At 73.1% G+C, this 56,544-nt stretch carries 49 protein-coding genes and 1 riboswitch; of the genes, 32 read left to right on the plus strand and 17 right to left on the minus strand.

The features are described from left to right. The 4 genes from AB0I16_RS18435 to AB0I16_RS18450 form a co-directional block, all read left to right on the plus strand. Positions 1-222 (plus strand): 2-oxo acid dehydrogenase subunit E2 (locus AB0I16_RS18435; protein WP_363250454.1); only part of this gene is annotated, 222 nt, incomplete at its 5' end. 140 nt (positions 223-362) lie between these two features. Continuing rightward, the gene (locus tag AB0I16_RS18440) at positions 363-986 is read left to right on the plus strand and encodes a GntR family transcriptional regulator (RefSeq protein ID WP_363250455.1); all 624 of its coding nucleotides are present in this window, start codon (positions 363-365) and stop codon (positions 984-986) included. Positions 987-1,280: 294 nt separating this feature from the next. Further along, positions 1,281-3,977: a pyruvate dehydrogenase (acetyl-transferring), homodimeric type gene (gene aceE, locus AB0I16_RS18445; protein ID WP_363250456.1), complete on the plus strand. Its 2,697-nt coding sequence runs from the start codon at positions 1,281-1,283 to the stop codon at positions 3,975-3,977. Between the two features lie 958 nt (positions 3,978-4,935). Continuing rightward, positions 4,936-5,955, plus strand: a complete 1,020-nt coding sequence (locus AB0I16_RS18450) for a WYL domain-containing protein (protein ID WP_363250457.1) — start codon at positions 4,936-4,938, stop codon at positions 5,953-5,955. Positions 5,956-6,286: 331 nt separating this feature from the next. On the opposite strand, the gene AB0I16_RS18455 is transcribed toward AB0I16_RS18450, so the two are convergent. Then, positions 6,287-7,210 (minus strand): SDR family oxidoreductase, encoded by a 924-nt coding sequence (locus AB0I16_RS18455; RefSeq protein ID WP_363250458.1) that lies wholly within the window; start codon positions 7,208-7,210, stop codon positions 6,287-6,289. Between the two features lie 134 nt (positions 7,211-7,344). Here AB0I16_RS18455 and AB0I16_RS18460 point away from each other — a divergent pair, with 134 nt between their 5' ends. Further along, positions 7,345-7,866, plus strand: coding sequence for a DUF4240 domain-containing protein (locus AB0I16_RS18460; RefSeq protein WP_363250587.1), 522 nt, complete (start codon positions 7,345-7,347; stop codon positions 7,864-7,866). Between the two features lie 58 nt (positions 7,867-7,924). Here the strand turns inward: AB0I16_RS18460 and AB0I16_RS18465 are convergent, their stop codons facing one another. Next, entirely contained in the window at positions 7,925-9,037 is a 1,113-nt protein-coding gene (locus tag AB0I16_RS18465; RefSeq protein ID WP_363250460.1) for a PP2C family protein-serine/threonine phosphatase, read from the minus strand. A 101-nt stretch (positions 9,038-9,138) separates the two neighbouring features. After that, positions 9,139-9,627, minus strand: a complete 489-nt coding sequence (locus tag AB0I16_RS18470) for a GNAT family N-acetyltransferase (RefSeq protein ID WP_363250462.1) — start codon at positions 9,625-9,627, stop codon at positions 9,139-9,141. A 325-nt stretch (positions 9,628-9,952) separates the two neighbouring features. On the opposite strand from AB0I16_RS18470, the gene AB0I16_RS18475 reads away from it, so the two are divergent. Both AB0I16_RS18475 and AB0I16_RS18480 read left to right on the plus strand, forming a co-directional pair. Then, complete coding sequence (locus AB0I16_RS18475; protein ID WP_363250463.1) at positions 9,953-10,873, plus strand: TIGR01777 family oxidoreductase; 921 nt, start codon at positions 9,953-9,955, stop codon at positions 10,871-10,873. A gap of 211 nt (positions 10,874-11,084) precedes the next feature. Next, positions 11,085-12,440: an FAD-dependent oxidoreductase gene (locus tag AB0I16_RS18480; RefSeq protein WP_363250464.1), complete on the plus strand. Its 1,356-nt coding sequence runs from the start codon at positions 11,085-11,087 to the stop codon at positions 12,438-12,440. Between the two features lie 121 nt (positions 12,441-12,561). Here AB0I16_RS18480 and AB0I16_RS18485 read toward each other — a convergent pair whose 3' ends face one another. Further along, positions 12,562-14,010 carry a regulator gene (locus AB0I16_RS18485; RefSeq protein ID WP_363250465.1) on the minus strand — a complete coding sequence of 483 codons (1,449 nt, stop codon included), beginning with the start codon at positions 14,008-14,010 and terminating at the stop codon, positions 12,562-12,564. Between the two features lie 217 nt (positions 14,011-14,227). Between AB0I16_RS18485 and lipB the strand changes: the two genes are divergently transcribed. The 4 genes from lipB to AB0I16_RS18505 all read left to right on the plus strand — a co-directional run bounded on the left by lipB (position 14,228) and on the right by AB0I16_RS18505 (position 17,395). Beyond that, positions 14,228-15,061, plus strand: a complete 834-nt coding sequence (gene lipB / locus AB0I16_RS18490; RefSeq protein ID WP_363250466.1) for a lipoyl(octanoyl) transferase LipB — start codon at positions 14,228-14,230, stop codon at positions 15,059-15,061. A 118-nt stretch (positions 15,062-15,179) separates the two neighbouring features. Next, on the plus strand, positions 15,180-16,136 hold the full coding sequence (locus tag AB0I16_RS18495; protein ID WP_363250467.1) for a lipoyl synthase: 957 nt from the start codon (positions 15,180-15,182) through the stop codon (positions 16,134-16,136). 317 nt (positions 16,137-16,453) lie between these two features. Then, positions 16,454-16,657: a hypothetical protein gene (locus AB0I16_RS18500; RefSeq protein WP_363250468.1), complete on the plus strand. Its 204-nt coding sequence runs from the start codon at positions 16,454-16,456 to the stop codon at positions 16,655-16,657. Positions 16,658-16,687: 30 nt separating this feature from the next. After that, the gene (locus AB0I16_RS18505; protein WP_363250469.1) at positions 16,688-17,395 is read left to right on the plus strand and encodes a DUF4191 domain-containing protein; all 708 of its coding nucleotides are present in this window, start codon (positions 16,688-16,690) and stop codon (positions 17,393-17,395) included. A gap of 98 nt (positions 17,396-17,493) precedes the next feature. Here AB0I16_RS18505 and AB0I16_RS18510 read toward each other — a convergent pair whose 3' ends face one another. Next, positions 17,494-17,961 (minus strand): RDD family protein, encoded by a 468-nt coding sequence (locus AB0I16_RS18510; protein WP_363250470.1) that lies wholly within the window; start codon positions 17,959-17,961, stop codon positions 17,494-17,496. A gap of 227 nt (positions 17,962-18,188) precedes the next feature. Between AB0I16_RS18510 and glnA the strand changes: the two genes are divergently transcribed. Beyond that, the gene (glnA, locus tag AB0I16_RS18515; RefSeq protein WP_363250588.1) at positions 18,189-19,598 is read left to right on the plus strand and encodes a type I glutamate--ammonia ligase; all 1,410 of its coding nucleotides are present in this window, start codon (positions 18,189-18,191) and stop codon (positions 19,596-19,598) included. 159 nt (positions 19,599-19,757) lie between these two features. Here glnA and AB0I16_RS18520 read toward each other — a convergent pair whose 3' ends face one another. The 7 genes from AB0I16_RS18520 to AB0I16_RS18550 form a co-directional block, all read right to left on the minus strand. Further along, positions 19,758-20,546, minus strand: coding sequence for an ABC transporter ATP-binding protein (locus AB0I16_RS18520; RefSeq protein ID WP_363250471.1), 789 nt, complete (start codon positions 20,544-20,546; stop codon positions 19,758-19,760). Beyond that, positions 20,543-21,565, minus strand: a complete 1,023-nt coding sequence (locus AB0I16_RS18525; protein ID WP_363250589.1) for an iron chelate uptake ABC transporter family permease subunit — start codon at positions 21,563-21,565, stop codon at positions 20,543-20,545. The genes AB0I16_RS18520 and AB0I16_RS18525 overlap by 4 nt, the downstream gene beginning before the upstream one ends. Before the next feature lie 59 nt (positions 21,566-21,624). After that, positions 21,625-22,659, minus strand: a complete 1,035-nt coding sequence (locus AB0I16_RS18530; protein WP_363250472.1) for an ABC transporter substrate-binding protein — start codon at positions 22,657-22,659, stop codon at positions 21,625-21,627. A gap of 65 nt (positions 22,660-22,724) precedes the next feature. Continuing rightward, positions 22,725-22,911, minus strand: a riboswitch (cobalamin riboswitch). A 7-nt stretch (positions 22,912-22,918) separates the two neighbouring features. Then, positions 22,919-23,407, minus strand: coding sequence for a VOC family protein (locus AB0I16_RS18535; protein ID WP_363250474.1), 489 nt, complete (start codon positions 23,405-23,407; stop codon positions 22,919-22,921). Positions 23,408-23,412: 5 nt separating this feature from the next. Beyond that, positions 23,413-24,273, minus strand: a complete 861-nt coding sequence (locus AB0I16_RS18540; RefSeq protein ID WP_363250475.1) for a helix-turn-helix domain-containing protein — start codon at positions 24,271-24,273, stop codon at positions 23,413-23,415. Positions 24,274-24,671: 398 nt separating this feature from the next. Next, complete coding sequence (locus tag AB0I16_RS18545) at positions 24,672-25,607, minus strand: alpha/beta fold hydrolase (protein WP_363250476.1); 936 nt, start codon at positions 25,605-25,607, stop codon at positions 24,672-24,674. Positions 25,608-25,811: 204 nt separating this feature from the next. Beyond that, positions 25,812-26,114 (minus strand): hypothetical protein, encoded by a 303-nt coding sequence (locus AB0I16_RS18550; protein ID WP_363250477.1) that lies wholly within the window; start codon positions 26,112-26,114, stop codon positions 25,812-25,814. Positions 26,115-26,275: 161 nt separating this feature from the next. Here AB0I16_RS18550 and AB0I16_RS18555 point away from each other — a divergent pair, with 161 nt between their 5' ends. The 4 genes from AB0I16_RS18555 (at position 26,276) to AB0I16_RS18570 (ending at position 29,964) form a co-directional block, all read left to right on the plus strand. Beyond that, complete coding sequence (locus AB0I16_RS18555; protein WP_363250478.1) at positions 26,276-26,644, plus strand: arsenate reductase family protein; 369 nt, start codon at positions 26,276-26,278, stop codon at positions 26,642-26,644. Positions 26,645-26,844: 200 nt separating this feature from the next. Continuing rightward, on the plus strand, positions 26,845-27,876 hold the full coding sequence (glnII, locus tag AB0I16_RS18560) for a glutamine synthetase (RefSeq protein WP_363250479.1): 1,032 nt from the start codon (positions 26,845-26,847) through the stop codon (positions 27,874-27,876). A 418-nt stretch (positions 27,877-28,294) separates the two neighbouring features. Then, positions 28,295-28,897, plus strand: coding sequence for a winged helix-turn-helix domain-containing protein (locus AB0I16_RS18565; RefSeq protein WP_363250480.1), 603 nt, complete (start codon positions 28,295-28,297; stop codon positions 28,895-28,897). A gap of 80 nt (positions 28,898-28,977) precedes the next feature. Beyond that, on the plus strand, positions 28,978-29,964 hold the full coding sequence (locus AB0I16_RS18570; protein WP_363250481.1) for an NAD-dependent epimerase/dehydratase family protein: 987 nt from the start codon (positions 28,978-28,980) through the stop codon (positions 29,962-29,964). A gap of 107 nt (positions 29,965-30,071) precedes the next feature. Here the strand turns inward: AB0I16_RS18570 and AB0I16_RS18575 are convergent, their stop codons facing one another. Beyond that, positions 30,072-32,264, minus strand: a complete 2,193-nt coding sequence (locus AB0I16_RS18575; protein ID WP_363250482.1) for an MMPL family transporter — start codon at positions 32,262-32,264, stop codon at positions 30,072-30,074. Positions 32,265-32,520: 256 nt separating this feature from the next. Between AB0I16_RS18575 and AB0I16_RS18580 the strand changes: the two genes are divergently transcribed. From AB0I16_RS18580 to AB0I16_RS18590, 3 genes are all read left to right on the plus strand, one after another. After that, complete coding sequence (locus AB0I16_RS18580; protein ID WP_363250483.1) at positions 32,521-33,792, plus strand: sensor domain-containing protein; 1,272 nt, start codon at positions 32,521-32,523, stop codon at positions 33,790-33,792. Beyond that, a complete protein-coding gene (locus AB0I16_RS18585; RefSeq protein WP_363250484.1) occupies positions 33,777-34,427 on the plus strand; it encodes a response regulator transcription factor in 651 nt (216 codons plus the stop codon). Before AB0I16_RS18580 ends, AB0I16_RS18585 begins: the two co-directional genes overlap by 16 nt. 63 nt (positions 34,428-34,490) lie before the next feature. Then, the gene (locus AB0I16_RS18590; RefSeq protein ID WP_363250485.1) at positions 34,491-35,945 is read left to right on the plus strand and encodes a DUF1996 domain-containing protein; all 1,455 of its coding nucleotides are present in this window, start codon (positions 34,491-34,493) and stop codon (positions 35,943-35,945) included. A 15-nt stretch (positions 35,946-35,960) separates the two neighbouring features. Here AB0I16_RS18590 and AB0I16_RS18595 read toward each other — a convergent pair whose 3' ends face one another. Continuing rightward, complete coding sequence (locus tag AB0I16_RS18595; protein WP_363250486.1) at positions 35,961-36,374, minus strand: hypothetical protein; 414 nt, start codon at positions 36,372-36,374, stop codon at positions 35,961-35,963. Positions 36,375-36,485: 111 nt separating this feature from the next. Here AB0I16_RS18595 and AB0I16_RS18600 point away from each other — a divergent pair, with 111 nt between their 5' ends. The 5 genes from AB0I16_RS18600 to AB0I16_RS18620 all read left to right on the plus strand — a co-directional run bounded on the left by AB0I16_RS18600 (position 36,486) and on the right by AB0I16_RS18620 (position 43,500). Beyond that, the gene (locus AB0I16_RS18600) at positions 36,486-39,605 is read left to right on the plus strand and encodes an alpha-N-acetylglucosaminidase (RefSeq protein WP_363250487.1); all 3,120 of its coding nucleotides are present in this window, start codon (positions 36,486-36,488) and stop codon (positions 39,603-39,605) included. A gap of 84 nt (positions 39,606-39,689) precedes the next feature. Next, on the plus strand, positions 39,690-40,196 hold the full coding sequence (locus AB0I16_RS18605) for a tetratricopeptide repeat protein (RefSeq protein WP_363250488.1): 507 nt from the start codon (positions 39,690-39,692) through the stop codon (positions 40,194-40,196). Between the two features lie 56 nt (positions 40,197-40,252). Beyond that, positions 40,253-42,175 (plus strand): hypothetical protein, encoded by a 1,923-nt coding sequence (locus AB0I16_RS18610; protein ID WP_363250489.1) that lies wholly within the window; start codon positions 40,253-40,255, stop codon positions 42,173-42,175. Positions 42,176-42,246: 71 nt separating this feature from the next. Then, entirely contained in the window at positions 42,247-42,936 is a 690-nt protein-coding gene (locus AB0I16_RS18615) for a TetR/AcrR family transcriptional regulator (protein ID WP_363250490.1), read from the plus strand. Positions 42,937-42,984: 48 nt separating this feature from the next. Further along, positions 42,985-43,500 carry a GNAT family N-acetyltransferase gene (locus AB0I16_RS18620; RefSeq protein WP_363250491.1) on the plus strand — a complete coding sequence of 172 codons (516 nt, stop codon included), beginning with the start codon at positions 42,985-42,987 and terminating at the stop codon, positions 43,498-43,500. Here the strand turns inward: AB0I16_RS18620 and AB0I16_RS18625 are convergent. Further along, the gene (locus AB0I16_RS18625; protein WP_363250492.1) at positions 43,497-45,131 is read right to left on the minus strand and encodes a SpoIIE family protein phosphatase; all 1,635 of its coding nucleotides are present in this window, start codon (positions 45,129-45,131) and stop codon (positions 43,497-43,499) included. The two genes, AB0I16_RS18620 and AB0I16_RS18625, sit on opposite strands and share 4 nt — an antisense overlap. A gap of 330 nt (positions 45,132-45,461) precedes the next feature. On the opposite strand from AB0I16_RS18625, the gene AB0I16_RS18630 reads away from it, so the two are divergent. The 3 genes from AB0I16_RS18630 (at position 45,462) to AB0I16_RS18640 (ending at position 49,165) form a co-directional block, all read left to right on the plus strand. After that, on the plus strand, positions 45,462-47,132 hold the full coding sequence (locus AB0I16_RS18630; protein ID WP_363250493.1) for a glycoside hydrolase family 13 protein: 1,671 nt from the start codon (positions 45,462-45,464) through the stop codon (positions 47,130-47,132). A 24-nt stretch (positions 47,133-47,156) separates the two neighbouring features. After that, on the plus strand, positions 47,157-48,182 hold the full coding sequence (locus AB0I16_RS18635) for a LacI family DNA-binding transcriptional regulator (RefSeq protein ID WP_363250494.1): 1,026 nt from the start codon (positions 47,157-47,159) through the stop codon (positions 48,180-48,182). A gap of 104 nt (positions 48,183-48,286) precedes the next feature. Further along, positions 48,287-49,165 carry a phosphatase PAP2 family protein gene (locus tag AB0I16_RS18640; protein WP_363250495.1) on the plus strand — a complete coding sequence of 293 codons (879 nt, stop codon included), beginning with the start codon at positions 48,287-48,289 and terminating at the stop codon, positions 49,163-49,165. A 64-nt stretch (positions 49,166-49,229) separates the two neighbouring features. On the opposite strand, the gene AB0I16_RS18645 is transcribed toward AB0I16_RS18640, so the two are convergent. Further along, positions 49,230-52,274 carry a bifunctional [glutamine synthetase] adenylyltransferase/[glutamine synthetase]-adenylyl-L-tyrosine phosphorylase gene (locus AB0I16_RS18645; protein WP_363250496.1) on the minus strand — a complete coding sequence of 1,015 codons (3,045 nt, stop codon included), beginning with the start codon at positions 52,272-52,274 and terminating at the stop codon, positions 49,230-49,232. Positions 52,275-52,606: 332 nt separating this feature from the next. Here AB0I16_RS18645 and AB0I16_RS18650 point away from each other — a divergent pair, with 332 nt between their 5' ends. The 5 genes from AB0I16_RS18650 (at position 52,607) to AB0I16_RS18670 (ending at position 55,063) form a co-directional block, all read left to right on the plus strand. Next, on the plus strand, positions 52,607-53,044 hold the full coding sequence (locus AB0I16_RS18650; protein ID WP_363250497.1) for a VOC family protein: 438 nt from the start codon (positions 52,607-52,609) through the stop codon (positions 53,042-53,044). Between the two features lie 478 nt (positions 53,045-53,522). Beyond that, positions 53,523-54,413 (plus strand): helix-turn-helix transcriptional regulator, encoded by an 891-nt coding sequence (locus tag AB0I16_RS18655; protein WP_363250498.1) that lies wholly within the window; start codon positions 53,523-53,525, stop codon positions 54,411-54,413. Then, on the plus strand, positions 54,410-54,619 hold the full coding sequence (locus AB0I16_RS18660; RefSeq protein WP_363250499.1) for a DUF397 domain-containing protein: 210 nt from the start codon (positions 54,410-54,412) through the stop codon (positions 54,617-54,619). Before AB0I16_RS18655 ends, AB0I16_RS18660 begins: the two co-directional genes overlap by 4 nt. Before the next feature lie 12 nt (positions 54,620-54,631). Further along, entirely contained in the window at positions 54,632-54,841 is a 210-nt protein-coding gene (locus tag AB0I16_RS18665; protein WP_363250500.1) for a DUF397 domain-containing protein, read from the plus strand. A gap of 12 nt (positions 54,842-54,853) precedes the next feature. Beyond that, entirely contained in the window at positions 54,854-55,063 is a 210-nt protein-coding gene (locus AB0I16_RS18670) for a DUF397 domain-containing protein (RefSeq protein ID WP_363250501.1), read from the plus strand. Between the two features lie 31 nt (positions 55,064-55,094). Here the strand turns inward: AB0I16_RS18670 and AB0I16_RS18675 are convergent, their stop codons facing one another. Beyond that, positions 55,095-56,456 carry a glutamine synthetase family protein gene (locus AB0I16_RS18675; RefSeq protein ID WP_062780170.1) on the minus strand — a complete coding sequence of 454 codons (1,362 nt, stop codon included), beginning with the start codon at positions 56,454-56,456 and terminating at the stop codon, positions 55,095-55,097. Between the last annotated feature and the right edge of the window lie 88 nt (positions 56,457-56,544).

Raw genomic sequence — 56,544 nt, forward strand, 5'->3', positions numbered from 1 at the left:
CCGCCGAACCAGGCCGCCATCCTCGGCATCGGCGCCACCGTCAAGCGCCCGGTCGTCATCAACCACCCCGACCTCGGCGAGACCATCGCCGTCCGCGACATGACCTACCTCTCGCTCTCCTACGACCACCGCCTGGTGGACGGCGCCGACGCCGCCCGCTACCTGACCGCGGTCAAGGCGATCCTGGAGGCCGGCGAGTTCGAGGTCGAGCTCGGCCTGTAGCACCGCCGCGCGAGACGTTGTAAGACTCGTCTCATCAGCGCCTGCGCCCCCCGTCCGGAGCCTTCCGGGCGGGGGCGCAGCCGTATTGTCTAGGGGTCACACGCCCTTGGGGTCCCGATGCCCCCGCCGGAGGAGCCCACATGACCGCGCCCGTTGTCCACTCGCTGCGCGACCAGATCCGCGAGCACATCGTGGAGGGGATCGTCAGCGGGCGCTGGAAGCCGGGCGAGCGCATCGTGGAGCGCCGCATCGCGGTGGAGCTGGAGGTCTCGCAGACCCCGGTGCGCGAGGCGCTGCGGGAGCTGGAGACGCTGCGGCTCATCGAGTCGGCGCCCAACAAGGGCGTACGGGTGCGGAATCTGACCGCGGCCGACCTGGAGGAGAGCTACCCGGTCAGGGCGGGCCTGGAGGCGATCGCCGCCGAGCTCGCGGCCGAACGCCTCGCCGAGGACTGCTCGGCCCTGGAGCCGCACGTGGCGGCCCTGTACGAGGCCGACCGGCTCGCGGACGGCACCGGGCAGGTGCGGCACACGGTCGCCTTCCACCGCGAGCTGGTGCGGGCGGCGGACAACTCCGTGCTGCTGCACACCTGGGAGGGCCTCGGCATCGAGGTCTTCACCGCGCTCTCCATCCGCTGGCTCGGCACGGTCCAGCAGTCCTACGCGGAGGAGCACGAGGCGCTGGTCTCGGCCTTCCGGGAGCGCGATCCCGCCATCGCGGAGCTGGTGAAGGCCCACGTCCTGGGCTGCGCACCGCGCGCCTGACCCCGCGGGACCGACCCCGCGGCCGGGCGCTCATGGTCTTCGTAGGCCGCTCATACGCGCTCCGACCTGCGCGAATCCTTCAAATCGAAGGCACGCGGTGCCCACTTTCATGGCACCGGATGCCGACTTTCTTCATCTGAAGAGATTTTGCCGTTCAAGCTTTGATCGATCATCGATCACGGGCTTACAGTCGACGACGGGCTCTGACCCGAGCCTCACGCCCTGTCCTGCCAGACATGGCACCCCCACCCCTTACCGAACAGGGGACCCCCTCCGACTCAGGAAGGCGGCGCAATGACCGACCCCTCCGCTATCCAGCCGAGCGAGCTCGACCAGCTCCCGGACCGCGACCCCGAGGAGACCGCCGAATGGCAGGCCTCCCTGGACGCCGTTACCCAGGCGGCCGGGCCGCACCGTGCCGCGTACCTGATGCGCCGCACGCTGGAGCGTGCCGAGGGCGCGGGCCTGGCGCTGCCCAAGCTCCTCGAAACGGACTACGTCAACACCATCCCCACCTCCGCCGAGCCGGCTGTCGACGGTGACGAGGAGATGGAGCGGAAGATCACCGCGTGGAACCGCTGGAACGCGGCCGCCATGGTCACCCGCGGCTCCAAGCACGGCGTCGGCGGCCACATCGCGACCTTCGCGTCCGCGGCCTGGCTGTACGAGACCGGCTTCAACCACTTCTTCAAGGGCAAGGAGGGCGATGGCTCCGGCGACCAGCTGTACATCCAGGGCCACGCCTCCCCCGGCATCTACGCCCGCGCCTTCCTCGACGGCCGTCTGAACGAGACGCAGCTCGACAACTTCCGCCAGGAGGCGGGCGGCAACGGCCTGCCGTCCTACCCGCACCCGCGCCGCCTGCCCTGGCTCTGGGAGTTCCCGACGGTGTCGATGGGCCTCGGCCCCCTCTCCGCCATCTACCAGGCGCGCTTCAACCGCTACCTCACCAACCGCGGCATCAAGGACGTCTCCTCCTCGCACGTGTGGGCGTTCCTCGGTGACGGCGAGATGGACGAGCCCGAGTCGACGGCGGCCCTCGCACTGGCCGCGCGTGAGGGTCTGGACAACCTCACGTACGTCATCAACTGCAACCTGCAGCGCCTCGACGGCCCGGTCCGCGCCAACTTCCGCGTGGTGCAGGAGCTGGAGGCCCAGTTCCGCGGCGCCGGCTGGAACGTCATCAAGGTCCTGTGGGGCAACGCCTGGGACGAGCTGTTCCAGCTCGACACCACGGGCGCGCTGGTCCGCCGCCTCCGCGAGGTGCCGGACGCGCAGTTCCAGACGTACGCGACGCGCGACGCCGCCTACATCCGCGAGCACTTCTTCGGTGCCGAGCCCGCCCTCGTCGAGCTGGGCAAGCTGCTCAGCGACGACAAGATCAGCGAGTGCTTCCACCTCTCGCGCGGCGGCCACGAGGCCCGCAAGGTCTACGCGGCCTACCGTGCGGCGCTCACCCACAAGGGCGCGCCGACCGTCATCCTCGCGCAGACCGTCAAGGGCTTCACCCTCGGCAAGGGCTTCGCGTCCAAGAACGCCAACCACCAGATGAAGAAGCTGACGGTGGACGAGTTCAAGGACATGCGGGACCTGCTCGGCCTGCCGATCCCGGACAGCGCGTTCGTCGACGGCCAGGTGCCCTACGGCCACCCCGGCGCCGACTCCCCCGAGGTCCGCTACCTCCAGGAGCGCCGCGCGGCCCTCGGCGGCCCGGCCCCGGCCCGCCGCACGCAGCCGCTGGCCCCGCTGCCCGCCGCCGCGGACAAGACCTTCGCCTCCTTCGACAAGGGCTCGGGCTCGCAGTCGGTGGCGACGACCATGGCGTTCGTACGCCTGGTCAAGGACCTGGTGCGCGACAAGCAGACCGGCAAGCGCTGGGTGCCGATCGTCCCCGACGAGGCGCGCACCTTCGGCATGGAGAGCCTCTTCCCGTCCCTCGGCATCTACTCGCCGAAGGGCCAGACGTACGAGCCGGTCGACCGCGACCAGCTGATGTACTACAAGGAGGCCAAGGACGGCCAGATCCTCAACGAGGGGATCACCGAGGCCGGTTCCATGGCGGACTTCATCGCCGCGTCGACGTCGTACGCGACGCACGGCGAAGCGATGATCCCGTTCTACATCTTCTACTCGATGTTCGGCTGGCAGCGCACCGCCGACCAGATGTGGCAGCTCGGCGACCAGCTCGGCCGCGGCTTCCTCGTCGGCGCCACGGCCGGCCGTACGACGCTGACGGGCGAGGGCCTCCAGCACGCCGACGGCCACTCGCCGGTGATCGCCGCGACGAACCCGGCGGCGCTCTCCTACGACCCGGCGTTCGCGTACGAGATCGCCGCGATCGTCAAGGAGGGTCTGCGCCGCATGTACGGCGAGGCGGCTCCGGGCGAGGACCAGGACGTCTTCTACTACCTCACGGTCTACAACGAGCCCATGCCGCAGCCCGCGAAGCCCGCGGGTGTCGACGAGGGCATCGTGCGCGGCCTCTACCGCTTCAACACGGCGGAGTCCGCGGGCCTCTCCCCCGCGGCCAACGCCGCGCGCATCCAGCTCATCGGCTCCGGTACGGCCATCCACTGGACGCTGGCCGCGCAGAAGATGCTGGCCGAGGAGTGGGGCGTGGCCGCGGACGTGTGGTCCGCGACCTCGTGGACGGAGCTGCGCCGCGACGCGCTGGAGGCCGACGAGGCACTCCTGCGCGGCGAGGAGCGCACGCCGTACGTCCGCCAGGCCCTCGAAGGCGCCCAGGGCCCGGTCCTGGCCGTCTCCGACTACATGCGCCAGGTCCCGGACCAGATCGCCCAGTGGGTCGAGCAGGACTACTCCTCGCTCGGCGCGGACGGCTTCGGCCTCTCCGACACGCGTGACGCGGCGCGGCGCCACTTCGGTGTCGACGCGGAGTCCATCGTGGTGGCGGCGCTGGCCCAGCTGGCCCGCCGGGGCGAGGTGCCGGCTTCGGCGGTGAAGGAGGCTCGGGCGAAGTACGGCCTGTAGCCCGCGAGGCCCGTCCCGCCCCCCTCCAGCCCCCGCCCCGCCAAGCCGCGGAGCGGGGGCTTCCGCTTCCCCTCGCACGGCTCCGCGCGACGACTTCCGGTTCACCGCGCTGCGGCGGGGGCGCCGGGGGGGGCGGTTCGCCTCGCTGCGGCGGGGGCGCCGGGGGAGGCGGTTCGCCTCGCTGCGGCGGCTTTTGGTTCACCTGGCTGCGGCGGGGGCTGGGGGTTTACCTCGCTGCGGCGAAGGGGCGCCGGGGGGCGGTTCGCCTCGCTGCGGTGGGGGCGCCCCGGGGGGCGGTTCGCCTCGCTGCGGTGGGGGCGCCCCGGGGGGCGGTTCGCCTCGCTGCGGTGCCGGAGGGGGCGCCCGGTTCACCGTGCTCCCTGGCTTCGGCGCAAGATCCCGCCGCTTCGCGGCGGATGTCCCCACCCACCCACCCGTTCACCCCGCATCCAGGGGCAACGGTTCGGTGGGTGAGGCAGAGGCCATGCTGCGGGGCGACGGGCGGGCGGGCGGGCGGGAGTTTCGCCGCGAAAGCGGCGGGATGGGGCGAACGCATCCGCAGACGGCGACGGGCTACCCGGGGGCCATACCCCAGGGCAACGGGCGGGTGGGTGGGAGACGTTCGCCGCGAAGCGGCGGGATGGGGCGAACGCGCCCGCAGACGGCGACGGGCTGCCCAGGGGCCATACCCCAGGGCAACGGGCGGGTGGGTGGGAGAGATTCGCCGCGAAGCGGCGGGATGGAGTGGACGCGCCCGCAGACGGCGACGGGCTGCCCAGGGGCCACACCGCAGAGCGACGGGCGGGCGGGTGGGAGACGCGCCCGGAGGCCACACCGCAGGGCAAGGGCGGGCGCCGAGAAAGCCGCGCCCCGTAGCGACGGCGCCCCGCCCCACCGCGGGCCGACCCAGGAGCAGAGGGACCCGCGAAGCGGGGGGACCCGGCGGCATCATGGGGGCATGCGCGCTGCCCGCCTCATCAAAATGGTGCTGCTCCTCCAGGCAAGACCCTCCATGACCGCCACGGAACTCGCCACCGAGCTGGAAGTCTCCGAGCGGACCATCACCCGTGACGCCCAGGCCCTGTCGGAGGCCGGGGTCCCCGTCTACGCCGACCGCGGCCGCACCGGCGGCTACCGCCTCATCGGCGGCTACCGCACCCGCCTGACCGGCCTCGGCCGCAGCGAGGCGGAAGCCCTGTTCCTCTCGGGGGTACCCGGCGCCCTGCGCGAGATGGGCCTGGAGGACGCCGCGTCGGCGGCCCGCCTCAAGGTCTCGGCCGCGCTCATGCCGTCCCTCAAGGACGCCCCCCGGAGCGCCGCGCAACGCTTCCACCTGGACGCCCCCGGCTGGTTCCAGGAGATCCCCGCCCCCCGGCTGCTGCCTGCCGTCGCCGACGCGGTGTGGGACGACCGCCGGGTCTCCGCCCGCTACCTGCGCCAGGAGACCGAGGTGGAGCGGGAGCTGGAACCGTACGGCCTGGTGCTCAAGGCGGGCGTCTGGTACCTGTGCGCCCATGTGCCCGACCACGTGCCCGACCATGTGCCCGACCACGGCACGTACCGCGTCTACCGCGTCGACAGGTTCACCGGCCTCACTCCGGGCACCGAACGCTTCGTACGCGACGAGGAGTTCGACCTGCCCGCCTTCTGGGAGGCGCGCGCGGCCGAGTTCGCGCGGGCGATCCTGCGCTCCGAGGCCGTCGTGCGGCTCACGGAGGCGGGCGTGCGGCAGCTCCCGTACGCCATGGACCGCTCGGTCGTGCGCGAGGCGCTGGCGTCGGCGGGCGGCCCGGACGCGACGGGCCGGGTGACGGTCACCCTGCCCGTCGAGAACGAGGACGTGGCCTACACCCAGCTCATGGCGCTGGGCCCGGAGGCGGAGGTGCTGGAGCCCACCGCCCTGCGCGCACGGTTCGCGGACGCGGCGACCCGCTCGGCCGCGCTGTACCAACAGGGCACGCCGCACCAGCGCGGCTAGGTCCTGTCGTTTGGATCTGCCCGGCGTCGCGCGCCCTGGCACGCACATCTGCGGCGTTGTCGTCAGTTGCCGACGCTCCGCGTCGTCGCCCTCCTCCGCCTTGCAGCCGCACGCACCAGACCCCGCTAGGGCCCGGCCGACAAGGCAACGCCCCTCCAGTCGACCTGATCCAAACGACAGGCCCTGGACGCCGCACCCACCGGACCAGCCGCTGCACCAGCGGGTCCGCACGCCGCACCGACACGGCCACACGCCCCGCCGACAAGGCCGGACACCCTACCGACAAGACGCAGCAGACGCCCCACACCCCTCAGAGGACCGGACCCCCGGCTCACCGATACCCCGTCACATCCGCCTCCGGGCTCTCCTGGTCGACCTCCACGAGGTACCGCCAGGCGTCCGGCGCCGAGCCGTCGACGTCCGTGAACCCGTACTCCTTGGCGAGCCCGCCGCTGGAGAGCGAGGCGCCGTTCCAGCGCGCCACGTCCGGGTCGGCGGCGAGCGCGGCGAGGGCGCGCCCGATGAACGTCGGCGTCTCCGAGATCGCGAAGTGCGGATTCTGCTCGCACCCGGCCCGCCAGTTCTCCTCGGACACCTTGAAGTACGTGTCGAGCATGGCTTCGGAGCGCAGCCAGCCGGGTGTCAGGCAGACGGCCGTGCAGCCGTACTCCGTCAGTTCCTCCGCGAGTCCGCGCGCCATCCGCAGCGGGGCGGCCTTGGCGAGGTCGTAGTAGAGGGGCTTGCGGTAGCGCCGGTTGTACTCCTCGGTGCCGTCGGTGACCTCGACGACCAGACCGCCGCGGTTCCTGATCAGCAGCGGCAGCGCGTACCGGCTGGTGATGATGTGGGACTCGACGCCGAGGCGCAGGACCCGCAGCCCGTTGCCGAGGTCGTGCTCCCACATCTTCTTGTCCCACTCGACGAAGGTGTCACCGCCCCAGAGGTCGTTGACGAGGATGTCCAGGCGGCCCCGCTCGCGGTCGACGCGCTCCACGAGTGCCCGGACCTGTTCCGGTTCGAGGTGGTCGGTGGGTACGGCGATGCCCTCGCCGCCCGCGGCGGACACGAGTTCCGCGGTCCCCTCGATGGTCTCCGTGTCGCGACCCACCTCGCTGACGTGTGCGCGCGTGGTCCTTCCCGTCACGTACACGGTCGCTCCCGCGCGGCCGAGCTCCACGGCCATCGCGCGTCCCGCGCCGCGGGTGGCGCCCGCCACGAGGGCGATCTTCCCTGTCAGGGGTCGTGTTCTCTCCATGTCCCTGACGCTTCCACCAAAAGCCGACACCTCCTGTCGGCTTTTCCGGGGGCATGTGCACGCATAACGAGACAGCCGCATTCCGGCGCACTCCGCGTGCGCCCGCACCGCCCAGGACCGATGCTGGACGCGTGATGGACGAGACGGAGTTCTGGGAGATCGTGGACAGCACCCGCGAGGCCGCGGGCGGCGACCCCGAGGACCACGCCGAGCTGCTCGTCGAGCGTCTGGTGGGTTCCGACCCGGATGCCGTGCTGGACTTCGCCCGTCACTTCGAGGCCCGCTACAACCGCGCCTACCGCTGGGACCTGTGGGGCGCCGCCTGGGTGCTGCTCGGCGGCGCGAGCGACGACGCCTTCGACTACTTCCGCTGCTGGCTGATCGGCCAGGGCAGGGCGGTCTACGAGGGCGCGGTGCACGACCCCGACGCCCTGGCCGACCTCCTCGACGACTTCGACGAGGATCTGGACGGCGACGGCGAGGAGCTCGGCTACGCCGCCGACGAGGCGTACGAGCAGCTCACCGGCGTCGTCGCCGCCGACCTCGGCATCCGGCCCGCGCCGCCGGAGCCGACCGGCACGCCGATCGACTTCGAGGACGACGCGGTGATGGCGCGGCACTACCCGAAGCTGTGGGCCCGCTTCATGTCCGACTGACCCCCGCCGGCGCGGCGCCCGGCGCGGCGCCCGGCCCCGCGGTAGCTGTCGCGGACGGCTACCGCTCCGGCGCGAACACCATCATCGTCACGTCGTCCCGTACGGTGCCCGCGTACCGCATGACGTCCGACCAGACCTGTTCCGTGAACGCCGCCGGGTCGTCGATGACCTGCGGGTCCGCCTCGATCATGGCGGTGAGCCGTTCGAGGAGCGGGTAGAAGGCGCCCGTCGCGTCCCTGGCCTCGCAGACGCCGTCGGTCAGGGCGAGCAGCCGGTCCCCGGCGAACAGCGGCACCGTCAGCCGCTGGGGCGGGTCGGTCCCCGCGATGCCGAGGCCGAGCGGCGGGCCCGACACCACCGCCAGCTCGGTGACCTCGGGCCCGCGCAGGAGCAGCGGGGCCGGGTGGCCGCACGAGACGACGTGCACGACGTCGGAGCCGTCGGGGAACTCCAGGAACACCGCCGTGGCGAACAGCTCGGTGTTCTCCTCGTCCGCCGAGTCGACGATGAGCCTGCGGTCGAGGCGCGCCGCGACGCCCTCCAGGTCGGCCTGGTCGATGACCGCCTCGCGGAAGGCGCCGAGCAGCGAGGCGACCGTGCCGACGGCGGCGAGCCCGTGGCCCTGCACGTCGCCGACCAGGGCGCGTACGCCGTGCGCCGAGGTGCGTACGTCGAAGAAGTCGCCGCCGACCAGGGACTCGCGCTGCGCCGCCTGGTACAGGCCCGCGCACCGCACCCGGCCGACGCGGTCGGGCAGCGGCGGGAGCACCGCGAGCTGGGCCGCCTCTGCGACCGTGCTGACCGTGACGAGCTGCCGTTCGCGGCGCCCGCGGACCCAGGCGAAGAGCACGCTGAGCAGGACGATGAAGGTGATCGTCAGCTGGTCGCTGTTGCCGGGGTGGCCGATGCCGAGGCCGGGCAGGGTGAGCAGCAGCAGGACGAGGCCGCCGAGCAGGGCGGTGGCGGTGGGCCCGTAGGAGAGGGCGGCGAGCGGTGTGACGGCGGCGACCAGGAAGCTCAGGTCCAGCGTCTTCGGCGTGAGCGTCTGGACGAGGACGACCGCGGCGAGGAGCAGCGGCGGCGGCCACCGCACCCAGGGCGGGGGCGGTGTGCCGCGCAGCAGCCAGTCGCGCTGGTCGGCGTCGCGCCGTCTCGCCGCAGCCCTGATCATCCCTACACGCTCCTACGCGCGCCGGGACACCGCACGCCGGGCCGGTCCGTAGGGTGCCCCGCCCCGCGGCCGGCGCCGGGCGGACGCGGGGGCGGGGGCGGTCAGAGGGAGCGGCCCATGAGCACGTCGTCGACGTACTCGCCGTCGAGCAGGAACTCGCCGGGCAGTACTCCCTCGATCACGAAGCCCTCGGCCTCGTAGAGCTTGCGGGCCGGAGTGTTGTGCCCGAGGACCCGCAGGGTGACGCGCCGGGCGCCCTGTCTGCGCGCCTCGTCCAGGGCGGCGCGCATCATGCGCCGGCCGACGCCGCGGCCGCGCGCCTCCTCGGCGACGAGGAAACCCTGGATCTGGCGGACGTGCGCGTTGGAGAAGAGCGGGGTGGGCAGGCCGATCTTCACGTAGCCGACGAGCCGCCCGTCGAGTTCGGCCACGAGGTGGTCGTGGGGGCCGAAGCGGTCGCTGAAGAAGGGGTCGTAGGGCGGTTGGGGGCGCGGCAGGACCGCGTGCAGCGGGGACCATGCGGCGCGGTCGAGGCGGGCGAGGGCGGCGTCGTCTTCGAGCAGGGCGGTGCGTATGTGCAACTCCGGCATGGCGCCACTGTACGGCGGCCCCACCGCGCCCCACCCGGAGCCCGGCCTCCACACCCTCCGCGCCCCTCTGCGCCCTCCCTCTTCCCAGGACGTGCCGTCGCAACCTCCGTGCCTCTCCGCGCGGTCCGCACCCTCCCTGTTCTCAGGGCGTGCCGTCCGCACTCTCCGAGGTCGTCTGTGCCGCCCGCACCCTCCCTGTCCCCCGGGCATACCGTCCGCGCCCTCCCCGTTCCCCGGACGTGCCGTCCGCACCCTCCGAAGTCGTCTGTGCCGCCCGCACCCTCCTCGCCGGGTTCCTTCCGGTCTTTTCGGACAGGATGGGGGCATGGAAACCACACGGTCCCGCGTCGCCGTCGCCGGCGCGTCCGGGCTCATCGGCACGGCGCTCACCCGCTCCCTCACCGCGGACGGGCACGACGTGGTCCGCCTGGTGCGCAGGGCGCCCCGCGGCCCCGGTGAGGTGCGCTGGGACCCCGCGAGCGGCCGTGTCGACACGGCGGGGCTCGCCGGCTGCACGGCGGTCGTCAACCTCGCGGGCGCCGGGATCGGCGACCACCGCTGGACGGCCGCCTACAAGCGGGAGCTGCGCGACAGCAGGGTCCTCGGCACCTCCGCGCTCGCCGCGGCGGCGGCCTCGCTCGACGAACCACCCCGGGTGTTCCTCAACGCGGGGGCGATCGGCTACTACGGGGACACCGGCGCGCGGGCGGTGGACGAGACCGCCCCCGCCGGCACGGGCTTCCTGCCAGCGCTCTGCGTGGAGTGGGAGGAGGCCACCGCCGCCGCGCAGGAGGCGGGCATCCGTACGGTCATCGCCCGCAACGGCCTCGTGGTGGCCCGTCAGGGCGGCGCCTGGGCGCGCCTCTTCCCGCTCTTCAAGGCGGGCCTCGGCGGGCGCCTCGGCGACGGCAGGCAGTACTGGAGCTACATCTCCCTGCACGACGAGGTGGCCGCCCTGCGGCATCTCCTCGCCACCGAGACCCTGTCGGGCCCGGTCAATCTCACCGCCCCCGAACCGCTCACCAATGGCGAGATCACGGCCGCGATGGGCCGGGTGCTGCGCCGCCCCACGCTCTTCCCCGCGCCCGCCCCCGCGCTGCGCGTGGCGCTGGGCGAGATGGCGGGCGACGTGCTGGGCAGCCAGCGCGTCCGGCCGGCCCGCCTCCTGGACTCGGGCTTCGCGTTCACGTATCCGGGCATCGAGGAGACGCTGCGGGCGGCGCTGGCACAGCCGCGCCGGGGCTGAGGGGCCGGGCCTGGCCGGAGCCGGGGCGGAGCCGGAGCGGACGGCGGCGGGCGGCCCGCCGGGGCGTGCGACCCGCGTGCGACCGTGCCCGGTCCGTGCGCGACTGCACCGCCGTGGGGGCGCTCCTACGCTTGATCCGAACCCCTGTGTTCGAGAGCCCTGTGGGGGGCATCAGATCCCCACCAGCCCGCGCGACCTCTGGGAGGGGCACGTGCTAGAGCCTGCGCACCATGCGGACGTCGTCATCGTGGGGGCCGGGGCCGCGGGGCTCTCGGCCGCGCACCGGCTGACCGGCGCCGGAGTAGCGACCGTGGTCCTGGAGGCCGCCCCTTGCGTCGGCGGCAGGATGGCGACCGAGAAGGTCGACGGCTTCCGGCTCGACAGGATCGGGCAGTTGCTCACCACCTCCTATCCGGAGCTGCGCCGCACGCCGGGACTCGACTCGCTCGTGCTGCGCCCGTTCGCCCCCGGCATCCTGGTGCACAGCGACGGCCGGCACCACCGGGCGGCGGAGCCCGTGCCCGCACGGAGCGCGAGAGGCGCACTCACCGCGGCGCGCGCCCTCGCGCGCGCCCCCCGCGTGCCGCGTGCCGTGAAGTCCGCGCCGAGGCCGTTCCCGCGCCCGGCGCCCCTCGGCGGCCCCCTCGACCAGGCCCGGCTCGGCGCCGCGCTCGCCCGCATCGGGGCGACCCCCGTGGAGCGGCTCCTCGGCCGCCCCGAACTCCCCGCCCGCAGGGCCCTCGCCGCCCGCGGACTGCCCTCGCGCACCATCGACGTATTCCTGCGCCCGCTGCTCTCGGCGCTGCTCTGCGACCCCGGCCTCACCACCTCCAGCCGGTGCGCGGACCTCGCCCTGCACGCCTACGCGCGCGGCCGGCTCTGTCTCCCCGAGGGCGGCGCCGAGGCACTGCCCGAACTGCTCGCCGCGGCGCTGCCGCCCGGCACGGTGCACACCGGCGTCCGGGTCACCTCGGTCTCCACGACCTCCGTCACCACCGCGGCGCACGGCGTGATCGACTGCCGGGCCGTGCTGCTCGCCACCGACGCCCGCGCCGCCGCGGAGCTGCTCCCCGGACTGCGGGTGCCGCCCTTCCACGAGGTGACGGTGTTCCACCACACCGCGCCCGAGCCGCCGATGGAGGGTGCGGGGCTGCTCCTCGACGCCGACCGCGCGGGCCCGGTCGCCCACACGGCGGTCGTCAGCCAGGTCGACCCGTCCCGCGCGCCCGCGGGCCGGGTCCTGGTCTCCTCCACGGTGCTCGGACCGCCGCCGGACGCGCGGGCCGTGCGCACCCACCTCGCCGCGCTCTACGGCACCCCGACCCACCGCTGGGAGCTCCTCGCCCGCCACCACACCCGCGAGGCGGTGCCCGCGATGCCGCCCCCGCACGACCCGCGCCGCCCGGTGCGGCTGCTCGGCGGGCTCTACGTCTGCGGGGACCACCGGGACACCAGCACGGTCCAGGGCGCGCTGCACTCGGGGCGCCGCGCGGGCCACGCGGCCCTCAGGGACTTCGGCATCACCCCGGCGGACGGCGACACCCGGGAGTTGCCCTCCGCCGCCTGACCCCCGCCGTCCCCCTCGGCCACCCTCCAGGAAGCCCCCGCGCCCCCACGGCGGGGGCTTCCGCCCGCGACCGGGCCTCCACGGTCGGGGCGGGCGGCGCATTCCGCGCATTCCGCGGAATCTATCCGAAGACGGCCGTGACCTTGTCGCGGTAGCCCCGTACGGGCGTCGCGTCCCGGTACGGCTCAAGGCGGCGCTCGAAGTCGCGTACGTACTCGTGCGCCCGGGTGGACCGCATCTCCCCGGCCTCCTGCGCGGCCTCCGCGCCCAGCTGGCAGGCCTGTTCCAGGTCGCCGAGGCCGAGCCGCGCGGTGGCGAGCACCACCCGGCAGAACAGGCGGCTGCGCGCGAGGGCGGGGGCGCGCAGTTGCAGGGACCGCTCGGCGTGCTGGGCGGCGGAGCGGTACTGCTGGAGGTCGCGGTAGCTGTGCCCGAGGTCGTCCGCGAGCTGGGCCTCGTCGAAGAAGCGGGCCCAGTGCGGCACCTCGTCGCCCGGCCTGGCCGCCTCCAGGGACCGCTCGGCCCGCGTCAGCGAGTTCGTGCAGGCCCGCACCTCGCCGAGCACCCCGTGGCCGCGCGCCTCCGCGGCGTACAGCAGGGCCATCACGACGGGCGGCGCGGACGAGCCGACGCCCTGCTGGGCGACGCGGGCCAGCTGCACGGCCTCCCTGCCGTGCCCGAGGTAGACGGCCTGGCGGCTCATGGTGACCAGGACGTAGGAGCCGTAGGCCCGGTCGCCCGCCGCCTGCGCGAGCCGCAGCGCCTGGACGTAGTACCGCTGGGCCAGACCGTGCGCCGCGATGTCGTACGAGGTCCAGCCCGCGAGGCGGGTCAGATCGGCGGCCGCCGCGAAGAGCCGCCGCCCGGCCTGCTCGCCGTAGGTGCCGCGCAGCATCGGCTCGGCCTCGTGCTCCAGGTAGCGGACGAGGGCCTGCCGGGCGTGACCGCCGCCGTACGCGTCGTCGAGCGAGCGGAAGAGTTCGCCGACGGAGTGCAGGGCCGCGATGTCACCGCTGGTCACGCGCTGTCCCGGCCCGCGGTCGGAATCCCTGCGCTGGCGGGGCACGACGGAGCGCCCCTGCGGGGGCACGCGCGCGTGCGAGGGGGTGGGTTCGCCGCGCGCCACCCGCTCGTCGGCCCTGCCGATCAGCCAGTCGCGGCTCGGCACGACGAGCCCGGCCGCGGTGAAGGCGATCTTCCGAAGCTCCGCGTGGCTCCCGGAGTCCTTGCGCCAGAGAGCGCTGACGATGTCCACGGCCTCCTCGGGGGTGGCGGCGAACTCCAGGCCCGCGTAGACCGGGGCGCAGGCGTCGAGACCGAGGTCCTGCGCGGTGAGCCGGCGCCCGAGGCGCCGCGTGAAGACCTCGGCGATCAGAGCGGGCGCGGTGCCTCGGGGCTGCTGCCCGCGCAGCCACCGGGTCACCGACGTCTTGTCGTACCGCAGATCGAGGCCGTGTTCGAGGCCGAGCTGATCGACGCGGCGCGCGAGGCCCGCATTGGAGAACCCGGCTTCCGCGATCAGGGCCGAGAGCTGGCGGTTTGGGGTGCGCTGCGGAGGTCGTTCCGTCATCGGCTGTGCGGTCTCCTGCCTTCCGGGCCTGCCTTGAGCAGCCCTTACGGCTCCGTGAACGGCGCGAATGTAACGACCCTCACCGCCCCTTTCGGCACCTTCGCACCTCATTCATCCGATCGTGTGAGGAACCCGGGCCGGAGTTGTCGGACGAGGGGGCCCGTACAGTGGCAGGGGCGCGATATGTGCACGGTGAATGTTCAGGGAGGCACCTGCCGTGAGTGAGTTTCGGTTCGTCCGCATGGGCTTCGGCCCCGACGCCGTGGAGTACCAGGAGGCCTGGGACGAGCAGCGCCGCGTACACGCCGCCCGCTTCGCCGACGAGGTCCCCGACACCTGTCTGCTCGTCGAGCACCCGCCGGTCTACACCGCGGGCCGCCGCACCGAGGACAGCGAGCGTCCCCTGGACGGCACCCCCGTCATCGACGTGGACCGCGGCGGCAAGATCACCTGGCACGGCCCCGGCCAGCTCGTCGGCTACCCGATCCAGAAGCTGCCGCGCCCCGTCGACGTCGTAGCACACGTACGGCGCCTGGAGGAGGCTCTTATCCGTACGTGTGCGGAGTTCGGCCTGGAGACCAGCCGCGTCGAGGGACGCAGCGGCGTCTGGGTCCTCGGCGATCCGGTGGAGCGGCGCCCCGCGCTCGGCGGCCTCTCCCTCGACTTCGACCCGCGACTGACGGACGAGGAGTTCGACGCCCGGTTCAACGGCCCGGAGTACGCGCCGTCCAACGCGGGCCAGCGCCGCGAGGACCGCAAGATCGCCGCCATCGGCATCCGCGTCGCCAAGGGCGTCACGATGCACGGCTTCTCCTTCAACGTGAACCCGGACAACACCTGGTTCGACCGGATCATCCCGTGCGGCATCCGCGACGCGGGCGTCACATCGCTCGCGAACGAGCTCGGCCGCGACGTCACCATCGCCGACGTGCTGCCCGTGGCCGAGCGGCATCTGCGCGACGTACTGGAGAACGCGGAGCTCAAGCCGCGGCTGATCGAGAAGAAGGCGGGGCCCGAGGCGGCGCGGACGCCCGAGAAGGCCTCCGCGTAGCAGCACGGGGACCCGGGGGAATGGACCCCCTTGGCCAGAGGTTGGCCAGAAGTAAGCCCAACGACATCACGGGCGTACCCTGGGGTGCGCCGAAGAATCGAAGCTACAGGGAGCCGATGTGTCCGCAGTCGCACCCGACGGACGCAAGATGCTGCGCCTGGAGGTCCGGAACAGCCAGACCCCCATCGAGCGCAAGCCCGAGTGGATCAAGACCCGGGCGAAAATGGGCCCCGAGTACAACGCCCTGCAGAAGCTCGTGAAGAGCGAGGGCCTGCACACGGTCTGCCAGGAGGCGGGCTGTCCGAACATCTACGAGTGCTGGGAAGACCGCGAGGCCACGTTCCTCATCGGCGGTGACCAGTGCACCCGGCGCTGCGACTTCTGCCAGATCGACACCGGCAAGCCGCAGGCCCTCGACCGCGACGAGCCGCGCCGCGTCGGCGAGTCCGTCGTCACGATGGACCTGAACTACGCCACGATCACCGGCGTCGCCCGCGACGACCTGGAGGACGGCGGCGCCTGGCTGTACGCGGAGACCGTGCGCCAGATCCACGCCATGACGGCGGAGCGCGAGGCCGGCCAGACCAAGGTCGAGCTGCTCATCCCCGACTTCAACGCCGTGCCCGAGCAGCTGGCCGAGGTCTTCTCCTCGCGCCCCGAGGTGCTCGCGCACAACGTGGAGACGGTGCCCCGCATCTTCAAGCGCATCCGCCCCGGCTTCCGCTTCGAGCGCTCGCTCGAAGTCATCACGCGGGCGCGCGAGGCCGGCCTGGTCACCAAGTCGAACCTCATCCTCGGCATGGGCGAGGAGCGCGAGGAGATCAGCGAAGCGCTGCACCGGCTGCACGAGGCGGGCTGCGAGCTCATCACCATCACGCAGTACCTGCGCCCGTCGGTGCGCCACCACCCCGTGGAGCGCTGGGCCAAGCCGCAGGAGTTCGTGGAGCTGAAGGAGGAGGCCGAGGAGATCGGCTTCTCGGGCGTCATGTCGGGCCCGCTGGTCCGCTCCTCGTACCGGGCCGGGCGGCTCTACCAGATGGCGATGGAGCAGCGCGGCGCGGTCGCGGCGGTCTGACACGGGTGCTCTCCGCCCGGCGGCGCGCCGCCGGGGCTGGTGACACCGGCACGTGCCGGACGCGTGGGCCCCGTGTGAAACGCCGCACAAGCAGCTACTGACTGGTAGAAGCCGCAACGACGCGGTTCGTACGATTCCGCAGGTCGCGGACGCGTATGGACCGCGTCGTCGTTTTTGGGCGGCGCATCAAGGTTTCATCGGCGTTTGACCGGTCGGTCACGCCCTGGTAACACCAAACAGTGACCCTGGTATCACCGCACGTACATCCTTACCCACAGCTGCTCCTCACCCGAGTCGCTTCCCAGGAGGGCCCCACCATGCAGGCCGCGCCCGTACGCGCCACCGCCATCCCGTCCGTCTCCGTCGCCCTGCGCGCCGTCGAGTCGCTCCTCATGAGCGGCGGCCAGCGCACGGCACGCCGCAACGCCTGGACTTCCGTGCTTGAGGACCGTCGCCGCGCCAAGGACCGGGTCGAGGCGCTGCGCGTGTTCGAGGAGACCGTGGCAACCCGCACGTCGTAGTCGCTTCCGGGGGCACGTAGACTCAAGAGCATGGCGAGGAAGGAATCCACCGCGGCGGATGCGGCCGCGGAGCCAGGGCGACTCAAGCAGATCGCTCTGACCTACAAGATGACCCGTCGGGCCGACTCGAAAATCGGTCTGATCATCGCGGCTGTGGGAATCGTCACCTTTGGTGTCTTCCTCGCGATCGGCTTCTTGATCGGTCACCCGGTCTACCTGGGCATTCTCGGCTTCCTGCTCGCCTTCCTCGCGATGGCGATCGTCTTCGGACGCAGGGCCGAGCGTGCCGCCTTCGGGCAGATGGAGGGCCAGCCCGGCGCGGCGGCCGCGGTGCTCGACAAGATCGGCCGCGGCTGGACGACGACCCCCGCGGTCGCGATGAACCGCAGCCAGGACGTGGTGCACCGCACCGTCGGCAAGGCCGGCATCGTCCTGGTGGCCGAGGGCAACCCGAACCGGGTGAAGGGCCTGCTGGCCTCCGAGAAGAAGAAGATGGCCCGCATCGTGGCGGACGTGCCGGTGCACGACGTCATCGTCGGCACCACCGAGGGCACGGTCTCCCTCAAGAAGCTCCGCACGACGCTCCTGAAGCTGCCGCGCGTGCTCACCGGCCCGCAGGTGACGGCCACCAACGACCGGCTGCGCGCCATGGGCGACCTGATGTCGAACATGCCGCTCCCGAAGGGCCCGATGCCGAAAGGCATGCGGATGCCCCGCGGCGGCCCGAAGATGAAGTGATCCCGCGTCTCCCACAAGCGTCAGTACGGCGAAGGCCCCGGAACCGAGCAGGTTCCGGGGCCTTCGCCGTGCTGGGGCGGCCGTCGTCGTACCGGTCCTCAGATCCGGATCTGCACGGCGCGGGCCAGGCGGTCGTGCAGGCCGCGGCCGTCGCGGTCCCAGATGAGGGCGGGGACGGCGACGCAGAGCAGGACGCTGCGGGCCAGGACCCGGCCGACGCCCAGCCGCCCGCCGCCCTCGGCGACCACGCGCAGCCGGAAGAGGGCCTTGCCCGGCGTGCAGCCGACCGTGCCGACGGTGAGGACGCTCATGACGAAGAAGATGCCGAGCGCCCAGTTGCCCATGGCCTGCTGGTCACCGCGGGCGAACAGACCGTATGCGATCACCATGCACAGGCCCCAGTCCACGGCGATGGCGCCGATGCGGCGGCCGGGCCGCGCGATCGAGCCCGGCCCCTCCTCCGGCAGCCCGAGCTGCTGTCCCCGGTACCCGAAGTCGACGCCGGCGTCCTCCGCGGCGGCGCGCGGGCCGGACAGCCACGATCCGATTACTTGCCTGTTGTCCACCCGTCCACGGTACTGCGCGCACGTGCGAACGGGGCCGGGCGGGGTAGGCGGGAGGAGAGACCCCCGCGGGCCGGTGCCCCCGGGCCGGTTAACTTCGGCGAAACAAATGGGTCACGCTTGAGAAATCCTCCGTCCTTATGGTCGGGTCCCAGCGTGTGCCACCGCACCGGCCGCACAGTGAGCTGCAACCCCGTCCCGCCCCGGGCGGGAGTAGGAGGAGTTGGATGTTGTTCCAGAACGCCGACGACGCGAAGAAGTACATCGCGGACGAGGACGTCAAGTTCATCGACGTCCGGTTCTGCGACCTGCCCGGTGTCATGCAGCACTTCACGATCCCGGCGGCGGCGTTCGACCCGGACGAGGAGCTGGCGTTCGACGGTTCGTCGATCCGCGGCTTCCAGGCCATCCACGAGTCCGACATGGCGCTGCGCGCCGACCTGTCGACGGCTCGCCTCGACCCGTTCCGCCGCGACAAGACCGTGAACATCAACTTCTTCATCCACGACCCGATCACCGGTGAGCAGTACAGCCGTGACCCACGGAACGTGGCCAAGAAGGCCGAGGCGTACCTGGCCTCCACCGGCATCGCGGACACCGCGTACTTCGGTCCCGAGGCCGAGTTCTACGTCTTCGACTCGGTCCGCTTCGAGACCTCCGCCAACCGCTCCCTGTACGAGATCGACTCCGAGGCGGGCGCCTGGAACACCGGTGCCGTCGAGAACAACCGCGGTTACAAGGTCCGCTACAAGGGCGGCTACTTCCCGGCCCCGCCGGTCGACCACTTCGCCGACCTGCGCGCCGAGATCTCGCTGGAGCTGGACCGGCAGGGCCTCCAGGTCGAGCGCCAGCACCACGAGGTGGGCACGGCGGGCCAGGCGGAGATCAACTACAAGTTCAACACGCTGCTCGCCGCGGCCGACGACCTGATGCTCTTCAAGTACATCGTGAAGAACGTCGCCTGGCAGAACAACAAGACCGCGACGTTCATGCCGAAGCCGATCTTCGGCGACAACGGCTCGGGCATGCACGTCCACCAGTCCCTGTGGTCCGGCGGCGACCCGCTCTTCTACGACGAGCAGGGCTACGCGGGCCTCTCGGACACCGCGCGCTACTACATCGGCGGCATCCTGAAGCACGCCCCGTCGCTGCTCGCCTTCACCAACCCGACGGTGAACTCCTACCACCGCCTGGTCCCCGGCTTCGAGGCCCCGGTCAACCTGGTCTACTCGCAGCGCAACCGCTCCGCGGCCATGCGCATCCCGATCACGGGCTCGAACCCGAAGGCCAAGCGCGTCGAGTTCCGCGCGCCCGACCCGTCCTCGAACCCGTACCTGGCGTTCTCGGCCCTGCTCCTCGCGGGCCTGGACGGCGTGAAGAACAAGATCGAGCCGGCGGAGCCGATCGACAAGGACCTCTACGAGCTGGCTCCCGAGGAGCACGCGAGCGTCCCGCAGGTCCCGACGTCCCTCCCGGCGGTCCTCGACGCCCTGGAGGCGGACAACGAGTACCTCCAGGCGGGCGGCGTCTTCACGTCCGACCTGATCGAGACGTGGATCGACTACAAGCGCACGAACGAGATCGCCCCGATCCAGCTGCGGCCGCACCCGCACGAGTTCGAGCTGTACTTCGACCTCTAAGAGGGAAGCCCTCACTCGGCGGGCAGTGGGCCGAGGACTTCTTCGAGCGTCTGCCCCCAGCACGTCCTGCTGGGGGCAGGCGCTCGTGCCGCTTCCGGTGGCGGGCGGCTCCGGGGGCCGTCTCCGCGGGGCCACTCGTGTTCCGTGGCCTGCTCCGGTTCAGCCCCGCAGGAAGCGGACCGAGGGGCCGCCGGCCGGTTGCCGGGTCACCACCGCGCGGACCCCGTAGACCTCCTCGATCAGTTTCTCCGTGATGACCTCCGCCGGCGGGCCCGCCGCGTGTGCCGTGCCGTCCTTCAGGATCAGCAGGTGGTCGCAGAACATCGCCGCCAGGTTGAGGTCGTGCAGGGCGATCACGCTGGTGACGGGGAGTTCGGCGACCAGGGTGAGCAGGTCGAGCTGGTGCTGGATGTCCAGGTGGTTCGTCGGCTCGTCCAGGAGGAGTTCGCGGGGCTCCTGGGCCAGGGCGCGGGCGATCTGGACGCGCTGGCGTTCGCCGCCGGAGAGGGTGTGCCAGGACTGGGCCGCACGGGAGGTCAGGCCGGTGCGCCGCAGGGCCTGCGCCACCGCTTCCTCGTCCCGCGGCGACGGGGCCGACCACGCGCGGCGGTGCGGGATGCGGCCCAGGCGTACGACGTCCCGTACGGTCAGCTCGACCTGGGTGGTGGCGTGCTGCTCCACCACCGCGATGCGTTGCGCCACCGTGCGGCGCGGGGTGTCCCGCAGGGGGTGGCCGTCCAGGGTGACCACTCCCGAGGCCGGGGCGAGGACCCCGGCGAGGATGCGCAGCAGCGTGGACTTGCCCGAGCCGTTGGGGCCGAGGAGGCCCACGGTGGCGCCGGGCGGCGGGGCCAGGCTGACGCCGTCGACCACCAGGCGGCCCCCGGCCTCGCGGGCCACGCGTTCGGCGCGCAGGCCGTCTCCCCCGGCGGCGGCCGTCACCGTCATGACACCCTCCGGGTCCGGTGGAGCACCGCCACGAACGCCGGTACCCCGATGAGTGACGTCACCACGCCCACCGGCACCTCCTGGGGGTCGAGCGCCGTGCGGGCCAGCGTGTCCACCCAGACCAGGAACACCGCCCCCGCCAGCGCCGTGACCGGGAGGAGGCGGGCGTGGCCGGAGCCGACGATCGCGCGGGCCGCGTGCGGCAGGACCAGGCCGACGAAGCCGATGGCGCCGGCCGAGCTGACGAGGGCCGCCGTCAGCAGCGCCGTGACGCAGAGCAGGACGAGGCGCGTACGGGCCACCCGTACGCCCAGTGTCGCCGCCGCGTCCTGGCCGAACGCGAAGGCGTCGAGCGTGCGGGCGTGGCCCAGGCAGATCAGCAGGGCGAGCGCGAGCACCGCGCCGCACATCCACACGTCCGTCCAGCCCGCCCCGCTGAGCGAGCCGAGGAGCCAGAACAGCACGCCGCGGGTGGTCTCGGCGTCCCCCGCGGTGAGGATGACGAACGACGTGAGCGCGGAGAAGAGCTGCATGGCGGCCACGCCGGAGAGCACGACCCGGTCCGTCGAGCCGCCGAGGGTGTGGCTCAGGAGCAGGACGAGGGCGAAGGAGCAGAGCGCCCCCGCGAAGGCGCCCGCCGAGACCGACAGCGCTCCCCCGCCGACGCCGAGGACCACGACCGCCACCGCGCCCGTGGACGCGCCCGAGGAGACCCCGAGCACGAAGGGGTCGGCGAGCGGGTTGCGGAGCAGGGACTGCATGACCGCGCCGCAGACCGCGAGGCCCGCGCCGCAGACCGCGGCGAGCAGGGTGCGCGGCATCCGCAGGTTCCAGACGATGCCGTCCCTGATGGGGGTCAGCCGTGCCTCTCCCCAGCCGAGGTGTGCGGCCACCGCCGACCAGACGTCGGGTACGGAGATGTCGGCGGGGCCGATGGTGACGGCCACCGCCACGGAGAGCACGAGCGCGGCGGCCCCGGCCGACCAGAGCAGAGTCCGGCGCAGCGGACTCCGCGCCAGCGGACCCCGCGGCAGCGGGCCCCGGCGTGACGCGTCCCGTGTCACGGGAGCGGCGGACCTCACTTGACGAGCCCGAACTTCCGCAGCCCCGCGGCCACCTGCTCGATGCCGTCGACCGTACGGATCGTGGGGTTCATCGCCTGGCCGCTCAGCAGCACGTACCGCTTCTTCTTGACGGCGGTCAGGTTCTTGGTCGCCGGGTTGGTCTCCAGGAACTTGATCTTCGCGGCGGCGCTCTCGGCGGACTGCGACTTGCGGGTGAGGTCGCCGATGACGAGGACGTCGGGGTCGCGGTCGGCGACGGTCTCCCAGTTGATCTGGGGCCACTCCTCGTGGGTGTCGTCGAAGACGTTCTCGGCGCCCAGCTCGCGCGTGATGATGCCGGGGGCCCCGCAGCAGCCCGCCATGTAGGGGGCGTCGGAGTTGGCGAACCAGTAGAGGAGCGAGGTGCCGGAGGCGTCGATGTCCTCGGTGGCCCTGGTGACACGCGCCTTCAGGCCGGCGATCAGCTTCTCGCCGCGCTCCTCGACCCCGAACACCTTCGCCAGGTCGCGCACCTCGCCGTAGACGGTGTCCATGGTGAGCGTCTTGACGCGCTTGCCGTCGCCGCCGCCCGCGTTGTCCTTGCCCGCGCAGTCGCTGGGCGAGACGTAGACGGGGACGCCGAGTTCGGTGAACTTGGCGCGGTCGGCGACGCCGCCCTTGCCGACGGTGTAGAGGAAGGAGGCGCTGACGAAGTCGGGCTCCTTGGAGAGGACCTTCTCCAGGGCGGGGTAGCGGTCGGCGAGCCGCTCCACCGTGGCGTTGTCCTTCGCCACGTTCTCCAGGACCGGGTCGGTCCAGGTGCCCGTGCCCGCCATGCGGTCGGCGAGGCCGAGGGAGAGCAGGATCTCCGTGGAGCCCTGGTCCAGCGAGACGGCCCGCCTCGGCGGGGCCTCGACCTCGGTCTTCGCACCGCAGGAGGTGACGGTCACGGGGTAGCCGGGCTTCGCCGCCCCCGCCGTCCCCTCCCCGGCGGGGCCGCCGCACGCGGTCAGCGCGAGCACTCCCGCGCAGGACAGGGCGAAGGTACGTATGCGGGCTTTCGAGGACACGTGATCCCTTGGGTCTCACGGCTCATACGCGGAGCCTGGTCTGCGTCACGACCTCTGCCGCCCGGTGTGCGGGCAGAGGCGCCAGCAGGTCTTCGGACTCGGGATCGGCCGGGCGGAGCGCCTTCCCGGGTGTCCGTGGACGCCCAGTGGCCGTGTGCCCCGCCCGTCCCCCTCACCGCTGCGCGTCAGTTCCGGATTCGCACCGGATTCCCTGGCCCAGGTGTGGGTTTGACTGGCTTGCGCAAGTTATCACGCGGGCTCAGGGGGTCCCGGCGGGCCTCGGCTCCCCGCGGTAGGTGCCGAAGGACCAGCGGTTGCCCTCGGGATCGGCGATGCCGAACTCGCGACTGCCGTACGGCTTGTCCTCGATCTCCGCGGTGATCTTCACTCCGGCCCCGGTCAGGCGGGCGTACAGGGCGTCCACCCGGTCGGTGACGACGTAGGCGCCCGCGGTACCCGGCGTGCCGCAGGTGCCGCCGGCCGCGTCCGGGTCGTACGAGCCGAGCATGACGCCGCCGCCCTCCGGCCAGTCGAGCTGGGCGTGGGCCACGCGGCCGCCGTCCTCGTACACGGCGGTGCGCAGGAAGCCGACGGTGCCGACGAGGAAGTCGATCAGGGCGGGGGCGTTCTCCGCCTGGAGGGCGGGCCAGATGGTGGGGGCGGGGGTGGTGCCGTGTGCGGGGGTTTGTTCCGTGCCTTGTGCCGTGGCGGGCGGGGTGGTCTGCGTGGTGTCCCGTGTGGTGTCCATGCCTCCTACTCTCCGTCCGGGCGGTGTGCCCCGGCTTGGATATTCCGGCACTCTTCGGCCAGCCAGCGGGTGGGGCTGGCTCCCGTGTACTGCCGGAAGTCCCGTACGAGGTGGGAGTGGTCGTAGTAGCCGCAGTCGGCCGCGATCCGGGCCAGGTCCTGCGGGGCGCCCGCCGCGGACGCGCGGACCACGGCGGTCTTGGCGTGCTGGAACCGCGTCAGGCGCGCGGCCTGCTTCGGGGTGAGGCCCGTCTCGGCGCGGAACAGCGAGGTCAGGCGGCGTTCGCTGAGCGCCACGTGGCGGGAGAGGCCGCCGATGGTGCCCGCGCCGCGGTGCCTCGCGAGCCAGGCCCATGCCTCGGCGACCTCCGGGCGTACGGAACCGGCCGTCCGGTCGTCGGCGGCCCTGCGGCGCAGGTAGACGGAGAGGGCGTCGAAGCGGTCCTCCCAGCGGTCGAGGCCGCAGAGCCGCTCCCGGAGCTCGGCGGCGCGCCCGCCGAACACGTCCCTGCCGTCGACCACCAGCTCGCCGGTGAGCTCGGCCGCGGGCAGGCCGAGGAGCGCGCGGGCCGCGAGGGGGTGGACGGCGAGCTGGATGCCGGCCTCGTGCTCGGGCTGGACCACGTGGGCGGGGCTCTGGTGGAGGCCGCCGACGATGATGTCCGTGCGGATGGCGTCCGTGCCGGTGGCCTGCTGCGGGGTGTGGCCGGTGGCGATGGGGCCGTCCAGGGAGAAGATCACCGTCAGGTACGGGGACGGCAGGCCGCGGTGCAGGGCCGGGCGCTGGCCCGTCGTGCGGTAGCCGGTCGCCGATATGACCATGCCGTTCAGGTGGGGCACGGTCCTTATGAACTCCCTGGAGGCCATGTCTCCATTATGAGCGGGGGCTGGCCGGGGGCCTGGCGGTTCGGCTTCTGCGGGGCGGGGGCTGGCCGGGGGCCTGGCGGTTCGGCTTCTGCGGGGCGTGGGGGTTTTGCGCCCCTGGGGGCTGGCCGATCCGCTTGTCTGCGGGTCGTGGGGGTTGGTCGCGCAGTTCCCCGCGCCCCTGAGAGGGGGGCCTGGCCGTTTCGCTTGTCTGCGGGTTGTGGGGGTTGGGCGCGCAGTTCCCCGCGCCCCTGAGAGGGGGGCCTGGCCGTTTCGCCTATCTGCGGGGCGTGGGGGTTGGGCGCGCAGTTCCCCGCGCCCCTGAGGGGCTGGCCGATCCGTCTGTCTGCGGGGCGTGGGGGGTGCGCGCGCAGTTCCCCGTGGGGCTGGGGGCTCGGGTGTCAGGGGTGCTGGTTGGTTGCCCATGATGCGATCTGTTTGGCGAGTGGGGTGCCCGTCCTCGTCCAGGCGAAGTGGTCGAGGTGGCCGCCCGCCTCCTGTGCGGTGTAGTGCCGCCGGGTGAGCCGGACCCGGGGGGTCTTGGCGAGCAGGTGGTCGAGGGCGGAGGCGGGGGCGAGGGTGTCGTGCTCCACGGAGACGGCGAGTACGGGCACGTCGAGGACGGCGAGGGCCGCTTCGTAGTCGAGCGTGGCGCCCCTGGGGGCGTACCGCCCTGTGCGGCCCTGCCGCGCCCAGTCGCGCATGACGCCCTTGGGCTGGTCGCCGCCGAAGCCGAGCCGGGACCCCGGCCAGCGGCCGAGCACCGTCGACACCCCGGCGACGAGCAGTTCGCCGAGGAGGAGCGCGGGGCCGCGCAGTGGGCCGTACGCGCGGAAGTAGACGGAACCCGAGGCCACGAGTGCCACCCCGGCCACCCGGGGGCCGCGCCCCGAAGCGGCGTACAGCAGGGCGAGTTGGCCGCCCAGGCTGTGGCCGAGGAGGTACAGGGGCGGCTCGGGTCCCAGCTCGGCGCGGATCGCGGCGAGGACGGCGGGCAGGTCCTCCTCGACCAGCTCGCGGTAGCCGTGGCCGAGGGCGTCCGGGTCGGTGGCGAGCGGCGTCGCCTCGCCCTGGCCGCGCAGGTCGGCGGTGAGCACCGTCAGGCCCTCGCCGTGCAGGTCGTGCGCGAAGCGGCGGTAGAAGCGGGCGGGCGTGCCCATGGCGGGCAGGACGAGCAGCGCGGGGGCCGGCGGCGGTCCCGGCGCCGGTGCGGAACCGGACGGCAGGAAGCGCTCCGGTTCGGGGGCGCGCAGCGCGCGCACGGGGACGCGGGCACCGTCCGGCAGCTCGACGGTCGTCAGGAGCGGCGGTTCGCCGACAGCTTCCCGGGAGGTCATGGCCACAGCATGGCCGACCGCGTGTCGCACGGCCCAGGCGGACGCGGCAAACGCCCGCCGCACCCGTGAGAACGTCCGAATCATGCCGTTCACGCGCCGTTCACGCTTGGTCCGGTCCGTATACGGACCGCCCGTGAGCGACAGAGCCATCAGAGGGGCGAGCGTGGGGTGTACGGGGGCAACGCCCCCGTACACCCCACCCGTTCAGCGGCTGTACCGCATCAGCGCGCGCACCATGTGGCAGGTGATGTCGGACGGCGGGTGGATGCCGACGTCCTCCGCCATGCGCCGGATCGTGCTGTTCTTCGCCTGGTTCGGCAGATAGACGCCCGAGTCGAGCAGCGCTATCGCGAGGCGCATGGCCTTGAGGCGGCGGTTGTGGTTGACGTACCACTCGCGGGGGCGGCCCGCGGGCAGCGCCCTCTTCTGCGGTGGTGCGTACGGCAGGTCGATGAGGACGGGTTGGGATACGGACTTCGTCGTCAGTGCGGCAGCGGGCACGGGCATCCTCCTGTCGCGATCAGGGCCCCCCGTCGGCGCCCTCGAACACTACTGTGATTCTACCGCTGAGCACTGACAATCATCCCTGGCCAGACGGGCTTTGGGGTATTCGAACAGGGGTGTGCCCGGGGCTCTGGGGCGGGTGGTTCGCGGGTAGCGTGTGCGGCATGGAGATCTGGATCAACCCCGCCTGTTCGAAGTGCCGCGGCGCCCTGTCCGTGCTCGACGCGGAGGGTGCGGACTACACCGTGCGCCGCTATCTCGACGACGTGCCGTCGGAGGACGAGATCCGTGCGGTCCTCGACCGCCTCGGGCTCGAACCCTGGGACATCACGCGCACCCAGGAGCAGGACGCGAAGGACCTCGGCCTCGCGGACCGCGCCGCCTGGCCGCGCGACGCATCGGCCCGCGACCGCTGGATCGCCGCGCTGGCCGGGCACCCGAAGCTCATCCAGCGCCCCATCATCACGGCGGACGACGGCACGGCGGTCGTGGCCCGCAGCGAGGAGGCGGTGCGGGACGCGCTGTCCCGCTGAGCGCCGGAGACCCCCGCGGCGGCGCGGGTCCCGCGGGCGGGCGGTGCCGTGAGCCCGGACACACTCGCCCCGGGTAACACGGGGTTCACACGAGGGCAACGGTCGGGAAATCGCCGGTTGCCAGTCTCATGGGCATCACCACGGCACCGCGGCACCCGCACGTTCTGCGCCGTACCGAGCGTTATGAGGATGAGGCCCCCGTGACCTTCAAGGCTGAGTACATCTGGATCGACGGCACCGCCCCGACCGCCAAGCTCCGTTCCAAGACGAAGATCCTGGCGGACGAGGCGAAGGGCGCCGAGCTGCCGCTCTGGGGCTTCGACGGCTCCAGCACGAACCAGGCCAAGGGCCACGCCTCGGACCGCGTCCTCAAGCCGGTCTTCACCTGCCCCGACCCGATCCGCGGCGGCGCGGGGGACGTCCTCGTCCTGTGCGAGGTCCTCAACACGGACATGACGCCGCACGAGTCCAACACCCGCGCCGAGCTGGCCGAGGTCGCGGCCCGCTTCGCCGCGCAGGAGCCGGTCTTCGGCATCGAGCAGGAGTACACGTTCTTCGAGGGCGACCGCCCGCTCGGCTTCCCCGTGGGCGGCTTCCCCGCCGCGCAGGGCGGCTACTACTGCGGCGTCGGCGCGGACGAGATCTTCGGCCGCGACGTCGTCGAGGCCCACCTGGAGAACTGCCTCAAGGCCGGCCTCGGCATCTCCGGCATCAACGCCGAGGTCATGCCGGGCCAGTGGGAGTTCCAGGTCGGCCCGCTCGCCCCGCTGGAGGTCTCCGACCAGCTCTGGATCGCCCGCTGGCTGCTCTACCGCACCGCCGAGGACTTCAAGGTCTCCGCGACGCTCGACCCCAAGCCGGTGAAGGGCGACTGGAACGGCGCGGGCGCGCACACCAACTTCTCCACCAGGGCGATGCGCGAGGGCTACGCGCCGATCATCACCGCCTGCGAGTCCCTCGGTGAGGGCTCCAAGCCGCTGGACCACGTCAAGAACTACGGCGCGGGCATCGACGACCGCCTCACCGGCCTGCACGAGACCGCGCCCTGGGACGAGTACAAGTACGGCGTCTCCGACCGCGGCGCCTCGGTCCGCATCCCGTGGCAGGTCGAGGTGGAGCAGAAGGGCTACATCGAGGACCGCCGTCCGAACGCGAACGTCGACCCGTACGTCGTGACGCGCCTGCTCGTCGACACCTGCTGCACCGCACTGGAGAAGGCCGGCCAGGTCTGATCGGGGCTTCTTCGCCCATACGTTGACGGGGGCGCCCGCCGGTCGGACCGGCGGGCGCCCCCGCCGTTCCCCGCGGTCGGCGGAGAAAGGGACCCTGTAGTCCGCGAGGGGCCCTTTTCGGCCAGGGAGTGTCCGTCCACCGTTCCGGTGGGTGAGAGGGGATCACCGGTGCACCCGCCATCTGCTTCAATGGTCGGCATGGGCAGCCACCAGGACACCGCGACGGGTCACCACGACCTCGAACCGTTCTGGCCCTCCCGGCAGCACCACGACTTCGACCGGATGTGTTGCCGCGCGACGAACGCGCGGGCCCTCTAAAGCCGTTGCACTGAACTCCACCGCACGGCCTTCGCCTGACGCGCACGACGTACGTCTCGTTCTCGACGACTCCTTCTTCGCGCGAAAGAGCTGACCTCACATGGCGAACTCCCGTTCCTTCTCCGCCGCCCCCACCGCCGCCGCTCCCGCGGGCGCTCCTCCGGTCCCCGGCCGGGCCCGGCTGCGGGCCGTCGCCCCCGACGAGCCCGGCGCCCCCGTCCGCATCCCCGTCCCCGCCCCCGACCTGCTGCCGCCGGGCGCCACCTGGCTGCCCGCGCCCCCGCACGCCCTGCCGACGCTGCCGGGGCAGCCGCCGATGGTCGGCTACCTGCTCCTCGTGCCCGCGGGGCAGGAGCAGGCCACGCAGGAGCGGGCCGGGCAGGGGCCCGGCGCCCCGGAGGCCGTGCCGCCGGGGCCCGTCACCATCGATGCCGTGCGGCGGGCCGCCGAGGTCGAAGGGCGGCCCCTCGACCTGACGTACCTGGAGTTCGAGCTCCTCGCCCACCTCGTGGCGCACCCCCACCGGGTGCACACCCGCGACCAGTTGGTGACCACGGTGTGGGGGTACGGCCACGTGGGCGACGGCCGCACCGTGGACGTCCACGTCGCGCGGCTGCGGCGCAAGCTCGGCGCCGAGCACCGCAGGACGATCCAGACGGTACGGCGGGTGGGCTACAAGTACGTGCCGCCGGCGCCCCGCTGACCCGCGGCGCCACCGGGACCGTGCTCTGCTGCGAGCAGAACCCGTTCCCTCGGCGCGGGCCCGCGGGGCAGAGTCGCCCCATGAGACTTCTGATGCTTGGCGGTACGGAGTTCGTGGGGCGCGCGGTGACCGAGGCGGCGCTCGCCCGGGGCTGGGAGGTGACCGTCTTCCACCGCGGCCACCACCCCGCGCCCGAGGGGGCCCGGGTCGTCCACGGCGACCGTACGGCGGAGGACGGCCTCGCGGGCCTCGCCGAGGGCGAGTGGGACGTGGTGGTCGACACCTGGTCGTCGGCGCCCCGCGTGGTGCGGGCCTCGGCCCGGCTGCTCGCGGGCCGGGCCGGGCGCTACGTCTATGTGTCCAGCGGCTCCGTGTACCGCTACCCGGGCGCGGCGGGCTCCGACGAGGACTACCCCGTGGTGGACGGCGACCCCGACGCGGAGGCGACCGCCTACGCCGAGGACAAGCGCGGCGGTGAGCTGGCCGCGGTCGCGGAGTTCGGTGCCGAGCGGACGGTGCTCGCGAGGGCCGGCCTGATCCTCGGCCCGTACGAGAACATCGGGCGGCTGCCGTGGTGGCTGAACCGGGTGGCGCGCGGCGGCCCCGTCCTCGCTCCCGGGCCGAGGGACTCGGAGATCCAGTACATCGACGTACGGGATCTCGCCGAGTGGGTCCTCGACGCGGGCGCGGGCGGGCTGCACGGCCCGTACAACCTGATCAGTCCCCTGGGGCGGTTCACCATGGGCGAGTTCCTGGAGGCGTGCGTCGCGGTGGCGGGGCCCGACGCCTCGCTGCGCTGGACGGCGCCGGAGGCGGTGCTCGACGCGGGCATCGAGCCGTGGATGGAGCTGCCGGTGTGGCTGGCGCCCGGCGAACTGCACGACACGATGCACCGGACGTCGTCCGAGAAGGCGATCCTCGCGGGGCTGAGGGCCCGGCCCGTCGAGGAGACGGTGCGGGACACCTGGGAGTGGCTGCGGTCCATCGGCGGCACCCCGCCGCAGCGGCCCGACCGGCCGGTCCTCGGGCTCGACCCGGAGAAGGAGGCGAAGGTCCTGGGGCTGTAGCGCGTACGAAGGGCCGTCCCCGGCGCGGTGCGCGCCGGGGGACGGCCTCGTGGGGCGGCGGTACGGGGGGGCCGGAGCCCGGGTCACGGCCCCGGCCCCGGCCGGGTTCAGCGCGAGGCGTACGCGTCCGGTGCGTGGCGGCGGTGGGGCTCCGCGGCCGGGATCTCCTCGCTGTGGGAGATCCGCGGCAGCCAGGAGAGCAGGCGCGGGGTGCGCCAGTTGCGCTCGCCGAGGAGCGTCATCACGGACGGCAGCAGGATCATGCGGACCACCGTGGCGTCGAGCAGGACCGCGACGCCGAGGCCCACGCCCATCTGCTGCATGTCCTGCATGGACAGCGTGCCGAAGACCGCGAAGACCGCCACCATGATCACGGCCGCGCCCGTGACCGCGCCAGCGGTGCGCGTGATGCCCTCGCGGATCGCCGCCCGGTTGTCCATGCCCCGGTCGCGGGCCTCGCGGATGCGGGAGACGACGAAGACGTGGTAGTCCATCGACAGGCCGAACAGGACGACGAGGACGAAGAGCGGCATCCAGTTCTCGATGGCTCCGACCTTCTCCGAGCCGATCAGTTCCGCGCCCCAGCCGTGCTGGAAGACGGCGGTCATGACGCCGTAGGCCGCGCCGACGGACAGCAGGTTGAGGACGATCGACGTCACGGCGATCACCACGGACCGGAAGCTGAAGAGCATCAGCAGGAACGTCACCGCGGCGATGAAGGCGAAGACAGGCACGATGCCCCTGCTGAGCTGGTCGCTGAAGTCCTCGGACGAGGCCAGGTCGCCGCCGACGTACGCCGTCACGCCCTGCCCCGCCAGTCCGTCGAAGGCGGCGGGGACCGTGTCGTCGCGCAGCTCGCCCAGGGCCTTCCTGGCCTCGGCGTCCGTGCCGTCGCCGGGCAGCGGCACCGCGATCTCGGCGACGCCGGCCGCCTTGTGGACGGTGAGTTCGGCGCGGTCACCCGCCTTCTCGGTCACCGTGTCGAGGGCGGACCGCACCCGGGGCGCCGTGATGTCGTCCGCCTCGACGACCACGCGGGCGGGAGCCGGGCCGCCGGGGAACTCGGCGGTGATCTCCTTGTACGCGATGGAGAGCGCGGCGTCCGAGCCGAACTGCTTCTCCAGGCCGAGCTGTTCGGTCCTCATGCCGAGCGCGGGCGCCGCCAGGGCGAGGAGCAGCACGGCCGAGCCGGCCGCGAAGAGCTTCGGCCGGGCCAGGACGGGCCGCAGCGCCTTGCCCGCGAAGGCCCCGCCGGCGTGCGCGCCCTTCTGGGAGCGGCGGTTGAGGAACGGGATGCGGCCCGCGTCGATCCGGTCGCCGAGCCACGCGAGGAGCGCGGGCAGGACCGTCACGGAGCCGATCATCGCCACGCACACCACCAGGATCGTGGCGACGGCGAAGCCCTTGAAGAGCAGCAGCCCGGAGAGGAACATGCCCGCCATCGCGACCATCACCGTCAGGCCCGAGACCAGGACGGCGCGTCCGCTGGTGGCGGCGGCGATCCGCAGCGCGGTCTCCGCGTCGCGCCCCGCGGCCCGCTCGTCGCGCTCGCGGCGCAGGTAGAACAGGCAGTAGTCGACGCCGACCGCCAGGCCCATCAGGAACATCACGGAGTACGTGGTCTCGAAGAGGTGCAGCTGGTGGCTGGCGAGGGAGAGCAGTCCGAACGCCGCCACGCACGCCGTGAGCGCGAGGCCCACCGGCAGGAGCGCGGCGACCACGGCGCCGAAGGCGACGAGCAGGATGCCGAGGGCCAGCGGTACGGCGGTGAACTCGGCCTTCTTCAGGTCGTCGGCGAGCAGGTCGGACAGCTGCTTCTCGGAGCTCGCGTCACCGAACTGGTGGACGGAGATGCCGTCGGGCGCCTTCTCCCGGGCGTCGTCGACCGCGTCGAGCACCGGCTGGATGCGGTCGCCGGCCTCGTCCGAGGGCCCCTTGACCGCGAAGCGGAGCAGCGCCTCCTCGCCGTCCTTCGAGGGCAGCGGCGCCTGGACGTCGCGGACCTCGCCGGTCGCGGTCAGCGCCTTCGACAGGTCGGCGGCGGTGTCGCGCCAGCCGCCGGCATCGCGGGCGCCCACCATGACGAGTTCGCCGGCGGGCTCGTCGATGCCCGCGTCCTTCAGGATCTTCTCGGCACGGCCCGAGTCGCCGACGTTCATCTCGTCGTCGGAGGCGGTCACCATGCCGGAGGCCCCGCCGATGACCGTGGCGAGGACCACGAAGACCAGCCAGCCGATGACGGCCGTCCTGCGGTGGTGTGCGCTCCACACCCCGAGTCGTGCCGCGAAGTTCCGCCTCATGGCGCCCCGCCCCCATCAGTTCTGCGTGAATGAACGTCGGTCAAGTCCCCACTCACGCTAGGAACCGGCGCCCTCGCGCCCCAGCCGCCGAACCCCCCACCTGCCGAAGCGCAGGGCGAGCCCCGGGGGTGTCGTCAGGTACACCCCCGCCCGGGTGGAGGGACCAATGACCTTTCCCCGTCCGCCGGGTGAGACTGTCTCCGTGCCCGGCGCGCGACGCGGCGGGCCGCACGGGGACGACGAGAGGGACGGCGGCATGACGAGGCTGAAGGACGCAGTGATCGCGGGAGCCCAGGGGCTCTGGCTGACGATCGTCTCGTTGGTGGGGTCCATCGTCCTGTTCGTGTTCGCGGTCCTCTCGATCGCGTTCATCCTCCTCGGGATCGGCCTCCTCACCACCCCGGCCGTCCTCGCGGCCGTGCGCGCGTACGCCGGCGCGCAGCGGGCACGGGCCGCCGCCTGGTCCGGGGTGACCATCCCGGACCCCTACCGCGCGTACCCCGCCGACCTGCGGCCCGGCCTCACCGGGCAGGTGGAGCGCTGCACGCGCCTGCTGAAGGACCCGGCCACCTGGCGGGACCTGCAGTGGCTGCTCGTGAACATGACCGCGGGCCCGGTCGTGGCCGTCTTCGCCCCGGCCCTGATGCTCTACATGCTCTACGGCTGGGTGCTCGCCCTCGGCGTGTGGAAGCCGATCCACTCCGCGGCCGGCGGCGACTGGTACGCCTTCATCCACGTCACCTCGCAGTCCACGGCCAACCAGGCGGCCGCGCTCGGCGTGGGCTTCTTCCTCCTCGGCGTCCTCGTCAACCCCGGCCTCGTCCGCGCCCACTTCCTCCTCTCCCGCGTGTTCCTCGCGCCCACCCCGGCCATGCGGGAGCGGCAGCTCGCCCTGCGCGTCGACCGGCTGACCGAGACCCGGCACGACGCCGTGGACAACTCCGCGGCCGAGCTGCGCCGCATCGAGCGCGACCTGCACGACGGGGCGCAGGCCCGCCTGGTCGCCATGGGCATGGACCTCGGCACCGTCGAGGCGATGATCGAGACGGACCCGGCCAAGGCCAAGGAGCTGATCGCCAAGGCCCGGCAGAACTCCGGCGAAGCCCTGACGGAACTGCGTGACCTGGTCCGCGGCATCCACCCGCCGGTCCTCGCCGAGCGCGGCCTCGGCGACGCCGTGAAGGCCCTCGCGCTGCGGCTCCCGCTGCCCGTCGAGGTCACGGTGGAGCTGACGGGGCGGGCCGGTGCCCCGGTGGAGTCGGCCGCCTACTTCGCGGTGAGCGAGACCCTGACCAACGCGGTCAAGCACGCGGGTGCCGAGCGCGTCTGGGTCGACATGCACCACGCCGAGGGCATGCTGCGCATCGCGGTCACCGACGACGGCAAGGGCGGCGCCCGGCTCGGGGCGGGCTCCGGCCTCGCCGGGATCGAACGGCGGCTCGGTACATTCGACGGCGTACTGGCCGTCAGCAGTCCCGCGGGCGGCCCGACCATGGTGACCATGGAGATCCCTTGCGAGTTGTCCTAGCCGAAGACCTCTTCCTGCTGCGCGACGGCCTGGTGCGGATGCTGGAGGCGTTCGACTTCGAGATCGCCGCGGCCGTGGAGAGCGGGCCCGAACTGTCCCGGGCGCTCGCGGAGTTGGAGCCGGACGTCGCCGTCGTCGACGTCCGGCTCCCGCCGTCCCACACGGACGAGGGCCTGCAGTGCGCGCTCGCCGCCCGCAGGGCGAAGCCGGGCCTCCCGGTGCTCGTCCTCTCCCAGCACGTGGAGCAGCTCTACGCGCGCGAGCTGCTGGCCGACGGCAACGGCGGCGTCGGCTACCTCCTGAAGGACCGCGTGTTCGACGCCGCCCAGTTCATCGACGCCGTTCGCCGGGTCGCGGCCGGTGGTACCGCGATGGACCCGCAGGTGATCCAGCAGCTCCTGTCCCGCCGCTCCAGCGACCAGCCGCTCGGCGCGCTCACCCCGCGCGAGCGCGAGGTGCTGGAGCTGATGGCGCAGGGGCGGTCGAACGCGGCGATCGCCTCGCAGCTCGTGGTCACCGAGCGGGCCATCGCCAAGCACACGTCGAACATCTTCGGGAAGCTGGGGCTGCCGGTCTCCGACGACGACAACCGGCGGGTGCTCGCCGTCATCGCGTTTCTGGACCAAGGGCGTTGAGCAGCCGGTGAGTTGTGGCGGGGACCGCTGAACGCGTCGGGCCGCTGATGCGTATGTAGCCCCATGGGACGCACCTCACGAAAACGATCGAAGCTGGCGCGGCGCATGGTCGCCGCGTCCGCGGCTCTGGTCATGGGCGGTGGCGGCCTGATCGCCGTCAACGTCTACGCGAACGCCGAAGACGGCGTCGGTCGGCCTCCCGGGCGGAGCGCCGACGCCGGTGCCGGTACCGGGCAGCGGATGTCGACCATCGACTGCCCCGACGTGGGCAACCGGCTGCGGGAGGTTCCCCGGGAAGCGCGCGGTGAGGTCGATGGCAGACTCGCCGAGCTGGACAGCCAGATCACCCGGGCCTACGAGCGCTTCACCGAGGCGGCGGACAAGGAGTCCGTGCTGCCTCCGCTGGAGGAGCAGCGGCGCGGCACGATCGGCGAGATCGAGGACGCCGTGGACCGGGCGGGCGCCCGCCCCGACGACCTCACGGGGATGGCCCCCTGCACCGTGCGCGCCGCCGACCGGGAACGGGAGCGGCCGGCCGGGGACGGCGACCGAGGGCGGGAGCGGGACCAGGGGCAGGAGCAGGGGCAGGACGAGGGGCAGGGCCAAGGCGGCGGCCAGGGCGGCAGCGGCAACGGACCCGTGGCCGCCGACTTCGTCGACATCGAGTCCGTCGGGCCCAACGTCCGGCGCCCCCGCAACCAGCGCGGCGCCTCCCGCGGGACCTTCACCACCGACTGCGGCCGCAACGAGAACGGCAAGTTCAACCCCGACAACGTCATCGCGGCCCCCGGCGTCGGCAACGGCGCCCACCACATGCACGACTACGTGGGCAACCAGGCGACGGACGCCTTCTCCGGCGACGACGACCTCGCGAACGGCGAGACCACCTGCCGCAACCAGGGCGACAGGTCCACGTACTACTGGCCCGTCCTGCGGCTCCAGAACGGCCGGGACGAGGACGACGCGCAGGCGGACGGCGGCGGCAGGGACCAGAACGTCGGCGAGATCCGGACACCGTCGGCCGTCACGCTGAAGTTCACCGGGAACCCGCGGGGCAAGGTCGTCGCGATGCCGCGCTTCCTGCGGATCATCACCGGCGACGCCAAGGCGTTCACCAACGGCGACGCCGAGGCCAACGCGTCCTGGAGCTGCACCGGCTTCGAGAACCGGCAGCTCAAGGACAAGTACCCGATCTGCCCCGAGGGCAGCGAGGTCGTGCGGACCTTCACCTTCCAGAGCTGCTGGGACGGGCGGAACACCGACAGCGCCAACCACCGCACCCACGTCGCGTTCGCCGACCGGCGGACCGGCGCCTGCCCGCAAGGCTTCCGCGCGATCCCGCAGCTCGTGCAGCGCATCGTGTACGACGTGCCGCCGGGGCCCGGCTTCGCCGTCGACTCCTTCCCCGAGCAGCTGCACAAGCCGGTCACCGACCACGGCGACTTCATCAACGTCTTCGACGAACGCCTGATGGAGCGCCTCACGAAGTGCCTGAACTCCGGCCGTCGCTGCACCTGATCACGGCCGGCCCGCTCACCCCCCGCGGTGACCGTGGTGGCCCCCGCCGTGCTCCCCCGCGGCGTCCACCACGGTCCCGCCGAGCCGGTCGCGCAGCGCCGAGATGTCCTCGGCCGCGCCGACCGCGACCCACTGCCCGCCGACGAGGTACGTGCCCCCGTAGTCGTTCGCCTCGTCGAGCCATTCGGCCTGGCCACGGGCGTTTGTAAAGGTTACGAGGATGTAGCGCCGGGCACCGTTCTCACAGGTGGCCTGGCGCAGCTCGGCCGCGTCCGTCTGGAGGTCGGGCGTGCACTTCGCCCTGGCCGCCAGCTGCTCAAGGCTGCCGCTCGCCGTGCCCGGTGTGCCGTCACCCCCCGAGCCGCACCCCGCCACTCCCAGCAGCACTCCCACCGCCATGCCCGCGAGCGCGCTCCGCGCTGCCCTCATCGTCCCACCAGACCCTTCCGGCGAGCCGAACCCGCCATCTTCCGACGCACCGTTGAGCACGGGGCGCCTCCCGGATACCGTGCGCCGCAGCCTTCACCCCAGGGGGTACACATGTCCGATCCGTCCCGTCGTTCCGTGCTCGGCACCGCCGGTGCCCTCGGCCTCGGCGCCGCCGTCGGCGGAGCGCCGCTCCAGGCCCACGCCGCCGGGGGGCCGGCGCGGGTCCCCGCCCTCGATACGGATTCCGCGCGCTCGGCGCTCAACAGGCTCCTGCCGCACCACGCGGAGCAGTTCCGGCTCGCACTCCTCCCCGCACGCCCCCGCGAGGACCGCTTCCGGGTCACCGGGTCGACCGGGCGGATCGAGGTGGCGGGCACGACGCCCGCGGTGCTGCTCACCGGCGTCCACTGGTACCTGAAGTACGTGTGCGGGGCCCACATCAGCTGGAACGGCGACCAGTTGGACCTGCCGCGCAGACTCCCGGCGCCGAGCAGACCGCTGGAGAGATCCACCTCCCTGCCCCACCGGTTCGCCCTGAACGACACCAACGACGGGTACACCGCGCCGTACGCCGACTGGGCGTACTGGGAGCGGATGATCGACGTACTCGCCCTGCACGGCTGCAACGAGGTCCTGGTGATCGCGGGCGCCGAGGCCGTCTACCACCGGGTCCTGAAGGAGTTCGGCTACTCCGACGCCGAGGCCAGGGCCTGGCTGCCCGCGCCCTCGCACCAGCCGTGGTGGCTGCTGCAGAACCTCTCCGGATACGGGGGGCCGCTGTCGGCGCGGCTCATCGCGGACCGCGCCGAGCTGGGGCGGCGCATCACCCGCAGGCTGCGGGAGCTGGGCATCGCGCCCGTGCTCCCCGGCTACTACGGACACGTTCCCGACGGCTTCGTCGCGCGCAACGGCGGGGACGCGCGGGTCGTGCCGCAGGGCACCTGGCACGGCTTCCGGCGGCCCGACTGGCTCGACCCCCGCACCACGGCCTTCGCCGAGGTCGCCGCCTCCTTCTACCGCCACCAGGAACGTCTCTTCGGCCCCGCCGACCTCTTCAAGATGGACCTGCTGCACGAGGGCGGCACCGCCGGTGACGTGCCGGTGCCGGCGGCGGCGCGCGGCGTGGAGGCGGCGCTGCGCACGGCGCGGCCGAACGCCACGTGGGTGATCCTCGGCTGGGAGGCCAACCCGCTGCCCGAGCTGCTGGACGCGGTCGACAAGAAGCGCATGCTGATCGTCGACGGCGTCTCCGACCGGTACGCGAGGGAGCCGGACCGGGAGAAGGACTGGGGCGGCACCCCGTACGCCTTCGGGACCATCCCCAACTTCGGCGGCCGCACGACGATCGGGGCCCGCACCCACCTCTGGAACGAGCGGTTCTTCGCCTGGCGCGACAAGGCGGGCAGCGCCCTGGTGGGCACCGCGTTCATGCCCGAGGCCACCGACCGCGACCCGGCCGCCTTCGAGCTGTTCTCCGAGCTGGCCTGGGTCGAGGACCCGCCGGACGGGGCCGCGTGGTTCTCCTCGTACGCCGACTTCCGCTACGGCGGGCGCGACCGGGGTGCGCGGGCCGCCTGGCGGGCGCTGGACGAGACCGCCTACCGGCACACCGCCGTGGAGCGCAGCGACCCGCACGACTCCCTCTTCGCCGCCCGCCCCGACCTGGCGGCGGCCCGCGCCGCCGAGTACGCGCCGCGCGCCCTGACCTACGACCCGGCCCGCTTCGACGCGGCGCTCACCGGGCTGCTCGGCGTGGCGGGCGGACTGCGGGGCAGCGGCGCCTACCGCAACGACCTGGTGGACGTGGCCCGGCAGGCCCTCGCGCACCGCAGCCGCCACCTCCTGCCGCAGCTGCGGGCCGCCTACGAGCGCGAGGACCAGGAGGCGTTCCGTGCGCTCTCGACGCTGTGGCTGCGGCTGATGCGGCTGTCGGACGAGGTCACGGGAACCGCCCGCGCCTTCCTGCTGGGTCCCTGGGTGGCGGCGGCCCGGCGGACGGGGACGAGCGCGGCCGAGCGGGCGGAGTTCGAGCGGACCGCGAAGGTGCTGATCACCACCTGGGGCGACCGCGCCACGGCCGACGCGGGGAGGCTGCACGAGTACGGCAACCGCGACTGGCACGGCCTGATCGGCGACTTCTACGTCCCGCGCTGGCAGCGCTGGCTCGACGAGCTGGCCGACGCCCTGGCGGCGGGGCGCGCGCCGGAGGCCGTGGACTGGTACGCCGTGGAGGAGCCCTGGACGCGGGAGCGCAAGGACTACCCCCTGCGTCCCGTCGGCGATCCCCACCGCACCGCCGCCCGGGTCCGCGACGTCCTCGCCCGCGCGCCCTACCAGGGCTCCGTGGAGGTCACCGCGGAGCCGCCCGCCCTCCCGCCGGGCGGCCACGCGCGCGTGCGGGCCGTCTTCCGCAACGTCAACGGCCTGCGCGCCACCGGCCGCGTCGACTTCGCGTTGACCGGCATCGAGGCGGAGCCCACCGGGCCGGTGTCGCTGCCGCGGGTCGGGCCCGCGGGGACGGGGCGGGTCGAGTGGCGGGCGAGCGCCCCGGGCACGCCCCTGGACCGTCCGCTGCGGCCACTGCCGTACGAGATCGCGGTGCGGTACGGGCCGCGCGGCGAGCGCCGGGTGCGCTCGGTGCACGAGGGGACGCTGTACGAGGCCGGTCCGGTGAGCGGGGCGTGGGCCGGATACAGCAACAACGCGGCCGTCTTCGGCGAGCTGGAGGGGCGGTACGCGATCAACGGCGGCGGCGCCGACCTGTGGAAGGGGACGACGGAGTTCGGGACGCTCTACCGCGGGGGCGCCCTGAGGGACGGGGTCGCGGTGGTCGTGCGCGTCGACTCCCAGGAGAACACGGGGCCCTGGGCGCGGGCGGGCCTCATCGCCCGCAACTCCCTGGACACGCCGGGCGCCAAGGGCTTCGTCGACCTCGCCGTGACTCCGGCGAACGGGGTCGTGCTCTCGTACGACACCAACGGCGACGGCACGGTGGACACGTACAAGCGCCTCACCGGGGTCAAGGCGCCGGTCCTGCTCCGCCTGACGCGGAACGGGGACTCGGTCACCGGGGCGTGCTCCACGGACGCCGGGGAGACGTGGCGCGACGTGGCGACGGTGGCCCTGACGGGGGCGGGGGCCGCGCTCGACGCCGGCTTCTTCATGAGCGCCACGCACGGCGGCGACGGCACCCGCGGCACGGTGGAGTTCAGCGGCTGGCGCCTGGCGTAGCGGGCGGCCGTTCCCGCGGGGCGGCCCGTCCGCCCCGCGGGAAAACCCCGGCGCCCAGGGGGACGCGTGTGCGAAGGTGAGGCCGTGGACGACAACTGGGAAAAGCGGCTCGCCGAGGCCTGGGCCTCGATCGACACCTACGGCGAGGACGGCGCGGCACGGTTCCGCGCGCTGATCGACGGCCTCGTGGCGGAGCTGCCGGACGGTGACCCCGTCGGCGCCTTCGAGCAGGCCTGCGCCTGGGACTCCACCGGCCACTCCGACCGCGCCGTGCCGCTCTACCGGGAGGCCCTCGCGGGCGGCCTCGACGCCTACCGCAGGCGGCGCGCCCTCATCCAGCTCGCCAGCTCCCTGCGCAACACGGGCGGGGCCGAGGAGGGCGTGGCGCTCCTGACGCCCGAACTCGACGCCCCGTCAGACGAGTTGGACGACGCGGTCCGTGCCGTCCTCGCCCTCTGCCTGTCCCGTCTCGGCCGTGACCGCGAGGGGCTCTCCCTCGTGCTGGGCGCCCTCGCACCCCATCTGCCGCGCTACCAGCGGTCGATGGCGCGTTACGCCCACCTCCTCGTGGCGGAGCCGGACCAGGTGTGAGCCCCCCGCGCATGGCCCTGAGGTGACCTACGGACGATTCGCTCGTTCTGCTGAACGTGTCGTCTGATGTGCAGTCCGAGAAGCCGAAGTCCCCGCCCGCCGGCGGCCCCGCTCCCGTCGTGGACGTGGAGCAGGCCGAGGCGGCCCTCGTCGAGCACTACCCGCGGCTCGTCCGGCTCGCCTACCTGGTGCTGCCGCCCGGCCTCGGCCGCAATCGCAGGGTCCTGACCGCCCACGCCCTCACCCAGCGCGCCCTGCCGCGCGGGCGCAGGGCGGGCCAGGCGGTCACCGTCCCCTCCCAGCAGAGCGGCGACCGCCCGCACGACGCGGGGTACGCGTACGTCCGCCTCCAGGTGCTGCGCGGCGCGCTCGACGCCGGGCTCCCCCTGAAGCGCCTGGCGTGGCCGAAGCGGGCCCAGTTCCCGCCGCTGCTCCCGCAGGTGTGGGGACTCCAGCTGTTCCCGCGCTCCGGCGGGGCCGACGAACTCGCCCTGGACCAGCGGCTCGCCGCGCTCTCGGCCGACGCCCGCGCCGCCTACGTCCTGCGGGGCCTTGAGTCCCTCGACGACGCCGGGGTGCGCGCCACGCTCACCGCCGCCGGGTGCGAGGACCCCGGGGCCGCCGTCGAGGAGGCCGACGAGGTCGAGGCGCGCCAGGCCCTGCTCGCCTCCCCCGAGTTCGACCCCTGCTCCCTGCAGGCGAGGCCGACCGATCTGATGCGGCGCAGGCAGCACGCGAAGGCGGCGGGCGTCGCCCTCGCCGCCGCCGTGGTCTGCGGGGCGCTGCTCGGCATGCCGGGCGGCGGCTGGGGCCCGGACGGCGCCGCCGCTCCCCCGTACGCGCGCAACCCCGCGGGACAGGCCGCGCTCGACCCGGACCGGCTCACGACCGTCGCCGCGGGGGCGTGGAAACGTTCCGCTCGCGAGGACTTCTCCGCGTGGCCCGCGCGCGGCGGGCTCACCGAGGACAAGGCCCTGCTGCGCCGCGCCCTCGCCGTCTGGGCGCGCCCCGGCGAGTCCGTGCAGGTCTCCGCCACGCCGGGCACCGCGAGCGGGGCGCCCCCCGGCCCCGCCCAGCTGCTCTACGCCGGTGAGGTCGACTCGGCGCGCGTCGTGCTGCTCTACGACGGCCTGCGCATCGTGCGGTACGCGGAGCCGCGGGAGGGCACGGGCGGCGCCGCCCTCGACTTCGCGCGCGTGGACGGCGCGACCGGCGCCGAGGCGGGCGCGATCGTGGTCAACCGCACCGACGGCAACGTCCGCTATCTGACGGCGCCCTGGGTCGCCTCCGCCTCGGTCGGCGACCTGCTGAAGCCGGCCGGGCGGCCCCTCGCCCTGGAGCGCGACAAGGACGGCGTCACCGCCTCCTTCGCGGGGCCCCCGGCGAGCGGCCGGTGCACCTCGTGGAACGCGCTGCGGCTGCGCGGCGCCGACGGCACCGTCCGCACGTCCACCGACCTCGGCGAGCTGACCCCCGCCCGGCTGACGGCGGGCCGCCCCGCGGCGCCGCGCGACGCCACGCCCGCCGACTGGGCCAAGACGGCGTGCTCCCTGGCCTCGGTCCGCTCCAACGGCGTGCGCTCGGTGAACTCCTGGCAGTACGCCCGCCAGGCGCTCCCCGAGGCCAACGGCGTCGCCCAGTGGATCTGCACCCGCGCCGACACCTGGCGGGGCGCGGGCAGCAGGACGCTCGCCCAGTTCCAGACGGCGGGGGCGGTCGCGGGCGCGGTGGCCGCCAAGGCGGAGGACTCCCTCGCCTGCGGGGCCAGGGACGCGAAGGTCCTCGCGGGCGTCCTGTGGAAGTCGCGGGCGGGGAACTGGTACCTCCTCGGCGCGGGCAGCGGGAACGTCACCTCGGTCACCGCGACCGGCGGCACCCGCGCGGAGGGCAACCTCCTCGCGGTCAGGACGGAGCGCACCACGCAGGCGCGCCTCTCGGGCACCCTGACGGACGGCTCGAAGGTGACGACGCTCCGGTAGGCGCTCCCCCGCCCCGCACCGCTCCGGCCGCCGCCCGCGGAAAGGCCGGTTCCGCTCGGTAGGGTGTTCGCATGTCTACCGGGGTGCGCCGCAGGATGGGTGTCGAGGAGCGGCGGCAGCAGCTGATCGGGGTCGCGCTCGACCTCTTCAGCCACCGCTCGCCCGACGACGTCTCCATCGACGAGATAGCGTCGGCCGCGGGCATCTCGCGGCCACTGGTCTACCACTACTTCCCCGGCAAACTCAGCCTGTACGAGGCGGCGTTGCGGAGGGCCGCCGACGACCTGGCCGAGCGGTTCGTGGAGCCGCACGAGGGCCCGCTCGGGGCGCGGCTGCTGCGGGTGACGGGCCGCTTCCTGTCCTTCGTCGACGAGCACGGGCCCGGCTTCTCCGCGCTGATGCGCGGCGGCCCCGCCGTCGGCTCCTCGGCCACGAACGCCCTGATCGACTCGGTGCGGCAGGCCGCGTACGTCCAGATCCTCACGCACCTGGGGGTCACCGACCCGCCCGCCAGGCTCGAACTGGTCGTGCGGTCCTGGATCTCCCTGGCCGAGTCCACGGCGCTGATCTGGCTGGAGGGGCGCCGCATCCCGCGCGCGGAGCTCGAACTCCAGCTCGTGCACGACTTCGCCGCCCTCGCCGCGGTGAGCGCCGCCTACGACGAGGAGATGGCCGCGCTGCTCCGCACGAACCTGGCCGGTGAGCCCTCCGACGGCCCGTTCGCCGACCTCCTCGGCCGCCTGACCGCGCTGGCGCCGTGACGAGCAGCGGGTGCGGCCGTTGTCACGGACACCCTTACGGTGATCACCATGACGGCGCAACTGACGTTCCGCAGTGCGGACGAGACCGACACGGCCACCCTCACCGGCCTCTACGAGGGTGCCGCCCGCTGGATGCTGGAGCACGGCATCGACCAGTGGAAGCCGGGCGAGAAGGACGAGCGGCACTTCCGGCGGCTGATCGCCTCCGGCAGCGCCGAGGTGTGGCTCGCCGTCGAGGGCGGCGAGGTCGTCGGCGCGTACGAGGTGTGGTGGGACGACGAGGCCGCGTGGGGGCCGCAGCCGCCCGTGGCGGGGTACGTGCACCGGCTCATGACGCGGCGCGGGGCACGCCCGGGGACCGGCCGCGAGATGCTGGCGGCGGCCGAGCGGCGGATCGCCGCGGCGGGCCGGCCGCTGTGCCGGCTCGACTGCGTCACCTCCAGCCCCCGCCTGCGGACGTACTACGAGGGTGCCGGGTACGCGGTCGTCGGGGAGCTGCCGGGCAAGGTCGCCGCCGACGGCGGTACGTACGGCGTGCTGCTCCTGGAGAAGCCGCTCGGCTAGTCGAGGCCGGTGAGGCGCAGGGCGAGCAGGGCCATGTCGTCGTCGCTGTCGTGGCCGAAGCAGGCGAGCAGGGTGTCGCAGAGGTCGGCGACGCCGAGGGGCGCGCCGGCCGCGACGCCGCGCAGGTGCTCCATGGACGTGGCGAGGTCGGTGCCGCGGGTCTCGATGAGGCCGTCGGTGACCATGAGGAGCCGGTCGGTGCGGCGCAGCACCGTCTCGGTGGGCGGCGGCCTGTCGAGGCCGAGGCCGAGCAGCGGACCACTGGCCTTGAGGTAGGCGGCGGTGCCCGCGTCGTCGACGATGAGCGGCGGGATGTGTCCGGCGTTGGCGACGCGGGTGCGTCCGGTGACGGGGTCGACGAGCGCGAGGCAGAGGGTGGTCGTCGCGTCGGGGTGGTAGCGCTGGAGCATCTTGTCCAGGCGGTGGGCGAGGGTGCGCGGATCGGACTCGTCGACGCAGTAGGCGCGCAGCGCGTGCCGGATCTCCACCATGACCGTGGCCGCCTCCAGGGAGTGGCCGACCACGTCGCCGATGGCGGTGAGCACGCCCGCCGGGGTGGGCAGCGCGGCGTAGAAGTCGCCGCCGATCTCCGTGTCGCTGGAGGCCGGTTCATACCGCACGACGACTTCCGTGCCGGGGGCCTGCGGCACGTTCGTGGGCAGGAAGCTGCGCTGGAGGGTGAGGGCGATGTGCCGCTCCATCTCGTACATCAGCAGCCGTTCGGCGGCGAGGGCCGTGGCGTGGGCGAGCCGTCCCACGAGCCGGGCGGTCCCGGGGTCGCCGACGGGGACGTACGAGGGGACGGCGAGGCATACGGGCGCGCAGCCCTCGCGGCTGCGGGCCACGGTGATGCGGGCGCCGCCCGCGGGCGCGGTGTCGTCGGGCAGCACGGCCTGGAAGAAGCCGGGCGGCCAGAGCGGGGCGGGCACGAGGGTGTCGCGGATGCCCACGCGGCCCGCCATGGTGCGCAGGACGAGGCGGGCCACGGCGTCGTGCGCACGGTCGTCGGGCAGGGTGGCGGCGGCTCTGCGCCGGGAGAGGCCCCGGTGGACCGCGCCGTCGTCATCGACGATGAACGCCACGGCGGGGCCGTCGGTGAGCCGTCCGGTGCCGACGGCCGCCGCGTGGGCCAGCTCGCTGGGGCAGCGGGCCGACTGCACGTCGAGGATCGTCTCGGCGAGCAGCGTCAGGTGCCCCGCCTCCGCCTCGGCGTCGCTGCGGTGCCGGGCCCCGCGGGCGACGGCCCTGACGACGGCCTGGATCTCCTCGGGTTCCGCGGGCACCGTCAGATAGGCCTCGCCACCCGCGTCGAGCCCCAGGCACCGGTCGGCGGGGGCGACCTTGACGGCCGAGAAGTGCACGACGGGCAGCGAGGCGGTCGGCGGGGACTCCTTCAGGCGGCGGCAGAGGTCGAAGCCGCTCATGTCGGGCAGGCCCACGTCGACGAGCGCCACGTCGGGGAGGGTGCCCGTGCGCCCGCGCTCGTCGAGTTCGGCGAGGGCCTCGGCCGCGCTGGCGACGAGCACGACCTCGTGACCGTCCCTGCGCAGGACCGCGCCCAGCGCGTACCGACTGGCGGCCACGTCGTCGACCACCAGAACAATGGTGTCTGCCTTGCCGTTGGCGTTCACAAAGCCCCTTGGGGCAGGTCAGGGCAGACTCCCGGTGAGCCTGCCCGACCAAATTAGCGCGCCCTCGGCGGCTCCGGGGGCAGACTGCCCTGGTCGCACCGGGAACGGTGAAGATCCCCGAACTCGACCCGTCGGCGGTGACCTTGGCGGTAAAATCTCCACCCCCCTCCGTTCGCCTGCCGCACGCGGCGCCCGGCGTGCCCGGCGTGCCCGCTTGAGGTCGACGGCCTCGTGACCTTCGCGTTCCGCCGGGCGTTCACTGAGGTGTCCGGCCCGCCGGCCGGCGGCACGTACGCCGCGCACTCCCGTCCGCACTCCCGAGGGGCTCCCTTGACCCAGCACGTCACCGCCGCCCACACCTTCACCGACTCCGCGCCCACCCGGGAGTGGTGGCGGGACGCGGTCATCTACCAGGTCTATCCCCGCAGCTTCGCCGACGGCGACGGTGACGGCATGGGCGACCTGCCCGGCATCACGGCCCGGCTGCACCACCTGAGCGACCTGGGCGTGGACGCCGTCTGGCTCTCCCCGTTCTACGCGTCGCCGCAGGCCGACGCCGGGTACGACGTGGCGGACTACCGCGCGGTCGACCCCGTCTTCGGCACCCTCGCCGACGTGGACGCCCTCCTGCGCGAGGCGCACTCCCTCGGTCTGCGCGTCATCGTCGACCTGGTGCCCAACCACTGCTCCGACCAGCACGAATGGTTCCAGCAGGCGCTGCGCGAAGGGCCCGGTTCCCCGCTGCGGGACCGCTTCCACTTCCGCCCCGGCAAGGGCACGGACGGCGAACTGCCGCCCAACGACTGGGAGTCCGTCTTCGGCGGCCCCGCCTGGACCCGCGTCGAGGACGGCGCGTGGTACCTCCACCTCTTCGCCCCGCAGCAGCCCGACTTCAACTGGGACCACCCCGCCGTGCACGACGAGTTCCGCTCCGTCCTGCGGTTCTGGCTGGACAAGGGCGTCGACGGCTTCCGCATCGACGTCGCGCACGGCCTGGTGAAGGCGGCCGGGCTCCCGGACATCGGCCACACGGAACAGGTCGAGCTGCTCGGCAGCCAGTCCGTGCCGTACTTCGACCAGGACGGTGTGCACGCCGTCTACCGCGACTGGCGCCGCATCCTCGACGAGTACACCGGCGAGGAGGGCTCCGAGCGCATCGCCGTGGCGGAGGCGTGGACGCCCACGGTCGAGCGCAGCGCCCTGTACCTGCGCCCCGACGAGCTGCACCAGGCCTTCAACTTCGCGTACCTGACCACCGGCTGGGACGCGGCGGCCCTGCGCGCCGTCGTCGACCGCTCCCTCGCCGCGATGAACGCCGTGGACGCGCCCGCCACCTGGGTGCTCTCCAACCACGACGTCGTACGTCACTCGACGCGCCTCTCGGGCGGCGACGCGGCCCGCGGTCTGCGCCGGGCGAGGGCCGCCACGCTGCTGATGCTGGCGCTGCCCGGCTCCGCGTACATCTACCAGGGCGAGGAGCTGGGCCTGCCCGAGGTGACCGAGCTGCCCGACGCGGCGCGCCAGGACCCGGCGTTCTTCCGCACCGCCGGCCAGGGCGGCCTGCGGGACGGCTGCCGGGTGCCGCTGCCCTGGTCCGGTGAGCGCCCGCCGTTCGGCTTCGGCCCGGCCGACGGCGGCCCGAGCTGGCTGCCGCAGCCGGAGTCCTGGCGGGACCTCTCGGTGGCCGCGCAGACCGGCGACCCGGCGTCGACCCTGGAGTTCTACCGCGCGGCCCTGGCGATCCGCCGCGCGCACCCGGCGCTCGGCGCGGGCCGCGGCATCGAGTGGCTGCCCTCACCCGATGGCGTGCTCGCCTTCCGCCGCACCGCCGCGGGCGGTGCGTTCGCCTGCACGGTGAACCTCACCTCGTCCCCCGTCACACTGCCCACGCCCGGCAGCGTGCTGCTCGCCGGTGTGGACCGGGGGCCGGGCGCGGGGTTCGCGCCGGGCGGGGACGAGACCGTACTTCCGGCGGATTCCGCCGTCTGGTGGGCGATCTGAGGCGTGACCGGTACAGTCCAATCCGTGACCGCACGGCTAGCCGACATCGCAGCCCAGGCGGGGGTCAGCGAAGCGACAGTAAGCCGCGTGCTCAACGGCAAGCCGGGCGTCGCCGCGGCCACCCGCCAGTCCGTGCTCGCCGCCCTCGACGTACTCGGCTACGAACGCCCGGTACGGCTCAGGCAGCGCAGCGCGGGCCTCGTCGGGCTGATCACGCCCGAGTTGGAGAACCCCATATTCCCCGCGCTCGCGCAGGTGATCGGGCAGGCCCTGACCCGGCAGGGGTACACGCCGGTGCTCGCCACGCAGACGCCCGGCGGCTCCACCGAGGACGAGCTGACCGAGATGCTGGTGGACCGGGGTGTCTCCGGGATCATCTTCGTCTCGGGCCTGCACGCGGACACCACGGCCGACACGCAGCGCTATGAGAAGCTGCGGGCGCAGGGCGTGCCGTTCGTGCTCATGGACGGCTTCTCGCCCCACGTGCGCGCCCCGTTCATCTCGCCGGACGACCGCGCGGCGATGCGCCTCGCCGTCACGCACCTGCTCTCCCTCGGCCATGAGCGCGTGGGGCTCGCCCTCGGCCCCAAGCGGTTCGTGCCCGTGCAGCGGAAGATCGAGGGTTTCGTACGCGTGATGGAGGACCGCCTCGGCCTCTCCCCCGACGAGACCGAGACCGACCTCGTGCGGCACTCCCTGTACACGCTGGAGGGCGGGCAGGCCGCCGCGGGCGCGCTGCTCGACCGCGGATGCACGGCGATCGTCTGCGCCAGCGACATGATGGCGCTCGGCGCGATACGGACGGCGCGCCAACGCGGCCTGGAGGTGCCGGACGACGTCTCGGTGGTCGGCTTCGACGACTCCCCCCTGATCGCGTTCACCGATCCGCCGCTGACCACGGTCCGCAAGCCGGTCCCGGCCATGGGCCAGGCGGCGGTGCGCACGCTCCTGGAGGAGATCGCGGGCACCCCCGCCCCGCACAGCGAGTTCGTCTTCATGCCGGAGCTGGTGGTTCGCGGTTCAACCGCCTCGGCGCCCAGGCGCCCCTAGGGAACATCAGGGGTGCCGGCTCGTCCTCGTGGCGTAGAGAATGCGGGCCGAACCCGACCAGGGGATGATCGGTCGAGGAGCGGGGATCTGGCAGACTCGTGCCTATGGGTGAGACGACCGTGACGACACTTGAGGGCCGACAGAGCCCCACCTCATCACCCATCGCGGGCGAGCGGGATGACCGCAATGGGCGGAATCCGCTGCGGCGTCTGGCCCGGCTGCGGGCCCCTCGCCGCCCCCGGCTCTGGTTCGAGATCCTGCTGATCGCGGTGAGTTACTGGACGTACTCCCTGATCCGCAACGCCGTGCCCGAGCAGAAGGCCCAGGCGCTGCGGAACGCGGACTGGCTCTGGAACCTGGAGCAGCACCTCGGGATCGCCGTCGAGCGGAGCGTCAACCACGCCGTGGACTCGGTGACATGGCTGATCGTCGGCATGAACTACTACTACGCGACGCTGCACTTCGTCGTCACGCTGGGTGTCCTCGTCTGGCTGTTCCGTGCCCACCCCGGGCGGTACGCGGCGACCCGCCTCGTCCTCTTCGCGACGACGGCGGTGGCCCTGGTCGGCTACTACCTGTATCCGCTCGCCCCGCCCCGCCTCATGAACGACTCCACGTTCATCGACACCGTCCTGGTCCACCACACCTGGGGCTCGATGGCCTCCGGCGACCTGAAGAACATGTCGAACCAGTACGCGGCGATGCCGTCCATGCACATCGGCTGGTCCCTCTGGTGCGGCCTGACCATCTTCGCGCTCGCCTCGGTGCCGTGGGCCAAGGTCCTCGGCCTGCTCTACCCCGTGACGACACTCGTCGTCATCGTCGCCACCGCCAACCACTTCTGGCTGGACGCGGTGGGCGGCATGATCTGCCTGGCCTTCGGCTTCGCGGTCGCCCGCCTCTGGTACGGCGCGACGCCGTACGCGCTGCCGCGCGAGGTGACGGTGCGGGAGGAACCGGGGCTGCTGCCGGCCGGGCGCTGACCCCCCTGCCGTCGTACGCGTGCCGTGCTGAGACGTCGCGGTGGGTGAGGCGGCCCGAGGAGCCTCACCCCCCGTAGAACCGCTCCTCCATGACCGCCCGCGCCCGGCGCGTCACCCTGCGGTAGTCGTCCAGCATGTCGCCCACGTGGCCCGGGTCGTAGCCCAGGTAGCGGGCGACCGCGGCCAGTTCGCGGCCGTCCGAGGGGAACGTGTCGCCCGCCCGCCCCCGGACCAGCATCACCGCGTTGCGGACGCGGGAGGCGAGGACCCACGCCTCGTCGAGGGTCGCCGCGTCCTGGGGCGGGATCAGGTCCGCCGCCAGGGCCGCGGCCAGGGCCTCGCGGGTGCGGGTCGTGCGCAGGGCGGGGACCTCGTGGCCGTGCTCCAGCTGGAGGAGCTGGACCGTCCACTCGATGTCCGAGAGCCCGCCGCGGCCCAGCTTGGCGTGGAGCGTCGGGTCGGTGCCGCGCGGCATCCGCTCGGCCTCCATGCGGGCCTTCAGGCGGCGGATCTCGCGGACGGCGTCCTCGGTGAAGCCCTGCGCGGGGTAGCGCAGGGGGTCCGCGAGGTCGATGAAGGCGCGGCCCAGACCGGCGTCGCCAGCGACCGGTTCGGCCCGCAGCAGCGCCTGCGCCTCCCAGCCGAGCGACCAGCGGCGGTAGTAGGCCTCGTAGGACTTCAGCGTACGGACCAGGGGGCCGCTGCGGCCCTCCGGGCGCAGGTCCGCGTCGATGAGGAGCGGGGGGTCGGCGGAGGGGATCTGGAGCAGCCGCCGCATCTCCGCGACCACCTTCGCCGCCGCCTTGGCGGCCTCCTGCTCGTCGGCGCCCTCGCGCGGCTCGTGGACGAAGAGGACGTCCGCGTCCGAGCCGTAGCCCATCTCGTGGCCGCCGAAGCGGCCCATGCCGATGACGGCGAAGCGGGTCGGCAGCGTGTCGCCCCAGCCCTCGCGGACGACCGCGCGCAGGGTGCCCGCCAGCGTGGCCGCCGTGAGGTCGGAGATCGCCGCGCCCACGCGGTCGACCAGCGTGCCCGTGTCCTCCTCCGCGGGGCGCTCCTCCGTGCCGTACGAGCCGATGAGGTCGCCCGCCGCGGTGCGGAACAGCTCGCGGCGGCGCACCCCGCGCGCCGCCGCGACCGCCTGCTCGGCACCGTCCGCGCGGCGCACCGCGGCCAGGATCTCCTGTTCGAGGGCGGTGCGCCCGCGCGGTTCCGGGCCCCGCCGGTCGCCGAGCAGGGCGACCGCCTCGGGGGCGCGCAGGAGCAGGTCGGGGGCGAGGCGGCCGGCGGAGAGCACCCGGGCGAGGTTCTCCGCCGCGGCCCCCTCGTCCCTGAGCAGCCGCAGGTACCACGGGGTCTTGCCGAGGGCGTCGGAGACCTTGCGGAAGTTCAGCAGGCCGGCGTCCGGGTCGGCGGAGTCCGCGAACCAGCCGAGCAGGACCGGCAGCAGGGTGCGCTGGATGGCCGCCTTGCGGGAGACGCCGGAGGCCAGTGCCTCCAGGTGGCGCAGGGCCGCGCTGGGGTCCGCGTAGCCGAGGGCGACCAGGCGCTCGCGGGCCGCCTCCGTGCTCAGCCTGGTCTCGCCGGGGGCGAGCTGGGCGACGGCGTCGAGCAGCGGACGGTAGAACAGCTTCTCGTGCAGCCGGCGCACCACGGAGGTGTGCCTGCGCCACGCGCGGTGCAGCTCGGTGATCGGTTCCGTGCGCATGCCGAGGGAGCGGCCGATGCGCCGCAGGTCGGCGTCGCCCTCGGGCACCAGATGGGTGCGGCGCAGCTTGTGGAGCTGGATGCGGTGTTCGAGCGAGCGCAGGAAGCGGTACGCGTCGTCGAGCTGCGCCGCGTCCACCCGCCCCACGTACCCGCCCGCCCCGAGCGCCTTCAGCGCCTCCAGCGTCGAACCGCTGCGGATGGACGCGTCGCCGCGGCCGTGCACCAGCTGGAGCATCTGCACGGCGAACTCGACGTCCCGCAGACCGCCGGGGCCGAGCTTCAGCTCCCGCTCGACCTCGCCCGCCGGGATGTTCTCGACGACCCTGCGGCGCATCTTCTGCACGTCGGACACGAAGTTCTCGCGCTCGGCGGCCTGCCAGACCAGCGGGGCGAGCGTCGCCACGTACTCCTCGCCGAGCGCCGGGTCGCCCGCGACGGGCCGCGCCTTGAGCAGCGCCTGGAACTCCCAGGTCTTCGCCCAGCGCTGGTAGTACGCGAGGTGGCTGCTGAGGGTCCGCACCAGGGGGCCGTTCCTGCCCTCGGGGCGGAGGTTGGCGTCGACGGGCCAGATGGTGCCCTCGACGTTGGTCTCGGAGCAGATCCGCATCATGTGCGAGGCCAGGCGTGTCGCGGCGCGCAGGGCCTCGCCCTCGTCGGTGTCGCCGGCCGCCTCGCCGACGAAGATGACGTCGACGTCGGAGACGTAGTTGAGCTCGTGGCCTCCGCACTTGCCCATCGCGATGACCGCGAGCCGGCACCGCGCGGCGTCGTCGGGGGCCGCCGCGCGGGCCATGGCGAGCGCCGCGCGCAGCGTCGCCGTGGCGAGGTCGGCCAGCTCGGCGGCGGCCTCGGCGACGTCCGTGGTGCCGCAGACGTCGCGGGCGGCGATGGCGAGGAGGCAGCGCCGGTAGGCGACGCGCAGCGACTCCGGGTCGGTGGCGTCGGCGAGGCCGCGCTCGAAGTCCGCCACCCCGGGGTGGAGGTCGACGGACTCGTAGACGGCGAGGGCCCGCCAGTCGCGGGGGTGGCGCGCCAGGTGGTCGGCGAGCGCCTCGGAGGCGCCGAGTACGCCGAGCAGGCGGTCGCGCAGCGGCTTGGCGGTGACGAGGGTGCCGAGCAGTTCGCGCCTGCCCTGCTCGTCCTCCTGCGCCTCCACCAGCCGTACCAGGCCGAACAGTGCCAGGTCGGGGTCGGCGGTGGCGCCCAGGGCGTCCAGGAGCAGCGGGTCCGAGCGGACGGCACCGAGGCCGGGCGCGTCGAGGAACCGCTCCGCCGCGGACGGGTCGGTGAAGCCGTGCCGCAGCAGCCGTGTGAACGTGCTGCTGCGGCGGCTCCCGGTCTCCCGCCACCCCCCTTGCAACGGGCGCTTCGCGCCCTCCCCTTCCCGCGGCAGCGACATGCCGAGCCTCCGTTCGATCACTCCGGCCCCGAGCCTACGGCCTCACCGCCGGGTTCCGCCCGGCCGCCGGACCGTTACCGCCATGCCGGCGCGGAGGGCTCCGAAACGGGGGGTCCGCTCCCGTCACGGGGACGGGCTCCGATCCCGTCATGGGGACGGGCTCCGCTCCTGCTACCGGGGGGGCGGATTCCGCTCTGTCACGGGGGCGGATTCCGCTCCTGTACGGGCGCGGAACCCGCTCCGTTTCGGGAGGGCTCCGCTCCGTTTCGACGCGCCGAAATGACCGTGGCACGAACGCTGACAACCCGCCGACTCCCTGGTGTACTCCGCCCATGGAATACACACTCGAAGTGATCCCGCTGCCGGTGAGCGACCTCGACCGCTCCATGGAGTTCTACCGCGACAAGCTGGGCTTCCACGTCGACATCGACGCGGAGGTCATGCCCGGCATGCGCATCGTCCAGCTCACCCCGCCGGGTTCGGGCTGTTCCATCGCGCTCGCCGCCGACAGCCTCTGGGAGACCATGGACGGCCCGAAGCCGTCCCCCGGCGCCTACCAGGGCCTCCAGCTCTGCGTCGCCGACGCCAAGGCCGCCCACGCCGAGCTGACCGCGCGCGGCCTCGACATCTCGGAGCCGATCCAGCACTCCCCGGAGGACGGCGGCACGTTCATGTACTTCAAGGACCCGGACGGCAACGGCTGGGCGATCCAGGAGTACACGGTCCGCGCGAAGACGCCACTGCGGGACGCGATCGTGCGGCAGGGCTGAGGGCCTCTCTCCGGAGGGCACTCACCGTGTCCGGACGCAGCCCGGCGGGGCCGCCCGTCCGGCCCCGCGGCTCCATGGCCACGGAGGGGCTAGCGGCCTCCGCCGCTCGCCGTGGGACACGGGGAGGACTGACACGGCGACGCCCCGACGACGCTTCCCCGGCACGCGGAAGGGCAGGTCCCCGGCGCGGGCGACCTGAGCACCGTCGCCGAACGCGACCTGCCTCCAGGGTCCAGGCACCCTGAGGAGATCAGATCCGCACCGTGGCCGTGCGGCAGGCCCGGCAGTGGCCTGGGCGTGGGGGGCCGCCGACTGCCGGCCGACCGGGGCGCGGAAACCTCGACGCGGCGGACCGAGGTCTGAGCTCACAACTGTCCGGCGGTTGTCCCCACTTGTCCCGGCTGTCTCGCGTGACGCCGGGGTACGGGTGCGCGTTGGACCAGCACGGCACGGCGCGGTACGTCGGAGGTGGGCACGCATGAACGCGGACAGCGGCAACGGCAACGGCAACGGCGGTACGGAACTCGTGGACCCGGTGGACGAACCCGGCTGGGACGTCGACCCGGAGGACGAGATCGCCTCGGTGGTCGAGGCGCTCGGGCGTCAGCAGAAGCGGTGGCGCGAGGCTGCCGGGGTGAGTGTGGTCGAGTTCGCCGACGCGATCGGGTACGGCGAGGACCTCGTGCGGAAGGTGGAGCGCGGGGCCCGGATTCCTCGTCCGGAGTACCTGGACAAGGCGGACGAGGCGCTGGGAGCGCGGGGGTTCATCTCCGCGATGCGGGAGGAGATGGCGAAGGCGCGGTACCCCAAGAAAGTACGGGAGCTGGCCAAGCTGGAGGAGCGGGCGATCGAGCTCCAGGCGTACGGAAACCACAACCTGCATGGGCTGTTGCAGACGCAGGAGTACGCGCGGGCGCTATTCAATATGAAGCAACCCACCTACGGACAGGAGCAACTGGAGCGTGGGCTGGCTGCACGCATGAGCCGGCAGTCAATCTTCGAGCGGTCGCCCGGTCCCGCACTCAGCTTTGTCATGGAGGAGGGGACTTTGCGGCGCCCCCTCGGGGGAAGAATGGTGTGGCGGCGACAACTCGAACGGCTGCTGGAGTTGGGTCAGTCGCGGAACGTCGCACTCCAGGTGATGCCGACCGATCTTGGGGAGCACGCCGGAATGGAGGGCCTGATCCAGGTGTTGAAATTCGGGGACGGCACAGCGGTGGGGCGCTCCGAAGGCGCGTTCAACGGTCGTCCCGTATCCGACCCGAAACAGCTCCGCGTCCTCGAACTGCGGTATGGCATGATCCGGGCCCAGGCTCTCCCGCCAAGAGAGTCGCTGGCCTTCATCGAGCGAATGCTGGGAGAGACATGACCCTCAAGCCCGCTGCCGGGAACGCGTCCGAGCTGGAGTGGATCAAGAGCAGCTACAGCGACAGCAGCGACATCAACGACTGCGTCGAGGTCGCCACCTCCCGTGACACTGTCTTCGTCCGCGACTCCAAGAATGCCCGGGGCCCCCGCCTCACGGTCACCCCCACCGCCTGGGCCGACTTCATCACGTACGCCTCCCTGGCCTGACCCGGAGGACACATGACCGGCAAGCCGACCGCCGAAGAGGCTGCCACGCCGGACTGGTTCAAGAGCAGCTACAGCAGCAGCAGTGAAGGTGACGATTGCGTCGAGGTCGCCGCCACCCCCGTCACCGTCCACGTCCGCGACTCCAAGCACACCCGAGGCCCCCAGCTCACGGTCACCCCCACCGCCTGGACCGACTTCATCACGTACGCCTCCCTGGCCTGACCCGGAGGACACATGACCGGCAAGCCGACCGCCGAAGAGAGTGCCACGCTGGACTGGTTCAAGAGCAGTTACAGCAGCAGCAACGAGCCCGGTGACTGCGTCGAGGTCGCCGCCACCCTCGGCACCGTCCACGTCCGTGACTCCAAGGACACCCGAGATTCCCAGCTCACGGTCACCGCGACCACCTGGGTCCACTTCGTCACGTTCGCCTCCCTGGCCTGACCTCGGCCAGAGAGGCGCGCCCGCCCCGCGGCTACAGCACCGGCAGGTTCTTGCGGAGTTCGAAGGCCGTGACCTCGGAGCGGTACTCCTCCCACTCCTGCTTCTTGTTGCGCAGGAAGAAGTCGTAGACGTGCTCGCCCAGCGTCTCCGCCACCAGTTCCGACTTCTCCATGAGCGCGATCGCCTCGCCCAGGTTCTGCGGGAGCGGTTCGATGCCCATCGCGCGGCGCTCGGCGTCGCGGAGTGCCCAGACGTCGTCGTCGGCGCCCGGCGGCAGCTCGTAGCCCTCCTCGATGCCCTTGAGGCCGGCGGCGAGGAGTACCGCGTAGGTCAGGTAGGGGTTGGCGCCCGAGTCGATGGAGCGGACCTCGACGCGGGCGGAGCCGGTCTTGCCCGGCTTGTACATCGGCACCCGGATCAGCGCCGAGCGGTTGTTGTGGCCCCAGCAGATGTACGAGGGGGCCTCGCCACCGGCGCCCGCCGTGCGCTCCGAGCCGCCCCAGATGCGCTTGTAGGAGTTCACCCACTGGTTGGTGACCGCCGAGATCTCCGCCGCGTGCCGCAGCAGGCCCGCGATGAAGGAGCGGCCGACCTTGGAGAGCTGGTACTCGGCACCGGACTCGTAGAAGGCGTTGCGGTCGCCCTCGAAGAGGGACAGGTGCGTGTGCATGCCCGAGCCCGGGTGCTCGGAGAACGGTTTCGGCATGAAGGTCGCCTGGACGCCCTGTTCGAGGGCGACCTGCTTCATCACCAGGCGGAACGTCATGATGTTGTCCGCCGTCGACAGCGCGTCGGCGTAGCGGAGGTCGATCTCCTGCTGGCCCGGCGCGCCCTCGTGGTGGCTGAACTCGACGGAGATGCCCATGGACTCCAGCATCGTGATGGCCTGGCGGCGGAAGTCCATGCCCACGTTCTGCGGGGTGTGGTCGAAGTAGCCGGAGTTGTCGGCGGGCGTCGGCCGCGAGCCGTCCAGCGGCTTGTCCTTCAGGAGGAAGAACTCGATCTCCGGGTGCGTGTAGAAGGTGAAGCCGAGGTCGGAGGTCTTCGCCAGGGCACGCTTGAGCACGAAGCGCGGGTCCGCGAAGGACGGTGAACCGTCCGGCATCAGGATGTCGCAGAACATACGGGCCGTACCGGGGGCCTCCGCGCGCCAGGGCAGTACCTGGAAGGTGGAGGGGTCCGGCTTGGCGATCATGTCCGACTCGTACACCCGGGCGAAGCCCTCGATCGCAGAACCGTCGAAGCCGATGCCCTCGTCGAAGGCCTGCTCCAGTTCGGCCGGGGCCACCGCCACCGACTTCAGGAAGCCGAGGACGTCCGTGAACCACAGGCGTACGAACCGGATGTCGCGCTCCTCCAACGTACGGAGCACGAATTCCTGCTGCTTGTCCATCTTCCGCTTCCACCCATCCTTGCTGGTCAGGCCGCCTGCTCACATGCCACGGGACGCACCCGGCACACGAGCATCCCACTCCTCGGTT

Origin of the sequence: Streptomyces sp. NPDC050703, assembly GCF_040654435.1 — a bacterium.
Classification (GTDB): domain Bacteria; phylum Actinomycetota; class Actinomycetes; order Streptomycetales; family Streptomycetaceae; genus Streptomyces.

Excerpts from the sequence above, each read along its gene's own strand:
- AB0I16_RS18620 (WP_363250491.1), top strand. The coding sequence starts at position 42,985 with ATGACGGCGCAACTGACGTTCCGCAGTGCGGACGAGACCGACACGGCC.
- AB0I16_RS18645 (WP_363250496.1), bottom strand. The coding sequence starts at position 52,274 with ATGTCGCTGCCGCGGGAAGGGGAGGGCGCGAAGCGCCCGTTGCAAGGG.
- AB0I16_RS18655 (WP_363250498.1), top strand. The coding sequence starts at position 53,523 with ATGAACGCGGACAGCGGCAACGGCAACGGCAACGGCGGTACGGAACTC.
- AB0I16_RS18595 (WP_363250486.1), bottom strand. The coding sequence starts at position 36,374 with ATGAGGGCAGCGCGGAGCGCGCTCGCGGGCATGGCGGTGGGAGTGCTG.
- aceE (WP_363250456.1), top strand. The coding sequence starts at position 1,281 with ATGACCGACCCCTCCGCTATCCAGCCGAGCGAGCTCGACCAGCTCCCG.
- AB0I16_RS18640 (WP_363250495.1), top strand. The coding sequence starts at position 48,287 with ATGGGTGAGACGACCGTGACGACACTTGAGGGCCGACAGAGCCCCACC.
- AB0I16_RS18455 (WP_363250458.1), bottom strand. The coding sequence starts at position 7,210 with ATGGAGAGAACACGACCCCTGACAGGGAAGATCGCCCTCGTGGCGGGC.
- AB0I16_RS18650 (WP_363250497.1), top strand. The coding sequence starts at position 52,607 with ATGGAATACACACTCGAAGTGATCCCGCTGCCGGTGAGCGACCTCGAC.
- AB0I16_RS18575 (WP_363250482.1), bottom strand. The coding sequence starts at position 32,264 with ATGAGGCGGAACTTCGCGGCACGACTCGGGGTGTGGAGCGCACACCAC.
- AB0I16_RS18475 (WP_363250463.1), top strand. The coding sequence starts at position 9,953 with ATGGAAACCACACGGTCCCGCGTCGCCGTCGCCGGCGCGTCCGGGCTC.
- AB0I16_RS18660 (WP_363250499.1), top strand. The coding sequence starts at position 54,410 with ATGACCCTCAAGCCCGCTGCCGGGAACGCGTCCGAGCTGGAGTGGATC.
- AB0I16_RS18565 (WP_363250480.1), top strand. The coding sequence starts at position 28,295 with ATGGCGAACTCCCGTTCCTTCTCCGCCGCCCCCACCGCCGCCGCTCCC.
- AB0I16_RS18540 (WP_363250475.1), bottom strand. The coding sequence starts at position 24,273 with ATGGCCTCCAGGGAGTTCATAAGGACCGTGCCCCACCTGAACGGCATG.
- AB0I16_RS18545 (WP_363250476.1), bottom strand. The coding sequence starts at position 25,607 with ATGACCTCCCGGGAAGCTGTCGGCGAACCGCCGCTCCTGACGACCGTC.
- AB0I16_RS18580 (WP_363250483.1), top strand. The coding sequence starts at position 32,521 with ATGACGAGGCTGAAGGACGCAGTGATCGCGGGAGCCCAGGGGCTCTGG.
- AB0I16_RS18555 (WP_363250478.1), top strand. The coding sequence starts at position 26,276 with ATGGAGATCTGGATCAACCCCGCCTGTTCGAAGTGCCGCGGCGCCCTG.
- AB0I16_RS18465 (WP_363250460.1), bottom strand. The coding sequence starts at position 9,037 with ATGATCAGGGCTGCGGCGAGACGGCGCGACGCCGACCAGCGCGACTGG.
- AB0I16_RS18550 (WP_363250477.1), bottom strand. The coding sequence starts at position 26,114 with ATGCCCGTGCCCGCTGCCGCACTGACGACGAAGTCCGTATCCCAACCC.
- AB0I16_RS18665 (WP_363250500.1), top strand. The coding sequence starts at position 54,632 with ATGACCGGCAAGCCGACCGCCGAAGAGGCTGCCACGCCGGACTGGTTC.
- AB0I16_RS18440 (WP_363250455.1), top strand. The coding sequence starts at position 363 with ATGACCGCGCCCGTTGTCCACTCGCTGCGCGACCAGATCCGCGAGCAC.
- AB0I16_RS18450 (WP_363250457.1), top strand. The coding sequence starts at position 4,936 with ATGCGCGCTGCCCGCCTCATCAAAATGGTGCTGCTCCTCCAGGCAAGA.
- AB0I16_RS18505 (WP_363250469.1), top strand. The coding sequence starts at position 16,688 with ATGGCGAGGAAGGAATCCACCGCGGCGGATGCGGCCGCGGAGCCAGGG.
- AB0I16_RS18460 (WP_363250587.1), top strand. The coding sequence starts at position 7,345 with ATGGACGAGACGGAGTTCTGGGAGATCGTGGACAGCACCCGCGAGGCC.
- AB0I16_RS18670 (WP_363250501.1), top strand. The coding sequence starts at position 54,854 with ATGACCGGCAAGCCGACCGCCGAAGAGAGTGCCACGCTGGACTGGTTC.
- AB0I16_RS18500 (WP_363250468.1), top strand. The coding sequence starts at position 16,454 with ATGCAGGCCGCGCCCGTACGCGCCACCGCCATCCCGTCCGTCTCCGTC.
- AB0I16_RS18570 (WP_363250481.1), top strand. The coding sequence starts at position 28,978 with ATGAGACTTCTGATGCTTGGCGGTACGGAGTTCGTGGGGCGCGCGGTG.
- AB0I16_RS18535 (WP_363250474.1), bottom strand. The coding sequence starts at position 23,407 with ATGGACACCACACGGGACACCACGCAGACCACCCCGCCCGCCACGGCA.
- AB0I16_RS18600 (WP_363250487.1), top strand. The coding sequence starts at position 36,486 with ATGTCCGATCCGTCCCGTCGTTCCGTGCTCGGCACCGCCGGTGCCCTC.
- AB0I16_RS18590 (WP_363250485.1), top strand. The coding sequence starts at position 34,491 with ATGGGACGCACCTCACGAAAACGATCGAAGCTGGCGCGGCGCATGGTC.
- AB0I16_RS18485 (WP_363250465.1), bottom strand. The coding sequence starts at position 14,010 with ATGACGGAACGACCTCCGCAGCGCACCCCAAACCGCCAGCTCTCGGCC.
- AB0I16_RS18470 (WP_363250462.1), bottom strand. The coding sequence starts at position 9,627 with ATGCCGGAGTTGCACATACGCACCGCCCTGCTCGAAGACGACGCCGCC.
- AB0I16_RS18520 (WP_363250471.1), bottom strand. The coding sequence starts at position 20,546 with ATGACGGTGACGGCCGCCGCCGGGGGAGACGGCCTGCGCGCCGAACGC.
- AB0I16_RS18675 (WP_062780170.1), bottom strand. The coding sequence starts at position 56,456 with ATGGACAAGCAGCAGGAATTCGTGCTCCGTACGTTGGAGGAGCGCGAC.
- AB0I16_RS18615 (WP_363250490.1), top strand. The coding sequence starts at position 42,247 with ATGTCTACCGGGGTGCGCCGCAGGATGGGTGTCGAGGAGCGGCGGCAG.